This is a genomic window from Micromonospora sp. NPDC004540 (assembly GCF_040610095.1).
In the GTDB taxonomy this organism is placed as follows: Bacteria; Actinomycetota; Actinomycetes; order Mycobacteriales; family Micromonosporaceae; genus Micromonospora.
In genome coordinates this window covers 57,672-115,342 of sequence record NZ_JBEXLR010000005.1, presented here as the reverse complement: position 1 = coordinate 115,342, position 57,671 = coordinate 57,672, and the positions used below count along the sequence as shown (strand labels likewise).

The 57,671-nt window shown below is 69.5% G+C and carries 37 protein-coding genes (2 of these 37 cut by a window edge); 17 read left to right on the top strand and 20 right to left on the bottom strand.

Going from position 1 to position 57,671, the window contains the following annotated elements; translation table 11 throughout:
- The 4 genes from ABZV78_RS03260 to ABZV78_RS03245 form a co-directional block, all read left to right on the top strand.
- Window positions 1–2,120, top strand: the 3' portion of a protein-coding gene (locus tag ABZV78_RS03260; RefSeq protein ID WP_355635142.1) for a hypothetical protein. 514 nt of this gene lie to the left of the window's left edge; the window shows 2,120 of its 2,634 coding nt (coding positions 515–2,634); its start codon lies off the left edge, out of view; it ends in the stop codon at window positions 2,118–2,120.
- Window positions 2,121–2,409: 289 nt separating this feature from the next.
- Window positions 2,410–3,189 (top strand): DUF429 domain-containing protein, encoded by a 780-nt coding sequence (locus ABZV78_RS03255; RefSeq protein WP_355635141.1) that lies wholly within the window; start codon window positions 2,410–2,412, stop codon window positions 3,187–3,189.
- Window positions 3,186–3,917: a PD-(D/E)XK nuclease family protein gene (locus tag ABZV78_RS03250; RefSeq protein WP_355635140.1), complete on the top strand. Its 732-nt coding sequence runs from the start codon at window positions 3,186–3,188 to the stop codon at window positions 3,915–3,917. Before ABZV78_RS03255 ends, ABZV78_RS03250 begins: the two co-directional genes overlap by 4 nt.
- Entirely contained in the window at window positions 3,914–4,528 is a 615-nt protein-coding gene (locus ABZV78_RS03245; protein ID WP_355635139.1) for a hypothetical protein, read from the top strand. Before ABZV78_RS03250 ends, ABZV78_RS03245 begins: the two co-directional genes overlap by 4 nt.
- A 35-nt stretch (window positions 4,529–4,563) precedes the next feature.
- On the opposite strand, the gene ABZV78_RS03240 is transcribed toward ABZV78_RS03245, so the two are convergent.
- The 8 genes from ABZV78_RS03240 to ABZV78_RS03205 all read right to left on the bottom strand — a co-directional run bounded on the left by ABZV78_RS03240 (window position 4,564) and on the right by ABZV78_RS03205 (window position 28,070).
- Window positions 4,564–6,768 (bottom strand): AAA family ATPase, encoded by a 2,205-nt coding sequence (locus ABZV78_RS03240; protein WP_355635138.1) that lies wholly within the window; start codon window positions 6,766–6,768, stop codon window positions 4,564–4,566.
- A gap of 492 nt (window positions 6,769–7,260) precedes the next feature.
- Complete coding sequence (locus tag ABZV78_RS03235; RefSeq protein WP_355635137.1) at window positions 7,261–8,529, bottom strand: serine/threonine-protein kinase; 1,269 nt, start codon at window positions 8,527–8,529, stop codon at window positions 7,261–7,263.
- A gap of 52 nt (window positions 8,530–8,581) precedes the next feature.
- Window positions 8,582–10,750 (bottom strand): UvrD-helicase domain-containing protein, encoded by a 2,169-nt coding sequence (locus ABZV78_RS03230; protein WP_355635136.1) that lies wholly within the window; start codon window positions 10,748–10,750, stop codon window positions 8,582–8,584.
- Window positions 10,750–17,178 carry a DEAD/DEAH box helicase gene (locus ABZV78_RS03225; RefSeq protein WP_355635135.1) on the bottom strand — a complete coding sequence of 2,143 codons (6,429 nt, stop codon included), beginning with the start codon at window positions 17,176–17,178 and terminating at the stop codon, window positions 10,750–10,752. Before ABZV78_RS03225 ends, ABZV78_RS03230 begins: the two co-directional genes overlap by 1 nt.
- Window positions 17,175–22,091 carry a class I SAM-dependent DNA methyltransferase gene (locus tag ABZV78_RS03220; RefSeq protein ID WP_355635134.1) on the bottom strand — a complete coding sequence of 1,639 codons (4,917 nt, stop codon included), beginning with the start codon at window positions 22,089–22,091 and terminating at the stop codon, window positions 17,175–17,177. The genes ABZV78_RS03225 and ABZV78_RS03220 overlap by 4 nt, the downstream gene beginning before the upstream one ends.
- Entirely contained in the window at window positions 22,088–24,889 is a 2,802-nt protein-coding gene (locus ABZV78_RS03215) for an SNF2-related protein (protein WP_355635133.1), read from the bottom strand. The genes ABZV78_RS03220 and ABZV78_RS03215 overlap by 4 nt, the downstream gene beginning before the upstream one ends.
- A 13-nt stretch (window positions 24,890–24,902) precedes the next feature.
- Entirely contained in the window at window positions 24,903–25,970 is a 1,068-nt protein-coding gene (locus ABZV78_RS03210) for a serine/threonine-protein kinase (protein ID WP_355635132.1), read from the bottom strand.
- A 180-nt stretch (window positions 25,971–26,150) separates the two neighbouring features.
- Complete coding sequence (locus ABZV78_RS03205; RefSeq protein WP_355635131.1) at window positions 26,151–28,070, bottom strand: N-6 DNA methylase; 1,920 nt, start codon at window positions 28,068–28,070, stop codon at window positions 26,151–26,153.
- 99 nt (window positions 28,071–28,169) lie between these two features.
- Here ABZV78_RS03205 and ABZV78_RS03200 point away from each other — a divergent pair, with 99 nt between their 5' ends.
- The 8 genes from ABZV78_RS03200 to ABZV78_RS03165 all read left to right on the top strand — a co-directional run bounded on the left by ABZV78_RS03200 (window position 28,170) and on the right by ABZV78_RS03165 (window position 35,139).
- Window positions 28,170–28,724, top strand: coding sequence for a DUF4352 domain-containing protein (locus ABZV78_RS03200; RefSeq protein ID WP_355635130.1), 555 nt, complete (start codon window positions 28,170–28,172; stop codon window positions 28,722–28,724).
- Window positions 28,725–28,804: 80 nt separating this feature from the next.
- The gene (locus tag ABZV78_RS03195; RefSeq protein WP_355635129.1) at window positions 28,805–29,479 is read left to right on the top strand and encodes a hypothetical protein; all 675 of its coding nucleotides are present in this window, start codon (window positions 28,805–28,807) and stop codon (window positions 29,477–29,479) included.
- Window positions 29,480–29,489: 10 nt separating this feature from the next.
- The gene (locus tag ABZV78_RS03190; RefSeq protein ID WP_355635128.1) at window positions 29,490–30,311 is read left to right on the top strand and encodes an RNase H family protein; all 822 of its coding nucleotides are present in this window, start codon (window positions 29,490–29,492) and stop codon (window positions 30,309–30,311) included.
- Window positions 30,312–30,713: 402 nt separating this feature from the next.
- Complete coding sequence (locus ABZV78_RS03185) at window positions 30,714–33,203, top strand: AAA family ATPase (RefSeq protein WP_355635127.1); 2,490 nt, start codon at window positions 30,714–30,716, stop codon at window positions 33,201–33,203.
- Window positions 33,200–33,604, top strand: a complete 405-nt coding sequence (locus ABZV78_RS03180; protein WP_355635126.1) for a hypothetical protein — start codon at window positions 33,200–33,202, stop codon at window positions 33,602–33,604. The genes ABZV78_RS03185 and ABZV78_RS03180 overlap by 4 nt, the downstream gene beginning before the upstream one ends.
- Window positions 33,601–34,041 (top strand): DUF4190 domain-containing protein, encoded by a 441-nt coding sequence (locus tag ABZV78_RS03175; protein WP_355635125.1) that lies wholly within the window; start codon window positions 33,601–33,603, stop codon window positions 34,039–34,041. Before ABZV78_RS03180 ends, ABZV78_RS03175 begins: the two co-directional genes overlap by 4 nt.
- An 86-nt stretch (window positions 34,042–34,127) precedes the next feature.
- Entirely contained in the window at window positions 34,128–34,646 is a 519-nt protein-coding gene (locus ABZV78_RS03170; protein WP_355635124.1) for a hypothetical protein, read from the top strand.
- 7 nt (window positions 34,647–34,653) lie between these two features.
- On the top strand, window positions 34,654–35,139 hold the full coding sequence (locus tag ABZV78_RS03165) for a hypothetical protein (RefSeq protein WP_355635123.1): 486 nt from the start codon (window positions 34,654–34,656) through the stop codon (window positions 35,137–35,139).
- A gap of 274 nt (window positions 35,140–35,413) precedes the next feature.
- Here the strand turns inward: ABZV78_RS03165 and ABZV78_RS03160 are convergent, their stop codons facing one another.
- From ABZV78_RS03160 to ABZV78_RS03115, 10 genes are all read right to left on the bottom strand, one after another.
- Window positions 35,414–36,085, bottom strand: a complete 672-nt coding sequence (locus tag ABZV78_RS03160; RefSeq protein WP_355635122.1) for a FadR/GntR family transcriptional regulator — start codon at window positions 36,083–36,085, stop codon at window positions 35,414–35,416.
- 44 nt (window positions 36,086–36,129) lie between these two features.
- The gene (locus ABZV78_RS03155) at window positions 36,130–36,981 is read right to left on the bottom strand and encodes an amidohydrolase family protein (protein ID WP_355635121.1); all 852 of its coding nucleotides are present in this window, start codon (window positions 36,979–36,981) and stop codon (window positions 36,130–36,132) included.
- The gene (locus ABZV78_RS03150; RefSeq protein WP_355635120.1) at window positions 36,978–37,952 is read right to left on the bottom strand and encodes an aldo/keto reductase; all 975 of its coding nucleotides are present in this window, start codon (window positions 37,950–37,952) and stop codon (window positions 36,978–36,980) included. The genes ABZV78_RS03155 and ABZV78_RS03150 overlap by 4 nt, the downstream gene beginning before the upstream one ends.
- Window positions 37,953–37,984: 32 nt before the next feature.
- Window positions 37,985–38,296: an L-rhamnose mutarotase gene (locus ABZV78_RS03145; RefSeq protein ID WP_355635119.1), complete on the bottom strand. Its 312-nt coding sequence runs from the start codon at window positions 38,294–38,296 to the stop codon at window positions 37,985–37,987.
- A gap of 17 nt (window positions 38,297–38,313) precedes the next feature.
- On the bottom strand, window positions 38,314–39,087 hold the full coding sequence (locus tag ABZV78_RS03140) for an SDR family oxidoreductase (RefSeq protein WP_355635149.1): 774 nt from the start codon (window positions 39,085–39,087) through the stop codon (window positions 38,314–38,316).
- A complete protein-coding gene (locus tag ABZV78_RS03135; protein WP_355635118.1) occupies window positions 39,087–40,469 on the bottom strand; it encodes an L-fuconate dehydratase in 1,383 nt (460 codons plus the stop codon). The genes ABZV78_RS03140 and ABZV78_RS03135 overlap by 1 nt, the downstream gene beginning before the upstream one ends.
- Window positions 40,466–41,314: a fumarylacetoacetate hydrolase family protein gene (locus tag ABZV78_RS03130; protein ID WP_355635117.1), complete on the bottom strand. Its 849-nt coding sequence runs from the start codon at window positions 41,312–41,314 to the stop codon at window positions 40,466–40,468. Before ABZV78_RS03130 ends, ABZV78_RS03135 begins: the two co-directional genes overlap by 4 nt.
- A gap of 79 nt (window positions 41,315–41,393) precedes the next feature.
- Window positions 41,394–42,224 carry a carbohydrate ABC transporter permease gene (locus ABZV78_RS03125; protein WP_355635116.1) on the bottom strand — a complete coding sequence of 277 codons (831 nt, stop codon included), beginning with the start codon at window positions 42,222–42,224 and terminating at the stop codon, window positions 41,394–41,396.
- Complete coding sequence (locus ABZV78_RS03120) at window positions 42,221–43,093, bottom strand: sugar ABC transporter permease (RefSeq protein WP_355635115.1); 873 nt, start codon at window positions 43,091–43,093, stop codon at window positions 42,221–42,223. The genes ABZV78_RS03125 and ABZV78_RS03120 overlap by 4 nt, the downstream gene beginning before the upstream one ends.
- 181 nt (window positions 43,094–43,274) lie before the next feature.
- On the bottom strand, window positions 43,275–44,471 hold the full coding sequence (locus ABZV78_RS03115; protein ID WP_355635114.1) for an extracellular solute-binding protein: 1,197 nt from the start codon (window positions 44,469–44,471) through the stop codon (window positions 43,275–43,277).
- Window positions 44,472–45,044: 573 nt separating this feature from the next.
- On the opposite strand from ABZV78_RS03115, the gene ABZV78_RS03110 reads away from it, so the two are divergent.
- The 5 genes from ABZV78_RS03110 (at window position 45,045) to ABZV78_RS03090 (ending at window position 53,678) form a co-directional block, all read left to right on the top strand.
- Window positions 45,045–45,353, top strand: coding sequence for a GH36 C-terminal domain-containing protein (locus tag ABZV78_RS03110; protein WP_355635113.1), 309 nt, complete (start codon window positions 45,045–45,047; stop codon window positions 45,351–45,353).
- Between the two features lie 393 nt (window positions 45,354–45,746).
- The gene (locus ABZV78_RS03105; RefSeq protein ID WP_355635112.1) at window positions 45,747–48,539 is read left to right on the top strand and encodes a CBM35 domain-containing protein; all 2,793 of its coding nucleotides are present in this window, start codon (window positions 45,747–45,749) and stop codon (window positions 48,537–48,539) included.
- 126 nt (window positions 48,540–48,665) lie between these two features.
- Complete coding sequence (locus tag ABZV78_RS03100; RefSeq protein ID WP_355635111.1) at window positions 48,666–50,597, top strand: glycoside hydrolase family 97 catalytic domain-containing protein; 1,932 nt, start codon at window positions 48,666–48,668, stop codon at window positions 50,595–50,597.
- Between the two features lie 97 nt (window positions 50,598–50,694).
- Window positions 50,695–53,337: an NPCBM/NEW2 domain-containing protein gene (locus ABZV78_RS03095; RefSeq protein WP_355635110.1), complete on the top strand. Its 2,643-nt coding sequence runs from the start codon at window positions 50,695–50,697 to the stop codon at window positions 53,335–53,337.
- Between the two features lie 89 nt (window positions 53,338–53,426).
- Entirely contained in the window at window positions 53,427–53,678 is a 252-nt protein-coding gene (locus ABZV78_RS03090; RefSeq protein ID WP_355635109.1) for a hypothetical protein, read from the top strand.
- Window positions 53,679–53,792: 114 nt separating this feature from the next.
- Here the strand turns inward: ABZV78_RS03090 and ABZV78_RS03085 are convergent, their stop codons facing one another.
- Together ABZV78_RS03085 and ABZV78_RS03080 are read right to left on the bottom strand one after the other, a co-directional pair.
- Window positions 53,793–54,680 carry a hypothetical protein gene (locus ABZV78_RS03085; protein WP_355635108.1) on the bottom strand — a complete coding sequence of 296 codons (888 nt, stop codon included), beginning with the start codon at window positions 54,678–54,680 and terminating at the stop codon, window positions 53,793–53,795.
- An 18-nt stretch (window positions 54,681–54,698) separates the two neighbouring features.
- A protein-coding gene (locus tag ABZV78_RS03080) for an SNF2-related protein (protein ID WP_355635107.1) crosses the window boundary here: on the bottom strand, window positions 54,699–57,671 show its end. It continues 3,630 nt past the right edge of the window; 2,973 of the gene's 6,603 nt are visible here — the last part of the coding sequence; its start codon lies off the right edge, out of view; its stop codon occupies window positions 54,699–54,701.

The following is a 57,671-nucleotide window of genomic DNA, read 5'->3' as shown; positions in this document are numbered from 1 at the left end:
CGGCGACGCTGGACGGGCAGTGGTCGCAGGTGCGCGCTCACGGCAACCTCCGACGACCGCTGCTGGAGCAAGTCCCCACCGAGCCGGTCCGGGCGTTGCACCTGTCCGCGCCGTTCTACGACCCGCCCGCCCGCGCGGTCACCGACCTGGTCCGACGCACCAAGCCGGAGTCCGTACGTGTCGCGGTCCAGCCTGGCGTCGGCATTTTCGACGGCGCGGCGCTGGTACGGGCCACCGAGAACGTCGTGGACCGGGAGTTCGCGGTGTTGGTCGGGGGGCCTGTTCGGCACGGCAAGTTGATTGAGTGGTGTACGGCAGATGGTGCCATCGCCGGGCTGACCGGAAGCGCGAACGTGACCACGTCCGCGCTGCTGCTCAGCACCGTAGGCGGCGGCAACTGCGAGTTGGTGGTCCTCGCACCGCAGGACGGCTCGCTCTTCCCCCCAGGTGATCGGCAGCCCGGATCGGCGGTCGGGAAGCTCGTGTCGAGTTCGCCTACCTCGCCGGCAGACACCGGTCGGCCGGGGCCGGTGCTGCTGGGTTGCGCACTGGCCGACGGTGCCCTCTTAGTGGAACTCGCCGCCCCCATGACTGCACCGGTGCTAGTCGAGACCTCACCGTCTGCGGTACCCGGCACTTGGCTCGGCGTGGGCACCGTTCCCGTCGGGCAGGCAGCGGCCCGCTTCCTGGTTCCCGAGTTGACCGGCGGCGCGGTCCGCGCGGTGGTCGAGGTTGACAGCGTACGCCACGAGTCGGCCGTCGTCTTCGTCACCGACACGTCTCGCTGCCGGCCCCGAAAGGATGCCGCCAACGAGCCGCGGCTGCCGCGGTCGTACGACCCGGTCGACCTCTTCACTGACCCGGTGATCGCCCAGCGGTTCAGCGCCGACCTGGAGCGTCTGACGGTCCAGGTCGGCGCCGCTGCCCGGAACGTCCCGCACACGACGGGCAAAAGGGTGGACGTTCCAGTCGGGTCGAGCGACCGGTGGGCTGACTTCCTCGAGGACTGTGACCGGCTGCTCGGCCCGGACCTGTCGCGACTCGTCTTCCCGAGAAACGAGGTGGCTGAGACAGACACGAGTATCGTTTGGTCGATCGATGACGCCGACCAGGGTGAGGTCGCAGACGGCGAGGACGAGTCGGTCCTTGATGACGTCACGCAGGAAGAAGCGGCTGCCGGGAGACCCGCTGTATCCGCCGTCCCACCCGATGAGCGCAATCGCTACCGTCGCTTCGCGGCGCGCTGGGTAGCAGCGGTGGCCCCGCCGGCCAGACCGCAGGACGGCTCTACCCCGCCGCCGATGCCACTGCGGATGACAATCACCGCCCTCTACCTGACCCTGCTTGCCGCCGGCGTGTGGCAGGACGAGGAAACCTGGCGGAAGGATCTCCGGCGGCTGGCCGGGGCCCTCGTCCCCGACGACCAAACGCTCGACGAGCTGCCACCCGAAGCTTTCCATCGGCTGTACTCGCTGCTCGCGGTCGCCATGGCAACACTGAGGCAGGACGCCCAGCTGTACGGCGGGCGGGCGGAGGACGCTGTCGCCACGGCGGCGTGGCGGGACACCGCCGAATGGGTTGCGGAGGCGGACCCCAAGCTCGCGGAAGACCTCCTCCTGCCGGCGACCCAGCCCTACGCCCGAGTAGTGAGCAGCGCAGCCCTCTGGGACACGATCACTCTTGCCCGGCAGTCGCGCCACGATCCCTACGCGGCGGCTCGGATGGCTCTCGCCGAGGCCGGGGTGCCAGTTGAGTGCCTCGACGGTGTGTGGCACGTCGAGGGAGAGCACCGCAACGCGTATAGGACGGCGGCACTCGTTGCGACGGCGCTGCAACGAGTGGCCGATCAGGTGGTGGCGGTGGCCAGAGCGCCCGATCGTGCGGTGCTCATCGCCGCGGCCGGGCACACGATGGCCCTCGCCGACTCGCGCATGGCCGTGTGGCGACTCTATGAGCTTTCAAGCACCCGAACGCCAACCTCGCTCACGGCCGGGCATCCAGGGCCGCCGCCCGGGGCCCGTACCCGTCCCCTGGTTCCAAGTCCGTTGGAGGTACGGGAGTTGAGCGCCAGACTCGGGATCGATCTGGTCGCCCTCACTCTGCGGCTCAGGACGACGTGATCCGCCGAGGGCTAAGCCACCATCGGTGTACTCACCAACCGAGGCGCCCACTCCGGCTGACGCTGGGCACTATTTCACCCCCAACCGGCGAACCGCTGGCTCGGTGTCGAGAAGCTGAGTCAGTGGTGCAGCCGGCAGCGACGATCGCCTCCAGTGAAGCCCTGTCGAGTGATGCGGAGGGTCGATCCGATCGGATGATCTCAACTAGCCAGGACTGCGATAGATGTAGATCATGGCGTCGAAGCGCTACCTCGGAGTAGATCTTGCTTGGGCGGATCCGGCTGGGAGGGTGGCCAACGAGTCGGGCGTCGTCGCACTCGATGACGGCGGCACCGTCCTCGCCGCCGGGTGGACCCGGGGCATCGACCCAACCATCGAGTGGATCGACCAGCACGCTCATAACGACCTGGCGCTTCTCTTCGTCGACGCGCCGTTGGTCGTCACCAACCCGTCAGGGCAACGGCTGTGTGAGCGACAGGTTGGGCAACGGTATGGGCAATGGAAGGTCAGCGCGAACTCCACAAACAGGGCATCGCCCCGCCAGGCGGGAGTGGCGCTGCTCGACGCCCTCGTGAGCAGGGGCTGGTCCTACCAGGCAGGCCACGAAGGCCCGCCGGTTCGGGGCCGGGTGGTGAGCGAGTGTTACCCGTACACCACGCTCGTCGGCGTCCCGGCCTTCGGCTACGACAGTGACGGAGAGCGGCCCTGTTACAAGCGCAAGGCGCGCCGTTTGCCCGTGGCGGCCTGGCGGCCCGTCCGGGCAGCGGCCTGCGATGACCTGATCCGTCGGTTAGAAAAGCTGCGCAGCGCCGACCCGCCACTGCACCTCGAGTCGCATCCGGTCACAAGGCAGCTGATCACGGACGCCTCGCCGCTGGACGACCGCGCGTATAAGCATCGCGAAGATCTGATCGATGCGTTGCTGTGTGGATGGACGGCGCTGCTGTGGGGCCCGCCACGGCCGTATCCGCTGCCAGGTCCTCGGGCCGCCCGCGGAGACCCCACCCCCAGTGGCAACGATCATCGCACCCGCCACGGCGGCCCAACGTCGCGATGGGATGGTCGGTGACTGACGGCACTTCGGAGATCGCCTTCGCTGGCGACTCGCCCTCGTCGTGGCCTGCCGCGTTCGCCGCAGCCAGCGAGGCATGGCAGTGGCGTGTCCATCCGAACTCGCGGCCGTTGGTCGACAGCGAGGACTGGGACCGCCTATTCGACACCATGCGCGCCGCCCAGGAGGCGGCTGAGCAGGCGGGTCGTTGGCGCCGAGAACCGCTCGATCTGTTGACGATCTGTGGCGTCCATCGGCGCGAGCTGTCGCACAGCGCCGCCTTGGCGTGGCTTTGCGATCCCGAAGCCGATCATGGGCTAGGTGACCGGCTTCTACGTCGGCTTCTTCATCTCGCCGGCGGCGAGGTCGAGATGACTGCCTCTGTAGCTGTGACGACGGAAGTTGTGTGCAGCCGGTCTCGCGCCGACGTGGCCGTCGAGAGCGATTCCTGGACGTTGGTGCTGGAAGTAAAGATCGACGCTCCCGAGTCGGATCGGCAGTGTCAGCGCCTCTTCGAGGACTGGCAGGACGCACCGGAGGCCAGGTTTCTGTTCATCACGCCAACCGGCCGCCCACCACGAACCGCCAACACACCAGAGGCAATCGCCGCGTGGCGTTGCGCGTCATGGCGGAAGGTGCTGGAAGCCCTCAGCTCCGCGATCGACGAGTCCGACGGTACGGTCACCACCGCCGTAAGCCAGTATCGACAGACACTGCATCGGCTCTACGGAAAGAGACATCAGTGACGATCGAGAAGCCACTTTCCGAAGTCCAGCTACCCCCGATTGGGGACCCGCGAATCCGCTTCTACCTGGATCATCAGCAGGCCATCCACACGTGGGCACAGCTACGTGAGGACGCAAACCAGGCATTACACGACCTACTGCTGGACCTGGTCGACGTCCTCGCCAACGACGCGTCATCCCTGCCCGATGGTGACGACATCGAGGTCCGCGCTGACACAGATGACCTCCGCAAGCCTCGAATCGTCATCGCTCGGCGCCGCTGGATCGATCGCGGTAAGGCAACGGCCGCGATCGTGATCGAGTGGGGCAGGCACGTGATTGATGAACACGGCGAAGCCACCCTGTTCGTCGGCGTCCGTGCCGGCGAACGCGGCCGCCGTAACCAAGCGGTCAGCACGGAGCTGAGCCGACTCGGCCCGCGGATGCGTTCCGACCTCGGCGGGCCTCCGTGGCAACGGGAGGACGATTCCTTTCCGGTGTGGCGGTGGGTCCTGCCTGAGGGAACGGGCATCGACGAGGTGGCCTGGATGGGGCAGATTCGGGACGCGGCTTGGCGCTGCTGGGAAGTGGCATCCGATCACATCGACCGGATCATCAGAGACGAGACCTGACGCCGGGGAGTCCGCACAGACGACCGTCGAGAGGGTCAAGGGCGTGCGAGTGTGAACTCGACGATGGCATTGACCATCTCGTCGAGATCCTGGTGAGCCGGCAGACCGGCCTCCGTCATTCGCCCCAACAGCCCGCTGATGCGAGCCGTAGTGGTCAGGTCCACCCCGTACTCCTCCAGCACCCACGTCTTGAACGAAGGCCGGGTAGGCGCGGTCTCGAATTGTTCGATGATCAAGCTCCAGCTAGGGAAGTCCGGTACGTCACCTCGGATGGCCTCCTCGTTGAGATACGTGATGATGTCTGGCCGTTGGAGGGCGAACTCCTTGATGGCCCGCTGCCGCCCTCGGCAGGCTTTGTGCAGTTCGCGCAACTCTCGCAGCTTGCGCTCCTCCTGTCGGAGCCGCCCATCCGGAACCCCCTTGTCGACCTCGTCAAGGCGGGTGTAGTCGAGTAGTACCGCAAGGGGGATGTCCAGGTGCTGCTTGATGAAGTCTAGTTGCGGCACGTTGATCAGATTGTTGGTGCCTCCCATTCGTGCGATGGCGACACCGGCCTGGTGCAGACGTTCATGGTAGAGGGATTGCAGGATCAGTTGGTCGTGCTCTCCTTCCACGATAAGCAGGAGCGAGATCGCCGTGAACAGTTCTCCACGAGTGAGCCCCAAGTCGCGGGCGAAGACTGAACCTACGTGGAGATCAGCTGATGAGAGTGGCGACACGGTCGTTCCTCGGCGCCCCCGCTCGACATGGATGACTTGCCAGGAGGCCAGTTCCAGGAAATGAGGGCTATGGGAAGCGAAGACGATGTTCTGGCTCGCTGAACGTAGTTCGTTCAGTGCCCGTGCGGCGGAGCGCTGCGCCCGCGGATGCAGGTGAGCTTCGGGCTCATCGAACACCCGGACGGTCAGTTGCGGTTGAAGATTAGAGAGGTTGCGCGCGGCTTCCCAGATCGCTCGCTTCCCCTCATCCTCCCACTGCAGCAGCTCGCGCCGAGCGGCTGCAGTCAAAGTTGTCTCGACGGCGTCGAGGAGCTGATCCAGCGCTTCGCTGGTCCAGACTTCGAATCCTGCTAGAGCTAGCCGAACCCTGTCCTTGATCGGCGTGACGACGTGTGCGACCTCAGACGGTTCGAGGCCGCGCAGGACTGTGGCCTGCCAGGCCGCCCGCCGGGCGAACTCGGCAAGGCCACGAGCTGCAGTGGCGAAGGCCTCGTCCAGCCACCGCCGCTGCCCTGCCGCGAGTCGCTCCAGCGCGTCCTCGTCACCACGTGGCCCGTGGTCAGCCTGATGCCCACCGCGCTCCGTGACGGCGAAGTCCGCGTCCCCTCCCCCGCGCGCGACCAGTTTCACCTTGGGCACCGTCACTGCAAGCTCTCTGTTGGCATGGCGGGCGGCGATCGAGTGCAGCCACCAGTGTGGTTCCGTGTCCATATCAACGGCGTCGAAAAGAACGGCGAGACTCTCGGCAATGTTTGCGGCGGGCTTCAGGGCGGCACGGAACTCAGTCAGGACGTGATCGTCAATTTCATCCCAGTCGCGACGACGCGGCAACCACTCCAGATGCGCGGGTGATGTGTCCGTGGTTGGCAGGCAGAGCAGGTCGACGTGGCCGGGGAATCCCTGTCCTGCCGGCCTGGGGTCCATGCGGCCGGCAATCAGGCGTAGGGCATCCTTCGTCTCCAATACCACAGCAGGATCGGTCCTGACGCCGACGAGGGTGCGGGTAAAGCGTCTACTGATGGCGTGACTCCGCTCGATTGCGAAGTCCTGGAGCGTGTAGCGGACGATCGGACGCTCGCACTGCGAGCTCAGGTACTCCGCGACCGCGGGAGACGGGATTAGCGGCCGGAGCGCGTCGAGGAAGCCGGTCCCGTCGCGGATGCCGATGGCCACCCACCAGGCTGCGTCCGAGGGGATGCGGGACAACCGTCCTGAGTCCTTGCCGAAGGCGCGAGCAAACTGCTGCATCTCCGGGTTGAGCGCCGTATTGGGCGCCCAGGGCAGCTCGTCGACAGAGGTTTGGACAAGCAACTCGAGACCGCCCGGCCTTATCTCCGCGAGTCGTCTGCTCGCCAGCCGCACTGTCTCGCGCGTTCCCATCAGGATTGCCAGCGCCTCCAGGAAGTTTGTCTTGCCGGCGCCGCTGGCGCCGAACAACGCCATGCCATCCGACCAACGAACCCACTGCTCCTGCAGCCCCTTGTAGTGCCCTACCTTCACGGCCACGATCTTCGGCGGCACGCCGACACCCGAGTCAGACATTGAGCAAACCAGCCGTCCCGCAGGTGAGCATGCCGAGCAGCGTACGAAGACGACCGCGGCCGGACAACACCGATTCTGACCGGTTCTCCCGGCGACCTGCGGCAGTACCGTCAGCCGGAAGGACGATCCCTGGACGACCAGCGCCAGCCGCAGGAGTAGTGTCGTCGTGGCCGGCGTGGAGCAGACAGGGACGCCCACCGGGCCGTAGCTGGTCCAGGACGGCCACGTGAAGACGCCGCCATAGTCCTGCCGGGTCCACTCGACGACCCGACGGTCCGCAGTGTTCTTTGACGCTCCAGACCCGGCGGGAGGTGCCGCCACGCGGCCTGTGGTCAGCACGTAGACGATGCGGCGAATACTGGCCGGGCCACGGTCGGACGGATGCCGCCGCCACGCAGTGTCTAGACAGCGGTGTCGCACGCCTCGGCAAGCCGGAGGGGAAGCACCAGCGAGAACAGTCCATCCTGCTCGTCAACGCAAACGGGCAGCGGGTACGCCAGTAGTCGCTGGCTCGCCAAGCTCGAGCTGGCAAGCTATCGCCTGTTGCCGGCACTCGTGGGCAAGATCAGTTTGGTTGTCTGACTGATCCAGATCGAGCGCAAGCGCATCGAAGGCCTGGCAAGCCTTCCGGTAGTTACCCGCAAGCATGTACAGGTTGGCGAGATCGAGTCGTAGAGGAATCAGATCGTCGGTGGGCGGCCCACTATCGGAAGCTGAGCCGAGGGCACCTTCCAGTACCTCGGCCGCTTGCACGAACCGTTCGTTCTCGGCCAGTTCCTCTACCTGCGCCCGCAACTCGGCCAGTGCCTGCCGGGATCTCTGCATCGGCAAGGGATCTGCCGCAGCGGGAGAAGCAGGACCGGTCGGCCTGGTCCTCCGAGGGGTCACGACTCCGGCGCTGCCCCCGTCGAGGAAGGGCGTGAGGAGCTGCTCGACCTCTGCAGCCGATGCGGGCCGTTCTACAGGATCTTTGGCTAGCAGGCAGAACAGAAGATGCGCTAGGTCGTCGGGCACGTCAGACCGATACTCGGTGATGACTGGAATCGGTGACTTCATGTGCCGCCGCAGCATGTCCGGAGCATTCTTGGCCTCGTAGGGAGGCTTCCCGGTGAGCATCTCAAAGAGGATGCATCCGAGCGCGTACAAATCCGCACCAGGTCCGACGGCGCCGCCTGAGGCCTGTTCCGGCGCGATGTAGGCGGGTGTGCCAAGAGTGTGACCCGTGGCGGTCAAGCGGGACGACTCGGCAGGACCGAGCAACGCTGCAACACCGAAGTCCAGAACCTTGACGACTCCCGAAGCAGTGATCATGACGTTCTGCGGCTTGAGGTCACGGTGCACCAGCGAGGCGGCGTGAGAGGCGGCGAGTACGGAACATACCTGCGCGGCGACCGAAGCGGACTCCCCCACGGAGAGCCGCTCCTGCTCTGCGATGAGCTCGGCGAGCTGATATCCGCGGACAAGCTGCATGACGATGTACAGGTCCTCGCCATGCTCCCCGAGGTCATGGATGACTGGCACGCCCGGGTGGTCCAGACGGGCCGTGACTCGCGCCTCGCGCCGGAAGCGCTTGACCGCAATTCCACGCTCCTCCTCCGGCACCTCGGTCTGCCGCAGGAACTTGACCGCCACCGGCCGGTCGAGCCGCTCGTCGTAACCCGCCCAGACCTGACCCATCCCGCCACGCCCGATCGGGAACGTCAGCTCGTAGCGGTCGCCGATGCGATCCCGCGCCTGCACCTCTCGCCTCCCCTTGTCGCGCGCCGGTCCATTGCTAGGCAGTGGCCAGCACTCACGTTAGCTGTCGCTGCACGAGGCGAGCGGTCAGGAACGGGCTGGGCGTGCCGTGCCAGAACACCGCCAGCTCGTCGCGGGGCCGGGTGGCGGCCACGAACAGCAGGGACCGGTCCCGTTGGCGCTCGCGCTGGTAGCGCTTGGGATCGGTGTCCCGGTAGCGGCTGATCATCTGCCGGGGCACGAGGCCATCGCTGACGGCAGCGATGATCATCCGCTGGTACTCGAGGCCCTTGAATCGGTGCATGGTGCCCACGTGGATGCCGTCGGGCTGCTTCGGACCGTCGGGCCCGATCTCCACTGCGGGGAGTCCGTCGGCTTCCAGTCGGCTGATCACGTCGGCCGCAAGTTCCCTGGTTGGGACGCAGATGGCCACCGAGCCGTCGATCGGGTTGCCCCATGCCCGCAGTTGCTCGGCGATGAGGTCCCGCTCCTGCGCCCAGGTAGCGGCGCCCCGGAACACCGGTCGGCCGCCTCGCAACAGCGAACGGTAGCCGGCCAGGTCTTCCTCGCCACCGTCGAGGTCGTCGTACACCTCGCCGGTCATGATTTGGAGAGCGTCGGCAAGGATCTGCCGGGTGGTCCGGTAGCTCAGGGTGAGGCGAGACGAGCGGCCGCGGATGTTGATGCCGAGGCTGCTCAGGGTCACGTGGTTGTCGTAGATGCGCTGGTGTGTGTCACCGGTGAGGAACATGTCGTCCGCCCCCGGGGCGACCATGGCACGCAGCATCTTCCAGTGGGCGGCGCTGAGGTCCTGCGCCTCGTCTACGACGATGTGGCGGTAGCGCGGGCGGTAGAAACCGCCGGACGACTCGCTGGAAGCGGCTGCGCGGTCCATCTCCAGGCGTGCTGCCCGCTGGGCCACCTGGCGCCAGGTCCAGACCCCGCGGCCCTCGAGCCACGTGGTGAACCGCTCGGTCAGCTGCCAGATCTGGTCTCGTTCGACGCGGGTCAGGCTGCGGCCCCGGTTGGCGCGACGTGCCTTGAAGTAGTCGGTCCGCGAGTTGAGGACCTGACCGAGGATCACCTGGGTCCACTCGGCGGTGAGGAACTCCGCGTCCCAGCCGGACTCGCCGGTCTCGAGGAGGAACTCGCTCCACAGCTCGGAGACCCGGTTGTCGTCGACGACCCGCCGGCTTCCGCCCGCCTTCGCCTCGGTCACGACCCGGCTGGCCAGGCGGTCGATGTTGACGATGTCGACGCGCGCCACCAGCTCTTGGCCGCCGAGGGCCAGCAGCCGGGTCCGGAGGTCGGCGGCGAGGTTCCGGTTGAAGGTGGTGAGCAGGATGGGCTTGTCCGTGCCGGGCGGCAGTTGCCGGGCGAGGTGCGCGACCCGGTGCAGCGCGACGATGGTCTTGCCGGTGCCGGGACCGCCGCCGACCCGCGCGGGGCCGTTGTACTTCTTCTCGACGAGCTTGCGCTGGGTGGGGTGCAGGAAGATCTGCCACCGCTCGAAGGCCTCGCCGATGATCGCCTGCAGCGCCTCGTCGTCCGAGGTCACCTGCGTGGCGGGACGTTGCACCGCCGCCTCGAAGTCCTCCGGGTCGACCGGCTCGTCGGCCCGTACCGGGTCGGTGACCTGCTGGAGCACCTCGTCGTAGGGGGTGCCGTCGAAGAGCGCGAACAGGACGTCGGTGGTGAGCTGCGGCGCCCGGTCGAGCAGCTCCAGCAGTTCGGCCTCGGTGGTGAGTTCCCGGATCTGCGGCAGCAGCGGCTCGGAGACGCCCAGTTCCACAAGTTGGGCGTCGGTGTACGCGTCGAACAATGGCTTCTGCGCAGGCTCAGGGTCCGCGGGCGGAGGTACGACCCGACCGACGATGCTGTCACCGACCGGCGCCAGGTCGACGACTTCGATGCCACCGGTGACCCGGTTGATCCGGTACGCGTACCGCGACAGGTCGTCGTACACCTCGCCGCGATGCTTGACCGCGACGAGCAGATAGTCCCGGTCGGCGATGTGGAGAAGCAGCGCACGGTAGTCCTTGCTCACCCGCGCGGACATCAGCCGGGAGTCGCCGTTGAGCGCCTTCAGGTTGAGGCCGGGATTCTCCGGGTTGTGCCGGAACTTGTGCATGAACTCGTAGACCGCGCCGATGTCCGCGCGGGTGAGCTTCATGACCTCCTTGTCGGCGCGGTCCAGCATCCGCAGGGTGGCTCCGGTGTTCATCAGCTCTCTCCCCCACTCATCCCCGTGAGCTGTGCCGCCAGCTCGTCAATCGACCACTCCCGCGCGGTCCGCGCGTGCCAGCCCGCCTCGGCGTACGCCCGGTCGCGATCTTCCGTCTCCGGATCGTCGGGCGAACCGGTGAGCACGACGGCGATCCGCCGATCCGGCCAGGCGAGCTCGGCGGGCCAAGCCTGATCGCCCAGCTCGTAGCCGACGACCGGTACGGGCAGGTTCTGCCGCGCGAGCTGCTGGACGAGAAGCTCCAGCGTGGCCTCGTCGCGGTCCATGTACTGCAGTACCTCGTGCCACGGCGACTCGTCGTCGACCGGCTCCGCCTCGGTCGACACCTGCTGCGGCGCGACGCCGAGCCAGGTGGCAGTTTCCTCGTCCAAGGGCAGCGCCCGCTGGGCCAACACCAGTCCCGTGCCTTCGGTGACCGCCAACGACGCGGGATCGAAGGCGCCTAGGGTGGAGACCGCGAGCTGGCCGGCGTCACCGCCGCCGTTGGCGAGGAACTGGATGACGTTGCCCCAGGCGAGCCAGGCCGCCCAGCGCTCCTTGTGCCCCTCGCCGGCAACCGCGGCCGGGAGATCGTCGACCACGGTGAGCGCCGACCACGTTGGTAGAGGCTTGCTCCGGCTGTCCACGACCACCGTCACCGGACAGTCCGCGTTGTCACGAGCGCGGCCGACGATGATGTGGCGTTGCGGGGAGGGCGCGGGTAGAGGCTCGCCGCGCAGCGAGGCGAGCAACCGCTCACCGACTCCAGCCGAGTCGGTGGGGCTGTTGTCGCGGGCCTGCTTGAGCATGCCCGCCAAGGTCGCCTCCGCTCGGCGCTGCCATCGGACGAGATCCGGGTCGGCGAGGAAGCGCATCAGCTGCTCGACCGGGTTGGTCCAGATCGCCTCCTCCAGCTCGTCCGGGTCCGCGCCGGGGAGGAACTGCCGATACCGTTCCCGCGCCGTCTGCTTGCAGACCCCGCCGTACGGCGTCCAGCGCCCTTGCCCTTCGGCGCTCCCCCAGGTCTTGACGTCGTCCCAGGTGGCGGCGAAGACGAGGTAGCCGTGGGCGCGCAGCCGGGCGCGCTTCTCGGCGTCGTCGGCGAGCCGGTTGTACTGCGGCGAGGCGTGGTACTTGAACCCGTCGAGGTAGACCGCCACCTCCGGCGCCGGCGCGTCGAGGCGCTTGAAGTGCACATCGGGCCGGGTCCCCTTGACCGTGTTCTGCAGCTTCATCTGCCAGTGTGTGACGCTCTGCCCGCCGCCCCTGACGAACCTCAGGTCGGCAATCCGGGCGCCGTCGTGATCCGTACGCCGGTCGATACGCAGCCCGGAGCCCGGAGTCTCGCCGAGGGTCAGCAACTTGTTCAGGAACTGCAGCTCCAGCTCGCTCTCCACCTGGTGGATCAGCGAGATCTCGTCGGTGCGAGTGCCCTCCTCGACGTCCCAACTGTCGAGGAGCTTCTCGAGCATGTCCAGCGCCTCGCGCCTGCTCATGAAGGCGAAATGCTCATTGCGCGCGTAGCGCAGCAGGCAGCGGTGGCACACCGGCTTTGCCTCGTGCTGGCAGTCGCAGTCGGCGATGCGCTGCCGGGCCAGCTCAAGGACTGCCCGGAACTCGTCCGGCTTGGCGAGACGGTGCAGGTATCCCGTGCCCTGCGGCTGGGTGTCGTAGACGACCACGAAGTTGCGGGTGCCCTCGCTGTGCCCGTCGGGCATCGTGGCAGGGACGGCCTGCAGGTGGGCCGGCTCGCCGCCGTACTGTGCCGCGATGCCGAGCCGGATCGCGGCGGCGAAGGACAGCAGCCGCTCCTGCACCATCGCGGTCGCCGCCGGGATAAGGATGCGCAACGCTTCGGTCTCCAGCTCGTGGGCCAGGATCAGGTCCACATGGCTGTCCGGGCCGGCCGCCGACCGCCGGTACGGGCACCACGGCAGGTGGTGCTCCGCGCCTTGGATGACAGTCGCGCCCGAGGCCTGGGCGGCGAGCTGCTGGCTGGCCGCCGGGGTGCCATCCACCGTGGTGCCACCGCATGAAGTACAGGTGTGGAATCGGTTGATCCGCACCTCCTCGCCGGCGAAGAGTTCGGCGGCGCGGTCGTAGCGTTGGGCACCGAGGTTGAAATGGCGGATCATCGCGTGCCGGCTGTAATCGACGCCGAAGGTGTCGCGGGCGTGCCGCCACGACGACTCAACCTTGGCGGGGTCGATGTCGACCGCGACGCTGGTGGCATAGAAACGGCGGTCCCGGTCATCGCTGTCGTCCCGGATCCGGGCGTCGTCGCGCTTGTCCCGGCTGTAGACCCGCGTCGGTTGGAGCACCTGGAACAGCCGGCCGTGGTCGGCGATGCCCCCGTCCTCGCAGCGCGGGCACGGGCTGGTGTCCTCCTTGGCCAGGTGGGTGCGCACGTACCCGCACTGGGCGCAGACCCGCCACTGCTCGTACGCGGGCCGGTCGGCCGGGCCGATGTCAAGGCCGGAGATCTCGTGCTTGTAGCCGCGCACGTAGTAGCTGTTGCCGGGGGCGATCTCGACGAGAGCCGGGCGGGCGGGGCGGGCGTACTCGCGCAGTTCGCTGTGGAACCGGCGGTCGCCGTCGGTCTGCTCCTCCCAGGTCAGGGTTGCTTCGAGGTCGGTGCGACTGTCGATGAGCGCGTAGTTCGGCAACAGCCCGAACTCGACCAGGGTGCCATGGGCAGCGGCGGCGCTGACCTCCCGCAGCCGGCGGCGGACCGCGGCTTCCTCCGCCTTGAGCATCTTGATCTCGCGGGCATGGTCCGGGTCGCTGGGCACCAGGGTGCCGCGGGCCGTGGCGATCTCCTGGAGACGGCGCCGCAGATCGGCCAGCCGTTCCTCCCAGGTCTCGTCGGCCTCCTTCACCCGGTGCACGATGCCGTCCACCGCGAACTCCCGAAGCTGGTCGGCAGCGGCCCGCAGGACCTTGTCACCGAACAGCGCCAGGAAGTCCTCCACCAACCGGGCCCCGTCGCGCCGGCCGGCTTCGGCAAGGTTGGTGAGCCAGCCGCTCGGGCCAAAGAGCACGTGCGCCCGCCGGGGCATCGGCAGCACGCCGGGCAGCCGGCCGCGCGCGGCCAGGTCGATCAGGTGCGCCAGGTACTGCCGGCGCAGGATCTCCACGGCGGAGAGGAAACAACCGGGCGGCACGATCTGCCCCGCGATCATGTCCCTCGGCTCGGTCAGGTAGTAGCGGTCCCGCTCGCTACGGCCGACCAGGGTGAGAACGAGCGCGTTGCCGCTCTTGCGGCCGGCCCGGCCGGCCCGCTGCACGTAGTTGGCCGGCCCTTGCGGGAGCGACGCCAGCACGACCGCCGAGAGCGCGCCGATGTCGATGCCCATCTCCAGGGTGGGCGTGCAGGAGAGGACGTTCGGATCGGTGTACCGCTGCCCTTCGCGGAACTGCTGTTCGACGGTTTCCCGCTGGGCACGAGTGAGCATGCCGGTGTGTTCACCGGTCACCACGCGGAAAACGTCGCTCTCGAGGTAGAGCCGCCGGTAGTAGTCGTCGGGTGCGGTGTCATCGTGGGCGGGCTGCAACCGGCCGCGGCAGCGGTACTGCCGGCAGGGCTGACCGCTCCAGTCGGCGACCCGTTCGGGATGCTCGGTCTGCTGCCAGTGGCAGGTGTCGCAGCCGACCCCGGCCAGCACGGCAGCGGTGTCGTCCAGCCGGGTGACGCGCAGGTGGCCGGGCATCAACCCGTACACCTGGTTGCCGTCCTCGGTGTCGCCGGCGGCGACGATGCCGGCGGCGGCCAGGGCCGGCAGCAGCCGGCTGAGGTAACTGCCGGCGTCGCCCAGGTCCAGGCCCAGGCAGCGGAAGGTCCAGTCCTGATACCAGTTGCCGCGGGCGGTGATCGCGTCGAACTCGGATCGGGACTTCGGCGCCGCGAGCAGGAACGCAGGCGCCGAGACCCCCCGCGGGAAAGCGGGCATGCCGGCCGGGCGACCGCCCCACACCTGCCACCGGGTGCCGCCCCGCTTCAGGTACGGCGCCAGCCACTCGTGGTAGACCGCGCCGCGGGTCCGCAGCCGCTCCAGCAGGCCGCGAAGGAAGGCGAGGTACCGGGCGTCGTCGGGCGGCGTGCCGGCGAGCTGCCAAGGGCCGGTCAGGTGTACGTCCCGGCAGACCGCGGCGGCCTTCGCGGGATCATCGAGGGCGACCTCGACGCCGACGCTGCGGGTCAGCTCCAGCGTGCGGCCCTGGCGGGAGCGCAGCCCGACCTCCATCACGGTGGCGAACACGAGCCGCTCGCTGATCAGCGACCAGGTCTCCCGGCTGCCGGTGTGCTCTCCCGCGAGGAGGGCGTCGACCCCCGGCTGGTCGTGCAGATCCGGCGGGACGACGGTGGAAAGGATCTCCGGTCGCGCCGCCGCATCGATCATCTCGGCGAAGAGGTCGTCCAGTCCGACCGGCTGCCCCGGGTGCAGTCGGCTGGCGAGCAGGGAGCGCAGGGAGAAGGCGTACGAGCGGTTGGCGACGAAGCCGGCGCGGTGCGCGGCGTCCTGCACGGAGTCGTTGAAGAGCAGCGTCTTCTTCTCGCGCTCGTCCAACTCGCCGCCGGTGAAGAGCTGGGTGATCGCCACCGAGGCGAGGGTGGCCAGGCCGGCGCCCAGGAAGCGGATGCCGTGGTCCATCTGGCAGGACGGGCAGCGGTCCTTCTCGGCCGCGTCGATGGCGAGGATATCGCCGAGCACGACGATCGCGTCCTCACTCGGCTTCCGGTCCCGCTGCTCGTCGAAGGGGCGCACCCGCCGGCCGTACTCCAGGACCAGCAGGCCGCCGGAGCGCTGTCGGATTTCGTCGTCGGTCGCGGTGATCAGCGCGCGGACGCGGCGTTTATCCCGGCCGACGCTGGCCCGGTAAATCTTGTCCGGATCAGTCTCCAGCTCCTGCGGGTCCTTCTCCGGCGACAGCGCCATCCAGCCAGAGCGGCCGCAGTGCCGGCAGTAGATGGCGGGCAGGCGTGGGTAGCGGTTGTCGGCGACCACGGCGTCGGCGTCGGGCGCGTACGGGTCGAGCTCCCTGGGCGGTTCGCCGTACCAGCCGAAGGCGGGCTGGTGGGAGGTGCCGTGCAGCAGCCGGGAGACGGCACGTACCCACAGGTGGGTCTCGATGTTGAGCAGCGGCCGGCCCGGCGCCTGGGGATTCTGCGCCACCGAGAGCAGCCCGACGAATCGGGCGAGCGCCTTCGCCGTGACCTCGGGGCGGGTCTTCATGGCGCTGCCCCAACCGGTGGCGTTCTTCCGGGGTAGCACGTCGATGATCTCGTCGAGGGTGCACGGCCGCGCTTGGAGTGAGTCGAGCACCGCCTTGGTCAGCGGGTGCTGGCGCAGCAGCGCACCGAGACGTGCCGGGTTGTCGAGGCAGGACTCGCCGACTACCAGCTCAGCGACCTCGGCCATCATCCGCTCGGGGTCCCGGGCGTCGACGGCGGCGAGCTGCTCCGGGCTGGGCAGCGGCAGGCTGAAGTCCTGGTGGACCATGAACTCGCCCGGCTCGTAGCGGTCCTCCCCCACCAACGACCCGGCGTCGAAGGCGACGCCGAAGACCTGCTCGGCAACCTCCCGGATGGCAGTACGGCCGTCCCGGCCGCCGCCCTCGCCGAGGGTGGCGGAGGTGGCGACCGGGCAGATCGGCCCCAACGGGTGGTCCGGCTCGTCGAGTTCAAGCGCGGCGGCGAGCCGGCGCAGCAGCATCGCCACGTCGGTGCCCTGCGCGCCGTCGTAGGTGTGGAACTCGTCCAGCACCACGTACGAGGGCTCGGCTCCCTCCCAGAGCGGGAGGTCGTCGGCGCGCTGGAGCAGGAGGTCCAGCATCTTGTAGTTGGTGATCAGGATGTCCGGCGGGGTCCGGCGCATCTCCGACCGCTTGGTCATCACGTGCTGGTACTCAATGGCCGCGACGTCGCCGATGTAGAGGCCGGCGGTGACCCCGGCCAGAGCAGGGTCGTCGAGCAGCTCGTTGATGCGCTGGGTCTGGTCGGTCGCCAGGGCGTTCATGGGGTACAGCAGGATCGCCTTGATGCCGGGCTTCCCCTGCTGCCGCTGACGGCGGCAGTGGTCGAGCACCGGGATCAGGAACGACTCCGTCTTACCCGAGCCGGTGCCCGTGGTGATCAGTGTCGGATCGGCCGTCTTGCCCTTCGTCGACAGCCGGGCGAACGCCTTCGCCTGGTGCAGGTAAGGGGTGAAGTCGGCCGGGGCCCAGTCCAGGCACGCGCGCCAGTCCCCCTCCGCCGGGCGGAAGGGGGTGCGGATCCGCAGGTACGGCCCGCGGAAGATGCCCTGCTCCGGGTGGGAGAGGAACCCCTCCAGGCCCTGGCGTACACCCTCCTCGGTCAGCCCGAAGGTCGTGGTCAGGTATTGAGTGAGGGAACGGCGCAGGGTGTCGGCGGCGATGGTAGGTCTCATGACGTCTGCCAGCCCGCGTCAATCGCATCCTGTAGCCGCTTGCTAAACACGGCATGTGCTTGCCGATACTCGTTCTCCCGATCCGCCTTGTGGAACGGCGCGGCGTACCCGCTAGGAACCGGGCTCTCCTCTGGGTCAGCTAGGTGAGACACAAGCTGGTCGTAGTGCTCCTTCGTCTGCCCAAGTCCGAAAGTGTAGGAATCTGCCGCGATCTTTCGTCCAGTCTCATCAAACCACATCTGCTCCTCTCGCTCGGTGAGCGTGAAGTATCGAGAACGTAGCATTGCAATCAGCTCATCCACCTCAATGCCAAGCCAAGCTGCCACGAGCGCATCAATCTCCACTAGCGCCAGCCGACGCTCGCGCTCCATCCGAAGCGGAACTTCAGCCCCCCAGACTGGCCCAACGTCACCTAGTGGTCGGCCATTCAAGGGCCCACTCACCCAACTCTCTGCCTCCCAGCGCGGATCATAGAGCTCGTTCCACAGTTCCCGATAGGCCGCCGTGAGACAGTTGAGCCTTAGCACCCTCAGGAGGAGGCTCGAGCCTAGAGGATGGTCACTCTGAGGCATAGGCATTGCCCGGCAGTCGAGTGCCGTGAATTCGGAGCGCCCAGTGATTCGAAGCAGATAGTCCATGGGCAGCGCCGCAAAGAAACCAGCCACTAAGGCAGTCGCTCTGTTATCGCAAAAGGCGATGCTCTGAACTGCATGAATATGAGTAGGACCCGGCGGAAGCAGCGCGGCAAACAGCGACCGCTCCATGTTGAACGCAATCATCCGACGCCAGGCCAAACGGAAGTACTCCGTATAACGTCGACCGTTCCATAGGTCCTGGTTGGCACCATGCTCAAATTCATTGGCAGACAACGCATAGTTCGCGGAGGACACAAATGTAGGCGACACCAGTGAAAGATCTACTGGATCCCAGTCGTGGTTGTTCCTGTAGGGAACCCGCGGCTGCTTCGCGAAGGGGGTTGCAATGCCAAGATGCGGGCCCTGCATTACCAGGCCCTTGAGCTCATCGGGCTTTCCCGGCGACCAGACAATGAGCCCGGCCTTCTTTGCGCCCGCCTCGTCATACCCCCTGCTGATGTAATAATCATCTCTGGACATGCGTTGCTCGACCAGCGAGAGAGCACTAATAGCCCTCTCCTCCTCAGTTGTGATGGGCTGCAGTAGAGGAGCTTGACAAGGCGAGTCATCGGCGCCGCCGCCTCGGAGGCGATGCCAAATCTCCAACACGCTCTCGTCTACGTGGACCACCCGACAGCGATGCGGCCTGTTGTCCCACGTGCCGCCATAACGCTGACTTGGCACTGGTCCACTACCCGAATGTTCGAGAGATTCCGGCAAAACGGAGGCGCCATATAGGCGACTCAAATGACTGAATCCGATTGGGCCTTGGCGTCCATAAATATGCAGCCCAAATTCTACGTTTCTATTCGCGTCAGCGAACGCCCAGTTCGCGCCGTTCACAAACCCTGCATGCACACGCAGATGACGGTAAGAAGCCTCTCTGAGAGCAGCTTCCTTAGGCCCCGCAAAGTGTGTATCAGGATGTACCAGCCCCGCGACTCCAGATACGCCGAGGTGCGCCCAAACCCGGCACATCATTGCACGGTAGAGATTTGGGCGAGTACCGGCAATCAGCGGATACGTGACGACATGACCAAGGACCTCTGCCGTAGCGGAATTCGCGACCATCTCTTGAATGAAGGCAGACGCGACGGACAGTGAATGTAGCAACTTCTTCTTCCGGCTTCGCCATTGCTCGACAGGAGGTCGCTCCGTCAGCCGGAACCACGGGTCGTGCTCCGCGAGAACTTCGTCTTCCTTCCAGTCTGGACGTACCCACGGCGGGTTGCCGACCTGGAGGTCGAAACCCCCCTTGGCAAAGGCCTGGGCGAAGGTGAGTTCCCAGTGGAAGAAACCCTGCTGGTCGGCGATCTGGTGGGCGGCGAGAAGCCAGGGGAACCGGTCGGAGAGAGTCCAGGGCGCGTCGACGCCGATGACACCGTCGAGCTTCTGCTCGAACTCGCTCATCTCGCTCAGGCGCGTGAGGTTCCGGCCGTAGAACCGCTCGGTGTTGTCGTCCGCGTCGCTCCGGCCGATGAGCGCCTCAGCGAAGGCGAGCCAGTCGTCGAGGTTGGCCAGCGGCACCTGCTGGCGGAGCTGTTCCGCCACGGACATCCGCCGGGGGCCGCCGATCGGCTTGGTCGACAGCTTCATCTGCTGCGGCTGCACGTTCCCGAAGATGTCCTGGGCCTCGTAGACGACCGAATCCTCGTACGCCGGAACGTTCCTTACGTGGGACACCTGGACGGGCTCGGCGGGGTACGCGGGGTCAGTGCCGTCGAGCAGGCCGACCTTATCGAGCGGCCAGAACCACAGCGCACACCATACGTCCATCAGCGTCTTCAGCCGCCAGTACGGCGTGCCGGGTGCGGTTAGGTCGGCGAGGATCTTCTCGCGGGCCACCGCTTCCTTTACCGGCGACAGGTCGTCGGCGCCCCAAACCTCGATGTCGCGGCGGATCTCCCCTTCGGAGATGGCGAGCCGCTGCTGCACCAGGGCCCACAGGAACTCGACCCGCCGAGCAAGCGCCTGCAACCGCTTTACCTGCGAATTCTTCCCCTTGGCGGATGGGACGCGCTTCATTGCCGTACGCCAGGCCTTGAGCTTGGCGGTCTCCTCGGGTGCCAGTTCGCGCGCCTCCTTCTCCCCCGCGACCGCGCCCCACCCGTCGGCGGGGAGCAGGAAGTGGTGGATGGTGCCCTCGTCGATCGGCCCGTCCCGAAACGGCTTCTCGGCCGGTGCGCTGGTGAGCCACGACTTGTCGGCGAGCTGCTTCGGGTCGTAGAGCTTGCGCCCGCAGCCGATGAGCGAGTTGCCGCGCTGGAGGTGCAGGCCGAACCAGGGGGCCTGGAGGCCGGCGTGCATAACGTTGAGCCAGAGCGACACCTCGGCCAGCTCGACGGCCGTGCGGTTGAGGTCCACGCCGTAGCAGTTGTGCAGGGCAATGTACGCCTTCACCCGCTGGAGTTCCAGGTGGTACTGCTCGGGATCGAGGGTGACGTCGAGTTCCGTCTGCCGGCGGCGCAGGTATTCGGCGGCGACCTGGTTGATCGCCTCGTTGAGGAACGCCCCGGAGCCAAGCGCTGGCTCGCAGATTGTCCAGTCCAGCAGCTCACGCGCCTTCGTCTCCGTGCCGTCCTGGTCAAGGCGGTACTTGAGCGCAAGCTGGACGGTGACCTCGGTCAGCGACTGGGGGGTGTAGTAGGAGGCGCTGGTCTGCCGATCCCGGCCGGCGAGCCGGTAGACGAACGCGCCAGGGGCGTAGCTGACCCGGCTGCGAACGCCGGTGTACGGGTCCTCCTTGTAGACGAAGACGCCGTCCTCGTACTCCTCGGCCTTGGAGGCCGGGATCATCCACGAGCCGTCCTTGGGGTCGCCGTTCTTGGCGACCTCGTAGAGCTGCTCCGTGGCGACGAAGCCGGTGTAGGACATCAGGCCCTCGTATACGGCGCCGAGCTGGTTGATGCCGAGCTGGGCGTACGAGATAAAGCCGCCGCGGCGCTTCTTCGCGCCCTTGGTGAGCATCAGACGGCGCAGCACCTGGTAGAGGACCTTGTTGCGCAGCCGGGTGTCGATCTTCGGACCGTCGGGGTCATCGGGGTCGCTGCCCGGCTCGGCGATCAGCCGGCCGATGAGCTTCGTCTTCTCCGGCAGGAAGAGGTCCGACTTCATCGGTTCGAAGCGCAGGCCCTCGCCCTCGCTGGCCTTGTCGTCCACTTCCGCGCCACCGCGAGGCCGGTTGCCGTCGTTGACCATGCAGAAGAGCAGGTCGAGCGACTCGTGCAGGTGGAAGCCGCCCTCGGCCGAGGGGGCGAGCCGGCGGGAGACGAGGTCGCCGATGCGGGCGAGGCTGTAGCCCTCGAGGTACTCGCGGTCGTTGACCGGCAGCACGCCCAGCTCGGGGCGGGCCTCGGCGTAGAGCAGGAACAGGATCCGGTACAGGTAGCGCAGTGCTTCCCGGCCCAACTCCTTGGCCAGCTCGTCGAGGTCCATCACCTGCTGCGGCTGGTAGCCGGCCTGCCGGATGCGGTCGAGAACCTCGTTGGCGATGAGCTCGACGGAAACCTTCAAGCCCTCGCGCAGTTCGCTGGAGACGCCGACGGCGTGCTGGCGGGAGCCGGCGACCAGGTCGGCGAGGGGTTCGGTGCCGCCCTCGGCGGGCGGGCGCAGCGAGTCGGCCCCGAACAGGGCGGCGACGACGTCGTACTCCTTGTCGTCGTTGCGGCCGTAGGCGGCGTCGAGGCTGACGGCGAGGTACCGGCCCTCACCCCAGGCGCTGCGGTCGGCCAGGGTGAGGACGCCGCCGCTGAGGATGAGCACGTACCGGGGTGGGGTCTCGGCGGCGAAGAGCCAGGAGGCGAGCTTCGCGCCGGTGTCGATGGTTTCGTTCGCGGACAGGGTGACCGGGTCGAGCAGTCGGCCGGCGTCGTCCGGGTCCTGGGCGGCCTCGGTGTCGACGGCCCAGCCGCAGTCGAGCGCCACGATGCCGTGCGCGGTGGTCAACTCGGCGTGGGCCACCTTGATCTGGTGTTCCTGGCCGGCCCGCTCGACGGTGATGGTCTGCGGCTGCGGCTCGAACCCGAGCGCCTTAAGCAGCTCCTGGTGCAGCTTGCGCAGCCGCTCCGGGTCGAAGAACTCGTCGTCAGCCAGCTCGGTTTTGGCCTCGAAGTAGGGCCGGCGCAGGCCGCGCAGGCCGGTGCGAGGGGTCGGGTCGCCGGCCTTCTCCTGCTCGGTCCACTGCTTGAGCAGACCGCCCTTGAGGGTGGTGGGCAGGATCTCGGCCAGGTAGTGCGCGGAGAGGTATTCGCCGCGGTTGCTCAGCGACTCGAAACTCATGCTGCACTCTCCGTGGACGGTACGAGGACGGCGAGCACCCGCAGCAGCGGATCGCCGTCGGTTTCCAAGCGGTCAAGCAGGTCTCGCTGCTCCTGGACGGTGGCGTCGACACGCTGGCGGCGCTTCTCACGATGCGGCCCGGGCAACTCGTCGAAGAGACTGGCCTGCTGGAAGTGCGTCAGCTGCTGGCGGTATTTCCGTAGCGGCTCGGCGTTGGCCTCCGCCCACTCGTCGCGCTTGCCCTCCAGGTAATTCCGAGCAGCATCGACGGCCTGCGGCAGTAGCTGCCTCAACGGTTCGAGCGCGACAACCTCCGCCCGGTTGACCATCGACGGTCCGACGTTGGCCTCACGGAGCACCTCATCCATGGGCTGGATCTCTGGAGACGCGGGCAGGCCGGAAACGGCCATCCACTGAACGACGGTCGGCTGGCCGAGGCGGTTGGCGTAGACGCCCTGGATCAGGTAGGTCGGTGCGGTCACGTCGGCGGTGAGCACCGGGGCCTGCTGGCGGCCGAGGCGGATGAGGACCTTGTCGACCAGCCAGTCGACCATCGGGTGGACGTCGCTGAGGAAGGCGATCTCCGGCCACATCGGGGTCTTGCTCTGCCGGGCCTGGTCGAGCTTGCGCTGGGCGAGCTTGCGGTCGAACGTGACCTTGAGCCGCAGGTCCTCGCCCTCGCGGTGGGCGCGCAGGTAGGAGCGGGGCAGGTCGGTGAGCCGGTGCACCAGGTCGTCGGGGGCGAGGAAGGTGAGCAGCTCGTCCTCGCGGCGCAGGTCGATGTGGTCCTCGGGCCGGTCTTCGTAGATCTCGTACAGGGCAGTGTCGACGAAATCCTGAGTGGAGTCGAAGAGCTTAGGCACTCGGGCCTGGGGGACGTCCGCCGCGACGGGAGCGGTGCCGACGTCACCAAAGAGGTCGGCCATCACGTCGATCTCGGCGTGGGCGGCCTCGTAGGACTCGTCCACTGACTTGCCGTTGAGCAGGTCGCGGACCAGCCGGTCCTCCTCGGCCTTGGCGTCGTAGAGACCGGTCGCAGCCTCGACGCTGCCGAGGCTGCGATGGGCGACCGCCTCACGGTCGAGGAGCTTCTCCGAGACCGTACGGTCGTCCTTCGCGTCCTCCCGGTCGGAGGTGAGGATGAGCGCCCGGAACTGGGGCTGGTACTTCTGCCCGTAGCGGTCGATGCGGCCGTTACGCTGCTCGATCCGGATCAGGCTCCACGGGATGTCGTAGTGGATCAGGTGATGGCACTGCTGGTGCAGGTTGACACCCTCGGAGGCGACGTCGCCGGTAAAGAGCAACCGCACCTCGCTGCCGGCCAGCTCGAACTCCTGCAGGATTCTCTGCTCCTCGAGGTCCGGCACGACGCCATGCAGCACCCGCACGGCGTTCGGCTTGAGGCCGAGCAGGCCGGGGACGACCTCGGCGAGCCACTTGATGGTCGGGACCCGCTCGGAGAAGACCACCGCCCGGGTATCGCTGCCCTTGCCGACGCCAATTTTCTTCAGCTCGTCGACCAGTTTCTGGAGCTTGCTCGAGTCGCGGTCGGTCATCGCAGAGGTCAGCTCTGCGAGCCGGTCCAGCGCCATCCGCTCGGTGCCGATGGCCTTCTTCCACCGGTTGGTCACCGTCTCGTGCAGTGCCCGGTGTGAGGAGAGGAAGGACTTCAAGAGCGTGTACGGGAAGAGCCGGTGCTGGCCGGTGATCGCCTCGTCGCTCCACTTGCCCGCGAGCCACACGTCGGTCAGCTCGTCGAATATCTGCTCCTCGAGCGGGCTGGCCTGGCAGTGCACCGCCTGGGACGGGCCACGGTCGGCCCACCGGTCGCCGATCTGGTCGCGTACCTCCGGGCTGATCTTGGTGCGGCGCAGGTAGAGGTGGGCGATGTCCTTGGCGTCGTAGTCCTTCTCGTTGGCGATGGCCGCCGGGTCGAGCAGCGAGATCAGCTGGGCGAAGGACTCCCTGTTGCCGTTGTGCGGGGTGGCGCTGGCCAGCAGCAGGGCGTCGGTCTTCGCGGCGAGGCGGCGGGCCAGCTCATTGCGCTGGGTGCCCTTGTTGATGAGGTTGTGCGACTCGTCGATGACGACGACGTCCCAGGTCGTCGCGTCGAGGTGGTGGCCGAACTGACCAGCGTCCTTGAGTGTGTCGACGGAGATGATGGCCCGCTTGAAGTAGGTGAACGGGTTCCGCCCGGCGGGGATCTCCTGCTGGATGCGCTGGATGCCGGTCGAGTCGAGCCGCACCAGCGGGATGGCGAACCGGGTCCAGAGTTCCCGCTGGAACTGCTCCAGCACCTGCTGCGGGGAGACGACCAGGATCCGGTCGCCCCGGCCCCGGCGGATCAGCTCGGCAAGGATAAGGCCGATCTCCAGGGTCTTACCGAGACCGACCACGTCGGCGAGCAGGATCCGCGGCCGCAGGCCGGACAGGGCCAGCTCAACCGGGCGCTGCTGATAGGTCAGCGGGTCGAGCAGGAACCGGTCGGCCAAGGCCAGGCCGCGCTCGGTGCGGGGCAGCGGCGTACGCCGCAGCACCGCCTCCAGAAAGAGCCGGCTCTGCCGGAACCGGGACGAGGTGTCCGGGACCAGGACCGTGTCCTCGGGGCGCATCGCCTGGATCTCGTCAAGCGCGGTGAAGAAGGTCGCCTCGACGTCTTGCACGAACTCGGAGACGCCGACGGCCTTGACCATGGTGCCGTCCGCGGTGCCGGTCTTGACGCTGCGAACCAGCCACTCCTCGTCCCGGACGACGATGCGGGAGCCCGGGGCGAAGGTGGCGTCCTGGGAGGTGGTCATCGGTGGAGCCTTCCTACAGGGTCGAGCGGCGGGCGTACTGGCGGCGCATCTTGTCGACCAGCCAACTGACATCGACAGGTGGATTGACGGCCGCCACGGGGTGGACCTTCGTGGGCGTCGTCTCCGGCACCTCCACGCTGCTCTGCTCCTCGACGACGGGCAGATCCTCGGGATCCTGTTCCGGGTCTTCGAGGCTCGGCGGAACAAGCAGTTCCGTGTCCCCGTCGTAGGTCAGCGCGGCGACCTCTTGCCGCAGCTCAAGGGCCGTCCTGCCGCTGGTGGCCGTGGCGACTTCCAGCAGCCGCGTGCGGACGGTGTCCAGCCCGGGGCGGGAGGTCGGGTCGAACGCCAGCATCGCGCCGAGCAACGGCGCCAGCTCGGCCGGCACACCGGAAAGGTCAGGCAGGTCGCTTGGCTCCGTGATCCGCAGCAACAGGTTCCAGGAGTTCGTCGGCGGATAGAGGCCATGTCCGGTGAGCGCGAACACGAGTGTCGCGGCAAGGCCGTAGATGTCGACGGCGGGAGTCAACTCCCGCTCGCCCCGGACCTGCTCGGGAGACATGTAGGCGGGCGTGCCGACGAGAGCCCCGGCTTCGGTCAGGAAGTGCTCGCGGTCGACCAGCACCGCCAAACCGAAGTCGATGAGCTTCGGGCCGTCCGGGCCGAGGATGATGTTCTGCGGCTTGAGGTCGCGGTGCAGGAGCCCGACCTGGTGCACCTTGGCCAGGCCGTCGGCGAGCATCGCACCGGCCATCGCGGCGTGCTGCAGCGCGAGGCGGCCACGGGCGTCGACATGCTGACGCAGCGTGGCGCCGGGGACGTACTCGACAGCGAGCCAGGCCGGGTTCGCGAAGGGGTCGGCGTCCTCGAGGCGAGCCACCCGCGAGCCGAAGACCAGCTTGAGGCTGTCGACCTCCGCAGCGAACCGATCCCGAACCGTCGGCTCCTCAACGAGGTGCTGCTTGATCACCTTGAGCGCGACGCGGTCTGCAGTCGGCGACACCGCGAAGAACACGTCTCCCATGCCGCCCGACCCGAGCGGTTTGACCAGCTCATAGCCGCCAATGCTGCCCAGCGTCATTCGTCCCCCTCACGATGACACCCGCCGAACTGTTGGTCCGTCATGTCGGCCCCACGCCTGACGGACGCATGACGGTACAACGTTGGATGATCAGGCTGCTAGTGGCCCTTTGGCGCACTGTGCGGGCCTGATGGCCGGGAGTCACCAGTTTCGATCCGGCCTGAACGCTGCAACCGGCGCTCATCGGGCACGATGCTCAGGGCGCAGACCACCATTGGCCAAACCGTCTGCCGTGAGCTGGACCAGCTCCGCGCCGAGCGCTGCTGCCTGTCGGATTGCCGACTCGAAGGCGTCGAGTCGCTGGAACGCCTCCCCGTGCGCGCGCTGCTCCTCCAACGACAGCCGCCGTACCTGCGCCCGGCGGATGTCGAACCGCAGCGTCCCCGACAGGCTCGACGCCTGCTTCTCGTTCGCCGACGTCCGCAGCTGCCCGGCGAGAAACCACGAGTCCAGCGCCGCCGGATTGGGCCGCAGCAGGTAGAGGTTCCGCCCGAGCAGCGCCCCGTCGGCCGTCACCACCCGGGCGGTGAGCTGCCGCGCAATCATCGGCACCACCACGTCCCCGGCCGCGAGCCGGATCTCCTGATCGAGCCGCCCGTCGTCCCGACCGGAGGGGCCTTCGCCGCTCAGCACGTCCTGCACGGTCAAGACCGAGGGCCCGCCCACTGACGGCTCACCGCCCTCGGATGACGAGGCACGGGTCGGGCCGAGCAGTTGCAGTGCGCCGGCGCGAGCCAGCTCTCCCACCGACAGGAACTCCCCATCCGTGCCTTCGGGTGCCGGCATCACCTGCGGCATCAGCCCTGGCAGGTCACCGACTAGCGCAGCGAGCCGCTCCCTGGTGCGTACCAGATGCTCCCCCGTCGCCTCGCCTCCGACTGCGGGCTGGCGGCGCGCCGGGGTGAGGTCGACCTCCTCGTCGAGGAGCTCGATGACCGGCACCGCCCGAGCGAAGCCGGCCTCCTCGACCTCCGCGTCGGGTGCGGCGGCGAAGGCCCGCCAAACGGCGAGGATCCGCGGGTAGGTCGCGGCAGCGTCACCGCCTGCGGCGTCGACCAGCAGCGTTCGCGCCGGTGGCGGCGCGTCCGGCGCCGGCCGCCGCAGCACCCACAGGTGCAGGGGTACGCCGTGCGGCGCGGCCACGCCGGGCGGGAGCGCGATGACGGCCCGCAGCGCGCCGCGGCGCAGCAGTTCGGCGCGGATGCGCCGGCCGGCACGGCGGCTGGCGACGGTGGGCGGCATGAGCAGAACGGCGTGGCCGCCGGCGCGCAGGTGGGCGAGGGCGTGCTGCACCCAAGCCAGCTCAGGTTCGGTACGCGGGGTGGTGCCGACGATCCAGCGGGGGTCGTGCCCGAGTTCCTCATCGCCCCAGTTGGTCGTCCCGAACGGCGGGTGGCAGACGACGGCGTCGAAGGTGCGGCCGGCGAAGGCGTCGGCACGCAGCGAGTCGCCGGTGCAGACCTCCCCTGCCACGTCGCGCAGGGCCAGCCACAGTCCGGCGAGCCGGGCGAGGTCCTCGTCGATCTCCTGCCCGTACGCCGAGGTGCAGCCGGCGCGGACGGCGGCGCGCAGTGTGGCGCCGGAGCCGGCGGCCGGGTCGAGGACGGAGCCGCCACCGACGCCGGCGAGCCCGGCCATCAGGTCGGCCAGGTCGTCCGGGGTGGCGACGGGGCGGCCGGGTCCGGGCGCGGAGAACCGTTGCCATAGCGCGTCGAAGGCGCCCTGGGGTCCGAGCTCGTCGGCGAGCGCTTCGATGTCGGGCAGTAGCGGCTTGAGCTGCGGATCCGCTGATCGGCCGGGGCGTTGACCGCGTTGCCGGGCGAGGAGCAGGGCGCCGACGGCGGCCAGGCCGGCGGCGGGTGACTGGCTGGCTGCGGCGAGGTGCCGCCACAGCCGGTCGGCGCTGGCCAGCTCGGGGAGTTTCCCCTGGCCGTGGAGCCACTGCTCGACCTGCCCCAGGTCGAACTCGGGGCTGGCCGCGGTGCCGCCTACCGGGGCGGGGAAGTCGGCGTGCCGTTTGCGCCAGTTGCTGACTGCGGCCCGACCGACACCGGCGAGCCGGGCGATCTCCGCTGCGGTGATGGTCGGTGTCTCCTGCACGTTCGGAGTGTGTCACACATGTCAAGCATCATGTGTGTTGACACCGTTCACAGATGATGCTCTCATTGACGCCGCCACGTTCACAGCAGGAGGAAAACGATGCGCAAGGCCACCACTCTCGCTCTGCTCGCCACCGGTCTCGTCGCCCTGGGCTGCGGCGCCGGCTCCACCGACGACGCCACCAGCAGCAAGGCCGACTCCACCAGCAGCGAGGCCGACGCGGGCGGCGCCAAGGGCGACGACAAGCCCGCCAAGGTCGCGAAGATCGGCCAGCCGGCCCGGGACGGCAAGTTCGAGTTCACGGTCAAGTCGTCCAAGTGCGGCGTGGCCAAGATCGGCACCGACATGCTCGGCGCCAAGGCCCAGGGCCAGTTCTGCCTGGTCACGGTCAACGTCAAGAACATCGGCAAGGAGTCGCAGATGTTCGACGGCAGCAGCCAGAAGGCGTACGCCGCCAACGGCACCGAGTACTCCGCCGACGGCGCGGCCGCCATCTACGCCAACAAGAACGCCGAGACGTTCCTCAACGACATCAACCCCGGCAACCAGGTCACCGGCGTGGTCGTCTTCGACATCCCGAAGAAGGTCAAGCTCGCCAAGCTCGAGCTGCACGACTCGCCGTTCTCCGGCGGCGTGACCGTCTCCCTCACCTGATCCACCGCTCACCCCCGGGGCGGGCGCCACCGCCCGCCCCGCCCTTCCCTGTCCCCACCACTGTTCACAGAGGAGACGTCATGTCCGACCCGACCCAGCCCATGCCGCCCCATCAGCCTGACGACCAGGCCGCCATGCCGCCGCACTCGGCGCCGACGCCGGCTCCCCCGTTCGCCGCCCAGCCGCAGAACGCCACGGTCGCCGGCTCGCCCAGCCCGAACACTCCCGCCAAGCGCTCCAACGCCCGGGCCTGGACCGTCGGCGGGATCGCCCTCGTCATCGCGCTGTGCTGCGGCGGGATCGGGATCGCTGCGCTGAGCAACGGCGATCCCGAGCCGGCCGCCGATGCTGCGTCGTCGGCCGCGCCGAGCATCACGACGGCCGATCCGACCAGCGCGGCGCCCACGACGTCGGCACCGACGACCGCGCCGGCATCGACGGCCCCCGCCCTTCCCCTCTACGACACGCCGGCGAAGAGCGACTTCAAGCTCAAGGTGAAGATCCTGCGCAAGCAGTGCTTCGGCAGCGCCGGCTGCAACGTCACCTACCGGATCGACGTGACGTACACCGGCAGCGGGCTCGACCCGTCCAAGACGTACGAGGTGACCTATCAGGTGAAGGGCGCCGAGGACCCGATCATCAACACCTTCGAGGTGACCGGCGACTCCGCCTCCGTGCAGGAGGAGGAGATGGCGAGCACCAAGCGCTCCGGGGACAAGCTGACCGCCGCCGTCACTGACGTCGCCGAGTTCTGAGGGAGGCGTCGTGCGTCCCGATGAGTTCCTCCGCGCCCTGGACCTGCTCCCCGCTCCCCTGCACGCCCGCGCCCTCCTCCTGCGCCGCTACGTCCACCACACCACCTGCGCGGACTGCCAGCGGATCGGCGACGCGGTCACGCTCGCGCTCACCGCGGCGAACTACGACGAGCTCGACTCGGCCAGTGAGCTCCTGGACACCGCCGAGCGGCTCGCCGTCGGGCACGGCACGGCCTGCCGGACGCAGCCGGACGAGCAGCGCGGCCGCGGCCGGGTCACGCGGTGGGCGGCGGCGGTGTCCGCGCCGGTCGTCGCCGCGACCGACGCCAGCTGGAAGGGCCGCGCAGGCGGCATCGCGTACGTGGTCAGCGACGGCCACTACGGCCTGCGCGGCCGGGGCACCGGCCGGCTCGACCCGACCGGGGCCTCCCGGGTGCTGATCAACGAGCTGAGGGCGGTCGACTTCCTGCTCTCGACCTACGAGGAGGCGCCGGCGGGGATGACGGTGCTGCTGGACAGCATGGTGGCGCTGCGCTGGCTGCGCCGGTGGCAGGCCGGTGAGGTGTCGGCGATGCCGGCCGGCTACAGCCTGCGCCAGCGCCGGTGGGCCGACCGGCCCACGCTGGTCCGACTCGCCGATCAGGTGAGCCGCAGGCCGGACCTGTCGTTCGCGCACGTCAAGGGGCACAGCGGGCACGCCCTCAACGAGGCCGCCGACGGTCTGTCGCACATGGCCCGCCGCCGGCTCGAGGAGACCTTCGACCTTCGGCCACGGGCTCACGACCTGGTCGGCGCCTTCCTGCGGGACTGGCACGCCGGCCTTCCCCACTGACCCTGCCCGCCGGGCACACCGGCTAGTCCACTGCCGACACAGCGCCACAGCTTCCCACCACCCCCTCGGGCGGATCGATCGACCGTCGATCCGCGGACACCACGCGCCTGGAGGAGAAGACGATGACCTCTGTACAAGCACCTTGGGCCGGTCCGGGACTTCGCCCGCACCAGCCGCTCGGACTCCTGCCGGCCGCCGCGCCGACGGTCGACCCGATCGGTCACCGCGGCACTCCACCGGCCCGCACCTGCCTGGCCAGCCCCGATTGTCCTGTTGCACCGCCGGCCTGACCGCCGATCACTTCACAGAGGGCAACCGCACAGCGTCGTCGTACCACCACCGCCAGCGAACCGGCCCGAGCCGGAACCGTCCACCTTCGATGCCCTCCCCGGAGGTCGCCTGATGAACCACACCGAACCCCTGGTCGAGCTGATCTTCGACCGGCTCGCCGCTGACCGCGTACCCGATGACACCGCCGAGGTGGTCCTTGCCGCGCTGAGCGGCGAGGCCGACTTGGACGCGGCGCTCGCCGGCGCGCCGACGGCGCTGGAGCCGCAGCGCGCCGCGGCGGACGAGCCGCGGGAGCGGATCTGGCTCTCGTCGGTCACCGTCGCCGGGTTCCGCGGCGTCGGCCCGGAGCGCACCCTCGCCATCGAGCCCGGCCCCGGGTTGACCGTGGTGGTGGGCCGGAACGGCTCCGGCAAGTCCAGCTTCGCCGAGGCCGTGGAACTGGCGCTTACTGGCGACAGCGCGCGCTGGGCGGACCGCAACAGCGTGTGGCGTACCGGGTGGCGGAACCTGCACGCCGGCGACCCGTGCCGGATCGCCGTCGAGCTGCGGGTCGACGGGGTAGCCACGCCCACCCGGGCGGTCCGTTCCTGGCCGACGGAGGCGGAGCTGGGCGACGCCGAGGTGACGGTCACCAGCGCACACGGCAGGCACCGGGACCTCGCCGAGCTGGGGTTGGCCCGGCCGCTGGAGCTGTACCGGCCGTTCCTCACCGCCTCCGAGCTGGGCCGGCTCACCGCTGGCACGCAGAGTCAGCTCTTCGACGCCATCTCCGCGATCCTCGGCCTGGACGCGATCACCGACGCCGACCGCCGCCTGATGGCCGCCGCGCGCCCCGTCGACGCCGCCATCAGGGAGGTACGCGGACAGCGCACCACACTGACCGACAACCTCGCGGGGATCGACGACGACCGGGCCCGGCGAGCCGCCGCGCTGCTGCGCACCCGGGGCGCCGTCGACCTGGCGGCACTGACCGCGATCCTCGACGAGCCGGAGGACCCGGCCGCCGACGAAGCCGTGCTGCTCTGCCGGCAGCTGGTGGCGATGCAGGTGCCCGACGCCGACGAAGTCACCCGACTGGCCGGGCAGCTGCGGGAGGCCGCCGCGCAGGCGCGCCGGCACGACGGCGGCCGGTCGCGGGCGTCGCTGCGAAGCGCCGAGCTGCTCCGGCTGGCCGTCGAGCATCACGACGACCAGGGTGACGGGCCGTGCCCGGTATGCGCGATCGGCCGCCTCGACGACGACTGGCGGATCAGCGCGGCCGAGTCTCTGGCGGAGCTGCGCGACCGTACCCTCGCGGCCCAGGCCGCCGCTTCCCGGCTGACCGCGCTGCTGCAGCGGGCGCATTACCTGATCGACGACCTGGACGTGCCCACCGGGGACGCCGACGGGGTGCCGGTCGACGACCTGCACGCGGCGGTGACGGCGCTGCGGCTGACACCGGGCGGGCCGGAGGAGCTGGCCGACCACCTGACCGCGCGGTACCCGGCGGTGCACGCGGCCGCGCAGGCCGCGCAGGCGTACGCGAAAAGTCTGCTCCGCCAGCGCGACACCGGCTGGCAGGCGGTGGCCGGCGAGCTGCGGGCCTGGATCGCGTCGGCCGGGACGCTGCCGGAGCGGGAACGCGCCCTTGCGCGGGTGAAGGCGGCGCGGGCGTGGCTGAAGGCGACCGGGGCGGAGCTGCGCAACCAGCGGGTGGCGCCGTTCGCCGAGCACTCGCAGCGGATCTGGGCGCAGCTGCGCCAGGAGAGCAACGTCGAACTGGGCGCCATGACCCTGGCGGGCATGAACACCCGGCGGCGGGTGGTGATCCCGGTCAGCGTGGACGGCGCGGACAACGGCACCGCCCTCGGGGTGATGAGCCAGGGTGAGATGCACGCCCTCGGGTTGGCGACGTTCCTGCCGCGCGGGTGCGCGCCGGAGAGCCCGTTCCGGTTCATCGTGGTCGACGACCCGGTGCAGAGCATGGACCCGGCCAAGGTGGACGGGCTGGCCCGGGTGCTCGCCGAGCTGGCTGAGCAGCGGCAGGTGGTGGTCTTCACCCACGACACCCGGCTGCCCGACGCCCTCGCGCGGCTCGACCTCGGTCGGTCCCGCATCGTGGAGGTGACCCGCGCGGAGCGGTCGGTGGTGACCCTGCGGCCCGGCTCCGACCCGGTGACCCGCTACCTGGACGACGCGTACGCGCTGGCCCGCACCGAGGAGATCGCATCCGAGGTACGCGGGCCGGTGGTGGCGGAGCTGTGCCGCTCGGCGATCGAGGCGGCGTGCCACCGGATCGTGTGGCGGCGGCGGGTGGCGCGGGGTGTGCCGCACGACGACATCGAGGCGGCCGTCGTGGCCGCGTCTCGCAGGTTGACCACCGCCGTCGCGCTGGCGCTGTTCGACGATGCCAACCGGGGCGGTGACGTGCTCGGGTACCTGAGCCGCCGGCACGGGTCGCGGGCGGTGGGCGCGTACAAGGCGTGCAAGGAGGGCGTGCACGGGGCGTACCTGTTCGACCTGCCCGGGCTGGTCTCCGACGCCCGCCACCTCGCGGAGGCGCTGCGGACCCACGCCGCTGCCGTGCCCGCGCCCCGCGACGGCGCCGAGGTCCGGTCGTGACCGCGCCGACGCCCCGGGCCTGCCTGGCGGCGGCCGACCAGATGCTGCGCGGCGCCGGACCGCTCGGCGCGGCCGCGGTGACCGCCGGCTGGTGGCCGCGGGCGTGCGCCTGCCTGATCCGGCTCGCCCTCGAAGGCGGCATCGACGCCTACTGGCGACGCACCCGCCCGGTGGTCGCCGCGTGCCGGCAGGGCCGGGCGAAGCAGCTGATGCTGCGCGGCCGGTTCGGGCCCGGCCCCGCCGTCGCACGGCGGGTCGCCTTCGCGTGGGCGGCCCTGTCGGCCGCCGCCCACCACCACTGCTACGAACTGGCGCCGACGGCCGCCGAGCTGCGTCGCCTGCACACCGAGGTGAGCGCCCTGCTCCCCCAACTCGACGGAAGAACGGAACCGCACCGATGACCTACCCGCAGCCCGGCCTCGACCCCACCCGCCCGCAGCCGCCGCTGCCCGCCATTCTGGGGCCGTATCCCCCGGTGTCCGCGCCCACGGGCGCGTACGCGCCGGTCCCGGCCATGCCCTACCCGGGCGGCGGCTACCCGGCGGGTGGGCCGCGGCTCACCGGCCAGCCCATCTTGACGTCGGGCATGGCGACGGCGTCGCTGGTCCTCGGGATTCTCGGCGTGCTCGGCGGCTGGTGCCTGTTCGGCCTGCCCTGCGTCCTGGCCGTCATCCTCGGCCACCTGGCCCTGCGGGAGACCCGCGACGGCATGCGGTCGGGGCACGGCATGGCGGTCGCCGGTCTCGTCCTGGGCTACGTCTTCGTCGGCCCGATGATCCTCTTCACCGTCATGGTCGTCTTCGGCAGCGTCCTGAGCGCCGCCACCCCGACGCCCTGAACCGGGCGGAACAACAGGCGTGACACGCGGCCGCCACCGCGGCCCGGAAACAGGCGCCCACGAGGCCGCCGGAAAGACAGGAAGGCATGTCCCAGAAGAATCCCCTCCACGCCGTGCCCGACCCGTCCCCCGAACTGTCCCGGCGGGACGACGGCTTCGTCGTCACGGCCCGTTGGAACAGCGACACCGGATCGGACGAGATCAACGGACCGGACGAGGTCGTCATCCGCATCTCCGACGAGGCAGCCCCCGAGGTACGCCGGCACGGCATCACGTCGGCGGTCCTGCACCGGATGGGCCGGCAGGTCGACGACATGGTGGCGGAGTTCCACGACATGCCCAGCGTCGGGGCGTACCAGGTGATGGTGGGCCGCTACATCGAGGGCCGGCTCGCCGAGCTTGCCCAGGCCCGCGGTGCGACCGCTGACGGGTTCGAGGCCGACCTGTTTGCGGTGTACGAGGACCTCGCAGGTCGCGGGCACCGCGATCCGCTCGGCGCGCTCGCCGCCGCGACCGGCCGGACCCGCGCAGTCCTCGGCCGCCTGCTCGACGTGGCTCGTCAGCGCAACGACCAGGAAGGACCCTCGCATGAGCGCCTCGCATGATGCCCCGGTGACATCTTCAGAGCCGGGCCGCAGGTGGTCGGAGGTCTTCCGCCGCAGTCGCATCTCGCCCCACGTCTTCGTCGTCGCCGAGGCCGCAGCAGACGAGGTCGACCAGGTGGTGGCCGGCCTCGGCCTGCCACAGGCCACCTCGAACAGCCTGTTCGACAACGCCCACTGGGCGACCCCGCTGCTCGACGGAGCCGTGACGCGGCTGCTCACCTACGGCCTGCCCGCCCTGCCCAGCGGCACCCGGGTCTACGGGCACCGGCCGCTGCGACTGCTCTGCCACCTCATGGACCTCCGGCCACCCGCCCGCGCGCTGACCGGCGAACGGCACGTGCCAGACATCGGCCAGTTGCTGGCCCACCTCGACCGGCAACGGCAGACCGAACCCGAGGTGCTACTGGTCCGGGCGCGTACGGCGATGGCCAACGACGCGCAGGAGGTGCTGACGGCGGTCCGGGTGTTCTTCGGAGCCGAGCGGCTGACGTGACCGCCGCCGAGATACCGGGATAGCTGCGTGTGCATCCCCGTCATTGGCTGGCGCTGCCACCACCGGTCGCCGTCGCCGCGTGGACCGCGGCTCGGCCAGCGTCAGCCAGAACGCCGACGCTGGCACCCGACTGCGGTTCGCAGCCCTGCTGGCCTGGCCATGCTCGATGGAGCCTGCGAAGTACGTGCCTGACCAGAGTTTGAGCGGCAACCAGCGGACGGCGGACGCAAGCCCCTCCACGGCGGACACCAGCAGGTGGTGGCGCTCGGCACGCTCAGACAATACGGCCCAGCCATTCCTCGACGCCGGCGATGTGGACCGTCGCCCAGGATCGGGCCAGCTCGGGCTGCCGGGAGGCGATGGCCTCCAGAATCGCGGCATGCTGTTCGCGGGTCTTGTGAACGGCGCCTTCCTGCGTCAGTCCCCGCCAAATGCGGGCGCGGGTGGTCGGGCCGGAGAGGCTGTCGAGCAGCGAGGTAAGCAGCTTGTTGCCCGCACAGGCCGCGATCTGCCGATGGAACTCCAGGTCGTTGGCCACGAGTTCGTCGATGCTCGGATCCTCGCCGAGCGCGTCCAGGACGCTCCGGAGCTTGCCGAGTTCCTCGTCGCTGATCCGCTGCGCCGCGAGCGCGGTGGCGGCCGGCTCGAGAATGCGGCGCACCTCCAGGAACTGCAGGACGGTGTCGTCGCGGTGGAAGTCGACGACGAAGCTCAACGCGTCGAGCAGCATCGCCGGGTCGAGGCTCGTCACGTACGTGCCGTCACCCTGGCGTACGTCGAGCACCCGGATCAGCGACAGCGCCTTGACCGCCTCGCGCAGGGAGTTGCGGGACAGGCCGAGCCGCTCCGCGAGGTCGGGTTCGCGCGGCAGCCGGTCACCGGGGCGCAGCTCGCCCGCGACGATCATCTGCTTGATCTTGTCGATCGCCTCGTCGGTGACCGCCACGCGTTCCTTCACCGTCCCTATCTACCACGAAAACCGGTACGTGCTCAGGGGCCGAGTCGGTAGGTTCGCGCCGCGGTGCCACCGAACACCGCCGCCCGCTCCTCGGCTGACAGCGGAGGCAGCGCCTCGGCCACCGCCGACATCACCGCGCCGTAGTCGGCGGCCAGCCGGCAGACCGGCCAGTCCGAGCCGAACATGAGCCGCTCGGGTCCGAACAGCTCCACCGCCGCGCCGACGAACGGGCGCAGGTCCGCGACCCGCCACCGTTTCCAATCCGCCTCGGTGACCAGCCCGGAGAGCTTGGCGGTGACGTTCGGCAGTGCCGCGAGTTCGGCGATCGGACCCGACCATTCGGCCAGGCCGGCCGCGCCGTGGCGGATGCGAGGTTTGCCCAGGTGGTCGAGGACGAAGCCGAGCTCCGGCACGGCCCGGGCGGCCCGGGTCACCGCCGCGAGCTGGTCGACCCGGACCACGACGTCGATCGCCAGGCCGGCCTCGGCGATGGTACGGAGCCCGCGCCGGACCTGCGGCCGGTCCAGGTACTGCGGGTCCGCCTCGCCCTGGAGCTGCGGCCGGACGCCGACCAGCAGGTCGCCGCCGGGCAGCTGCCGGTAGCCGGCGATGGTGTCGGCGAGCGCCGGGTCGGCCGGGTCGGCCCACGCGACCACCCCGCCGATCGCTGCCGTGCTGCTCCCGTACCGGAGCAGGATGGCCGCCTCCGCGGTGTCGCAGCTTCCGCCCTCCACCAGGATCGTCCGGTCGACGCCGGCTGCGGACAGCTCCGGCTGGAGGTCGGCGGGCAGGAACGACCGGCGGATCGGGGCCAGCTCCGGCTCGTCGAGCCACCGGTAGCCGTCGTCGATCCGCCAGAGGTGGTGGTGCGCGTCGACGATCATGGCGTGCCCGCCGGACGGGTGGGGACCGGGGCGTCCGGGCGCAGCAGCCCCTCAGCGACCAGCTCGGACCAGAGGTCGGCCGACGGTGGTGCGGCTGCCTGCAGCGCGGCGTTCCGCCGCACCTGCCCGGCGTCGTGCGCCCCGACCACCACCGCCGCCACTGCCGGGTGTGCGCCGGCGAAGGCGATCGCCGCCGCCGGCAGCGAGGTCCCGTGCCGGGCGCAGACGGCGGCGATCGCCCGCACCCGGTCGACAATCGGGGCCGGCGCGTCGTGGTACTCGTAGGGCAGCCCGGCGTGTGGCCGGTCGACGGCGAGCAGGCCGCTGTTGAAGACGCCCGCGTTGAGTACGGAGACGCCGCGCCGCGCGCACTCCGGGAGCAGCGTGTCCAGGGCGGGCTGCTCCAACAGCGTGTACCGGCCGGCGACCATGACGGCGTCGAGTTCGGCCTCGGTGACGAACCGGTGCAGCACCTGCCACTGCTTGGACCCGACCCCGATCGCGCCGACGACACCCTGCGCCCGCAGGTCGTGCAGCGCCGGATACGCCTGCTCGAGCGCCTGAGTCTGGTGGTCCTCCGGGTCATGGACGAGCGCCACGTCGACGCGGTCCAGGCCGAGCCGGACCAGGCTCGCCTCCAGCGAACGCTGCACCCCGTCGGCGCTGAAATCCCACACCCGGCGGTGGTCGGCCGGCACGTGAAAGCCCTCCGGGTCACGTCGCGCTGCTCCGGCGGGGTCCGGCACGAGCAGGCGACCCACCTTGGTGCTGACCGTGTACGAGGGCCGCGGCAGGTCGCGCAGCGCGTCGCCGAGCCGGCGCTCGGAGAGCCCGAGCCCGTAGTGGGGTGCGGTGTCGAAGTACCGGATGCCCGATTCCCACGCCGCCGCCACGGTGTCCGCCGCTTCGGCGTCCGTCAGCGTCGTGTAGAGATTGCCGAGTTGGGCGCAGCCCAGACCCTGGGGACTCACGGTCACCCCGGACCGCCCCAACCGGACAGCGGTCACGGCAGCTCCCAGACGAGGCGCAGCCCTGAGTCGGTGCCGGAGTAGTCGTCCTCGATCTCCAGCAACTCCGCCATCCGGGCCTGCCAGGGCACGTTCGCGGGGTGGTCCCGCAGCTCGTGTCGCATCCGTTGGTAGTCCTCGACCTCGACCAGATGGAACAGGTCGCGCCCGTCCCGCCAGATCCGCCACGAGTGCACCCCGGCCGCGCGCAGCGCGCTGTCCAGCTCGGCGGGGACGACCCGGTGCACCGTGTCGTACTCGCCTTCCTTGCCCGGCTTGAGCCGGGTGTGCAGGGCGATCCGTTGCATGGGGCAGCTCCTTCCCCTCAGTCGGGACGATCCGCGGCGGGGCGCGGCCGCAGCCCCTGCATGCCGCCGTCGACCGCGAGGACAGTGCCGGTGGTCGACCCGGCGAGCGGGCTGGCGAGGTAGGCGATCGCCGCCGCCACCTCGTTCGCGCTGACCAACCGGCCGTGGGGCTGGCGGGCCTGCAACGCGGTCAGCTCCGCCGTCGGATCCTCGGCCGCCTCCAGCAGCCGGCGAACCCACGGCGTGTCCGCCGTGCCGGGATTGACGCAGTTGACCCGGATCCCCTCCCGCAGGTGGTCGGCCGCCATGGCCATCGTCAGTGACTGCACCGCTCCCTTGCTGGCGCTGTAGAGCGCCCGGTCCGGCAGTCCCGCGGTCGCCGCGATGGAGCAGGTGTTGACGATCGCGGCGTGGGACGATGCCCGCAGGTGCCGTAGTGCGGCGCGGGTCACGCGGACGATCCCGACGACGTTCACGTCGAGCACCCGATGCCACTCGTCGTCCGGGTTGCTCTCCACCGTGCCGCGGGCTCCGATGCCGGCGTTGTTGACCAGTACGTCGATGCCGCCGAGCGCCCGGGCGGCGGCCGCCACGGCCTGGCGCACCGAGGGATCGTCGGCGACGTCCGCCGCGAAACCGAGCAGCGGCTCGGGCACCGCGTCGGGGTGCAGGTCCAGACAGGCCACGCGGGCGCCGCGCTCCGCCAGCAGGGTCGCCGTTGCCAGCCCGATGCCCGACGCCCCGCCGGTCACCAGGGCCCTCAACCCGGTGAACTCGCCTCGTTCATCCATCACCGTTGCACCTCACCATCGGTCCGGTCGTCCTCGTCGCGGTGCCGCCCGCCGCCGCCCCCACTCACCGCCGGTCCGGGCGCGCTCGCGGCGGACCACACCGGGCCGTGCGGGAAGACGTACTCGGCCAGCGTCTCCGGCCGCATGGTGGCGCTGAAGCCCGGTGCGGTCGGCGCGATGTAGCGGCCGCGCGACACCACCGCCGGATTGACGAAATGTTCGTGCAGGTGGTCGACGTACTCGATGACCCGGTCCTGCATCGAGCCGGACACGGCGACGAAGTCGAACATCGACAGGTGCTGGACCAGCTCGCAGAGGCCCACCCCGCCGGCGTGCGGGCAGACGGGCACGCGGAACTTGGCCGCCAGCAGCAGGATCGCGAGCACCTCGTTGACGCCGGCGACCCGGGCCGCATCGATCTGCACGTAGGAGATCGCCTCGAGCTGGAGCAGTTGCTTGAAGACGACCCGGTTGGCGATATGTTCGCCCGTCGCGACCCGGATCGGTGCCACGCCGCGGGCGATCGCGGCGTGCCCGACGACGTCGTCCGGGCTGGTCGGTTCCTCGATCCAGTACGGGTCGAACCGGGACAGCTCGCGCACCCAGCTGATCGCCTCCGGCACGTCCCAGCGCTGGTTGGCGTCGACCGCGATGCGGATGTCCGGCCCGCAGGTCTGCCGGGCTATGTCCATCCGCCGGATGTCGTCGGCCAGATCCGCGCCGACCTTCAGCTTGATCTGGGCGAAGCCCTCCGCCACCGCTTCTTTGCACAGGCGGCGCAGTTTGTCGTCGTCGTAGCCCAGCCAGCCCGGCGACGTGGTGTAGGCCGGGAACCCCTCGTGCCGCAGCAGTTCCTCGCGCTCGGCGCGTCCCGGTTGCGCGGTGCGCAGGATTTGCAGCGCCTCGTCCCGGGTCAGGGCGTCGGTGAGGTAGCGGAAGTCGATCAGCTCGACGAGTTCCTCCGGGCTCAGCCGGCCCAGCAGCTGCCACAGCGGCAACCCCTCGCGCTTGGCCCGCAGGTCCCACAGCGCGTTGATCACTGCGGAGATCGCCATGTGCATGACGCCCTTTTCCGGGCCGAGCCAGCGCAGCTGCGAATCGTGGACGAGCTCGCGCCAGAAACCGCCGAGGTCGGCCAGGACCGCGTCCACCGACCTGCCGAGCAGGTATGGCCGCAGCGAGGCGATCGCGGCCGCCTGCACCTCGTTGCCGCGGCCGATGGTGAAGGCGAAGCCGTGCCCCTCGTGCCCGTCCACCTCGTCGGTGCGCAGCACGAGATAGGCGGCCGAGTAGTCGGGGTCGGGGTTCATCGCGTCGGAGCCGTCCAACTCGCGCGAGGTCGGGAAGCGGACGTCGAAGACCTCCAGGTCGGTGAAGTTCATGCCTGCCCCACCTCCTGGCGCTGGCGCCCCAGCCCGTCGATCTCCAGCTCGACCACGTCGCCCGCGACCAGGTACGGCTTCGGTTCGGGTTGCCCCAGCGCCACTCCGGCCGGGGTGCCGGTGTTGATCACGTCGCCCGGGTGGAGGACCATGAACTGGCTCAGGTACCGGATGATCTCCCCCACCGGAAACACCATGTTGGCTGTGGTGCCGTCCTGCCGCAGGTCACCGTTGACCCACAGCCGTAGTCTCAGGGCCTGCGGGTCGGGCACCTCGTCGGCGGTGACCAGCCACGGTCCGAGCGGGTTGAAGGTCTCACAGGACTTGCCCTTGTCCCACTGGCCGCCGCGCTCGAGCTGGAACTCCCGCTCGGAGACGTCGTGGGCCACGGCGTAACCGGCGACGCAGTGCATCGCCTCGTCGACGCTGGACAGGTAGCGGGCGGTGCGTCCGATGACGACGGCGAGCTCGACCTCCCAGTCGGTCTTCGTGCTGCCGCGCGGAACAAGAACCATGTCCTCGGGTCCCACCACGGTGTCCGGGGCTTTGAGGAAGACGACCGGCTCGGTCGGGAGCGCAGCGCCGGTCTCGGCGGCGTGGTCCCGGTAGTTCAGGCCGATGCAGACGATCTTGCCTGGTCGCAGCGGTGGCCCGATGCGCAGTCCTTCCGTGGCGAGCACCGGCAGCTCGGCCGCCGGGACTTCCGCCAGCCGCCGGATGCCGTGGGTGGCGAGGAACGATGCGTCCAGGTCGTCGATCAATCCGCTGAGGTCGCGCAGTCGCCCGTCCTCGTCCAGCAGTGCCGGGCGCTCCTGTCCTGGTGCGCCCACCCGCAAGAGCCTCATGCGTCGCCCCCAGATTTCATGTCGCACATCCAATACGTCGGTTCTCTGTCAGCTCACGTCAATGCGCTACGGTGCCCGGCTACCCCTTGGTGGCGCCTCCGGTCAGGCCCTTGACGAACTGTCGCTGCAGAGCCAGGTAGAAGATCAGCACGGGCAGCGTGGCGAGGAACATCAGCGCGAAGAGGCTGCCGAAGTCCGCCTGGTACTGCCCGATGGAGCGGTAGATGCCGGTGGTGACCGTGGTCCCCTGGCTCGGGCCGAGAATGATCAGCGGATTTATGAAGTCGTTCCAGATCCACACGCTGAGGAAGATGACGACGCTCGCGCTCGCGGGCCGCAGCAACGGGAATACGACCCGCCAGAAGACCTGCATGCGGCTCGCACCGTCGATGCGCGCCGCCTCTTCGAGTTCGACTGGTACGGCGCGGATGAAGCCCATGAAGACGAAGATGCCGAACGGTACGTAGTAGCCGACGTTGAACAGCACCAGACCCTGCAGCGTCGCCATGAGGTGGGTGAACCGCAGCACGTCGGTGATCGGTATCAGGATCACCTGCGGAGGGATCATGAGCCCGCAGAGCAGGAGCAGGGTCAGTGCCCGGGTCCACCGGTTGCGGGTACGGGCGAGGTAATGGCCGAGCATCGCGGAGAGCACGATGAGCACCAGCACCGACAGGAGCGTGACGACGATGCTGTTGGTGAGGCTGACCCAGAACAGGCGATCCGGACGGGTGAGCACCGCCCCGATATTGGCCAGTGTGGGCGGCAGCGGAAGCTGGGCGGGTTGCTTGGCGATCAGCTCGCCGCGTTTGAAGACGTTCGCCAGGACGAAGTACAGCGGCACGAAGAAGACCGCGGCGAGCGTGATCGCGACGCCGGGACGCAGCAACGAGCGTTTGCCATGTCTCACAGGTCCACCTCCCGGCGCTGCAGGAACCTCAGCGCGATCGCGGTCACGACCGCAACGATGAGCAACATCAGGATCGCCATGGCGGAGGCGTAGCCGCCGTGGTTGGCGTCGAAGCCGGTCTGGAGCACATTGAAGGCGATGGTGGCGGTGGTGCCGGATCCCGGCCCGCCGTTGGTGATCACCTTGATGTAGTCGTACGCCTTGAACGCGGAGATCAGCAGGACGACGGTGTTGACGGTCAGGGCGGGCGCCAGCATCGGCCAGGTGACGGCGCGGAACCGGCGGACCGTGCCGGCGCCGTCGATCGCCGCTGCCTCCTGCAGCTCGACGGGCACACCCTGGAGGCCCGCGAGGTAGACCACGACACAGAAGCCGAGCATCTGCCAGCTGATGATCGACGCCACCGAGTACAGGGCCACGGCCGGATCGGAGAGCCAGCCGGGGGGCTGGTCGACCCCGAGGGCCCTCAGCGTCTCGTTGAGCGGTCCTTCGCTGTCCAGCAGGCGCGACCAGATGACGCTCACGACCACGGAGCTCAGGATGACCGGGGTGAAGAAGACGCTGCGCAGGGCGTTGTAGAGCCACCCGTGCCGGTCGAGCAACAGTGCGACCACCAACCCGAGCACGTTCGGCACGATCACCACGATCACGGTGAGGATGGTCGTCACCCGCAGCGCCGTGAGGAACTGCTCGTCGCGCAGGAGCAGCTGGTAGTTCTCCAGTCCCACGTACTTCGTCGGTGGGTTGAACGGGTTGTAGTTGGTCAGGCTGTAGCCGAGGCTGACCAGAATCGGCGCCAGGACGAAGCAGGCGTAGATCAGCACCCCCGGCGCGGCGAACGACGCGAAGTGCCCGAGGGCCGGCCCCAACGGGCGTCGTCGCCGGGCTCTTCTCGTCTCCTGCGGTGCGGGCCGTGTGGCAGGCCTAGCGACCTGGGCAACCATTGCGCCTACTCCTTCCATTCTCACCGGTCGACCGTCGCCAGCCCTGGTGCGCCCGGGTGTGGAGAGCGAGCGCCGCTCTCCACACCCGGTCGTACGCGTCGCCGGATCAGCCGGCCTTCGACCATTCCGTGTCGAGGAAGGCGGCGGCCTGGGCGGGCGTCTTGCGTCCCGTGATCAGGTCCTGCGCGGCCGCGTCGACCTTGTCGGCCATTCCGGGCAGCAGCCCGTCGTCGGCCGTCTCCCAGCGGAACGCGTGCACGACGGCCTGCTGGGCCTGCGCCTGCTGGTAGAGCTCGTATCCCGCCTTGAACACCGGACCCACGTCCGAGGGCAGCGTGTAGCCCTTGATCGCGGGGAAGAGCCCGTCGGCCTTCACGGACGCGTCGAGTTGCTCCTTGTCGAGCTGGAACGCCAGCGCGAACTTCTTGGCCGCGTCGAGGTTCTTCGCCTTCGCGCTGACGATCATGCCGCCGCCGGTGTAGGCGGGCACCACGACCTTGCCGTCCTCGGTCGGGAAGTTGAACACGCCGATCTCGAAGCCGGGCTTCTTGGTGTCGGCGTTCGCCGCGAACCAGTTCCCCATCGGATACATCGCGCCCTTGCCGTCCAGGAACGCCTGTTCCGTGGCGGCGTAGTCCCGGGAGACTGCCGACTTGTCGAGGTAGCCTTTGGCGGCCAGGTCGGCGAACTTGCCGAGGGCCTTCTCGAAGTCGGGGTCGGCGAACTTCGCCTGGTTCGACCGTCGCTTGGTCAGCCAGTCCGGCGTCTTCGCGTACAGGTCCACACTCACGAGGCCGGACAGGATCATCGACGAGGCGAAGCCGTCCTTGCCACCGCCGATGACGAATGGCGTCATCCCCTTCGCCTTCAGCTTCGCCGACGCGTCGAGCAGCTCGGCCCAGGTCTTCGGGGTCGCGGTGACGCCGGCGTCGGCGAACATCTTCTTGTTGTAGTAAATCGGCGGGATGGTCTGGGTGTTGGCCGGCAGCTGGTAGTACTTCCCGTTGATCGGGTTCGCCGTCGGGTAGAGGAGGTCCTTCAGCTCGTCCGGCTGCCACGCGTAGAGGTTTCCGGCCTCGGCGAACCCGGCCGGGGAAACCGCGATCATGACGTCCGGGAACTGGCCCGACTGCAGGAGCTGCTTGGCGTACGCCGTCCGACCGTCCGCGGTCGGGGCCACCAGCTTCTTGACGGTGATGTCCGGATTCTTGTCGGTCACCCGCTTGATCGCGGCATCCCAGTACCCGGGGGTGAGGTTCGGCGTCTCGAAGGTCAGGAAGGTGACCTCCTGTTTGCCGTCCACGGTGGACGAATTGTCACCGACCGTACAGGCGCTGAGGGCGACGACAGCCGCGAGTGCGGCCGCCACCCGGAATGCTCGGGGCTTGCTCCGCATTGAGCCACCTCTCGTGAGATCGGACAGCGGTGGGAGTGGCGAAGAGTCAACGCCGGAGCGCAGTACATCCGACCTTTGGGCGTAGTGTCAACGTCTGGACCCGCAAAATGCGCCATCCCTTGCCCGATCGATCGGATGACTGCCCGGTACGCAGCATTCCTCGGATTCGTGCAGCTTCGGCTGTTTGGACCGGTGTGAACGCCCACCCCGCGGCACCGAGCCGTCGACCGCGAAGTCGTACGCTTCGCGGACGGAGTTGAGTTCGACGCCGTGACCCGAACCTGGCTGCTATCCACCCCGATACCGGGTACGCGTTGCGCCTCGCTGATGACGGTCTGTTGCTCCACCTCTACTGGGGACCGCGGCTGACGCTGGCCCGGGCGAGCACCGTGCCGGCGCCGCGTCCCGCCACGCTGACGCAGTTCGAGGGCCAGGTGTACGACATCGAGGAGTTCCCGGTCGAGGGCGGGGCCCAGTTCGGTGCGCCCGCGCTCCAGGTGGGCTTTCCAGCACGTTGCGGTCGGCGGCGCCGAATCCGTCGTCTTCTTCTGGCTCCCCGCGCCACGCTTCGGCCGCGAGACGGCACCCGTGCGGCTGCGAGGGCTGGACCCAGCCGCCCGTTACCGTGGCGAAGCTACCGGCGAGGTGCAGCACGGCGCCGTGCTGCTCGGCCACGGACTGCGCCAGCAGATGCCGTCCGGGGACTGCGCCAGCGCGGTGGTCCACCTCGTCCGCGTCGTCCAGGCAGTCGGCTTCCACCAGCGGGGACCGGCGCTGGTCATCCGATGAATGACGGGTAGCCCCCAGCGATCGGATGACTGTTCACCACGTCGGCCCGACGGCGGAACAGCCTGGTCGCCTCCCCCATCGTCCTGTTTGATTTGCCTGCGCCGGTGGTCGTCGCGCCCTACGGCGGATCAACGGAGGTCTTGACCATCGCCGATTTCGATTGCAATCATCGGATGTCTTCATTCGAAACCTCGATGTAACCACTGACCACACAGACCATCGAGAGGCGATGTCCCCATGAGACTTCGACCGCACGGCGGTACCCGACCACGATCCGAGCGGGCGTGGAGCAGGTGGCGCCTGCTGGGCGCCGCGCTCGTCCTCGTCCTGACCGCGGGGCTCATCAGCGCCCCCGCCGCCCACGCGGAGGTCCAGCATCCGCGACAACAGTGGATGCGTGACTCCACAGCCGGCCTGTTCCTGCACTGGGGAATGTTCACCGCCCCGGCCCACCGCGACTGCGCGGAGTGGGAGGACGACGTCACCGAGGGCGGCTGGACCCCGGACTACTGGGTGGACGAGGCCCGCAAGCTCGGCGCCTCCTACATCGTCCTGGCCACCTTCCACAGCCGGCTCGGCTACGCCCGCCCCTGGCCGTCGAAGATCCCCGGCAGCTGTGCCACCGAGCGCGACATCCTCGGCGAGCTCATCGAGGCCGGCAAGGCCAAGGGGGTCCGGGTCATCCTCTACATGACCGACGACCCCCAGTGGCACAACGAGCTCGGCGTCGAGACGCTGGACTCGGCGGCCTACTCGGCGTACAAGGGCCAGCAGGTCGACCTGACCACCCGCGACGGGTTCGGCATGTTCAGCTACGACCTTTTCTTCGAGGTGATGGAGAACTACGCCGACCTCGCCGGGTTCTGGATCGACAACGACAACGCCTACTGGGAGCGGAACCACCTCTACGAGCAGATCCGGGAGAAGCGCCCGTCCTGGTTGTTGAGCAACAACAACGAGGACACGCCGATCATGGACACGGTCAGCAATGAGCAGAAGACCGGGATGACGCCGGCCTACGACTACCCGCAGGCCGCCTTCACCCCCATGCCGCGCCTCACCGAGGCCGACTACAAGCTGCCGACAACCGGCTCCTGGTGGTACGACGGCGGCGACCACACCGTCGACGTCCGGCTCAGCACTGGTCGCTACATCACCAACGCCGGCTCGTCCATGAAGTCCCTCATGGCGGAGACACCGATGGTGAACGGCAAGTTCCCCGCGCAGCAGGAGGCGTTCAACAACTTCATGGCCGAGTGGGTGCCGCCGATCCGGTCCTCGCTGGTCGGGACCGAGGGCGGCGGCTACCTGTACGGCGGCATGCAGCCCGGCTTCTGGAACGACGGGGCTCACGGTGTCATCACCGTGGAACCCGGTGCGGAGACCCAGTACGTGCACGTGCTGACCCGGCCGCGGACGGATCAGGTGCGGTTGCGCGACAACGGCTACCGGGTGACCGGAGTGAGTGACCTGAGGACCGGCGAGCGGATGCGGTTCAGCCAGTCCGGCGGGTACCTGACGATCCTCGGCATCGACACCTGGGACACGTACGACACGGTGTTCCAGGTGAGCACGGCCGGCCAGCAGTCCTTCTACCCCCAGTCGATGATCAAGGCTTCCGCGTCGTCCTCCGGCGAGGGCCACCCGGCCGGTGCTCTGGTGGACGGAAGCTTCGAGAACTACTGGGACAGCAACGGGCAGTTGCCGGTCTCGCTGACACTGGACCTCGGAGACACCCGCAAGGCGAGGTACCTCGCGGTGAACCAGCGGGAGTGGTCGCCGACCTACGCCCGGGAGTCGTTCGGCCGGCCGGAGGACTCGGCGCGGATCAAGGACTACCGCGTCTACGTCAGCAAGGACGGCGTGCGCTGGGGGCAGCCGGTACGCAGCGGCGCGATGCCCAGCGCCCGTGGGGCGCAGTTCATCGACATCGGCGACCAGCGCGCCCGGTTCGTCAAGCTGGAGGTCCTGAACACATGGGGCGGCCCGCAGGCGCCGACGTTCTATCGGCAGCTGCGGATCGATGAGATCAAGGTGGCGTACGACTACCCTGGGCCGGTCGGCACCGAGCTGCCGCTGGAGGCGGAGGCGCGGAACAACGCGCTAAACGGCAAGGCGAAGCCGGCGACTTGCCTCGCCTGCTCCGGTTCGCACCAGGTCATCGGGCTCGGGGGCGGGACCGGCAACTCGGTCACCTACCGGGGGGTCACCGCGCCGGAGGCGGGTACCTACCGGCTGCAGATCGACCACACGGGCGCCGGTGCCGGCGCTTCGCTCGCGGTGAGCGTCAACGGCGGGACCGCGGTGGACGTGCCGATCGCCGCGGACAACCCGGACGTGCCCGTCGCCTCGGCGGTCGCCGTGCCGCTGCGGGCCGGCGCCAACACCATCACGCTGTTCAGTTCGGCTGGCACGGGGCCGGGAATCGATCGGATCTCGGTCGGGCCCCTGCCACCGGCGTCCTCCGTGCCGCGGACCACGATGACGGTGGAGCCCGCCGGTGTGCAGTGGGTTGGCCCGGGGCAGCAGTCGGTCACCGTCAAGGCGCGGCTGCGGCTCGATGTCGACGACGCACTCGACCAGGTCAGCATGGCCCCAGTGGCCCCCGCCGGCTGGTCGATCACCGGCGGCGCCACGACGTCGAGGGAGATGCGCCTCGGACAGGTTCTGGAGGGCATCTGGACCGTCACCTCGCCGGCCGGCCAGGACGTCAGCTCGGCGAAGATCCCCGTGGTGGCGTCGTTCGAGACGCTCGGCAGGCCGAACCAGGTCAGCCGCGACCTGCGGGTGCAACTGCGCCCGGCGGACCGGGTGTTCATGCGGGAGGCCGAGGACTCGGGCAACCAGCTCGGCAGCTCCGGCATCACCAGCTGCTCACCCTGCTCGGGCGGACAGAAGGTGCGCAACATCGGCGGCAGCCCGAACGCCTACGTGCTGTTCGAGAACGTCACCGTCGACACGGCACGCCAGTACACCCTGTTCATCGACTTCACGGTGAACGGTGACCGCTCGTATTTCGTGACCGTCAACGGCGGTACGCCCATCGAGGTCAAGGTGAGCGGCGTCGGCAACAACACGCCCTACACGACCTCGGTCCCCGTCACCCTTCAGGCGGGCGTCAACACCATCAAGATCCACAACGACGAGGACTCCGCACCGGACCTCGACCGGTTGTCGCTGGGCTGACCCTCCCCGCGGCACCACCCGCCGTCGATGCCCTGCTCCGCCAGCTCGTGCGCGAGCAGGGCATCGGCCCAGGCGCTCACCGCGCCGACCGCCGGTCTCCCCAACACATTCGAGGAGGAGTCACCTGTGAAGCACACACCGAACCGGTCGGCGCGGCGGGCTACCGCCGCCCGCCCGACCCCGCGGATCGCGGCCCTCGCCCTCGCCCTGATCGCCACGCTGCTCGCCGGAACTCTCACGGCGACACCCGCTCGGGCGGGCACCGCCCGATGGACAGTCGCGGCGGCCCCCGCACCCGGCGCCCCGAGGGCGGAGGTCATTCACGACAAGACAGCAGGCACCATCTCGCTGGCCGTGTCCCGCGGCGGCCGGACCGTACTGGCGCCCAGCACGCTGGGCATCCGCACTGAAGGCGCCGACCTGACCGGCGGCCTCCGGTTCCTCGGCCGCAGCGACCGCACCGACGTCGAGCGCTACACGACGACCGTCGGAAAGCAGGTGCGGCGGCTCGCGATCTTCCGGGAGGCGCGGTTCCGGTTCGCCGGCACGGGTGGCGCCCGGGTCGACCTGGTCGTCCGGGCCGCCCGCGACGGAATCGCCTACCGGTACGAACTGCCCGGCGACCACGGGTCGGTGCTCGGCGAGGCGTCCGCATTCACGGTTCCCCCCGACAGCAGCGCCTGGCTGGCGAACCACCGCCGAGACTACGAGAACCCCTACGTCCAGACCACTGCCGCCGCCGCGGACGACCGCGAGTACCTTGCGCCGGCGCTGTTCGACGTCGACGGCACCTACCTGATGATCGCCGAGTCCAACCTCGACGGAAGGTACTCCGGCGGCAGCCTGGTGCATGACGGCACCGGCACCTACCGGGTGAAGCTGTGGGACCAGAACGTCCTGGTCGACGGGCCGCTGGCGACGCCGTGGCGGGTGATGGTGGTCGGCGACCTCGACACGATCGCCACCTCGACGCTGGTCGACGACCTGGCACCACCGTCGCGAATCAGCGACACCTCGTGGATCCACCCCGGCCAGGTGCTCTGGACCTGGCTCGCCGGCGGGCGGGCCGCCGGGCAGAGCCTGACCCGGCAGATGGGGTACGTCGACTATGCCGCCCAGCGCGGCTGGCCGTACGTCGCCGTCGACGCCGGCTGGTACTTCGACCCGCAGCAGTGGGACGTCACCGACCCGAACTGGCGTACCACCAGCTGGATGCCGGAACTCGTCCGCTACGCGCGGGAGCGCAACGTCGGCATCGTCGTCTGGATCCACTACCGAGACCTCGACACCGCGCAGGAGCGGTCCGAGTGGCTGCCGACGCTGCACGAGTGGGGCGTCAAGGGCGTCAAGATCGACTTTATGGACTCCGAGTCGCAGGAGCGGCTGCGGTGGTACGACGAGATCCTGCCCGCGACAGCCGCGAACCAGCTGCTGGTGAACTTCCACGGCTCGAACGTCCCGAAGGGCATTCACCGGGTCTGGCCCCACGTCATGACCATGGAGGGCGTCCATGGCGCCGAGAAGAGCAGCCTCACCACGAGCCACATCACCGCCCTTCCCTTCACCCGTAACGTGGTCGGCTCGATGGACTACACACCGATGGGGTTCCACCGGAACCGGCCGACCTCCGACGCCCACGAGTTGGGGCTGTCGGTCGTCTTCGAGTCCGGCCTGCAGAACCTCGCCGGCACCCCCGAGTCGTACGAGGCGCGGCCGGAGGCGGTGCGCTTCCTCGAACAGGTGCCGACCGTCTGGGACGAGACCAGGCTGCTCGCCGGCCGTCCCGCCGACAGCGCCGTCTTCGCGCGTCGCAGCGGAGAGCGGTGGTTCCTGGGCGGGAGTTCCGCCGGCGCCGCCCGGACCCTGGACGTACCGCTGAACCTGCCCGCCGGACGGTGGCTGGTGGAACTGATCACCGACGGGGAGAGCGGGCTCGTACGCAGCCAGCGGGTCATGCGGGCCGGTGACACGCTGCCCGTCGACGTGGTCGCCGACGGCGGCTTCGCCGGCCTGGCCTGCCGGTGGCAACCGAAGATCACCACCTGCGACCGACCGTAGCCGTCCGCGTCAGCGTGCGATGCCGGGCCCGCCCGGCCCGGCATCGCACGCGCCTCGTTCGACCGTCCGAGCCAGTTCCCTTTCCGAGGAGGATGCGATGCGCACACCATCACCAGGCAGTCCGCCGGCGCTGCGGAGCACCATCGGCGCGGCCGTCGCCGTGGTCGCGGCACTGCTGCTCGCGCCGCTCGCCGCCCCGACCCGCGCCGCGGGTTCGGAGACCACGGCCGGGCTCGACCAGGGACCCATCACGGTCGCGAGCTCGTCGCCGCAGCTCGCCGGCGCTGTCAACTGGGCCATCTCCCGGGCACGGCAGCACGTGCAGACCGGCAGGCGGGGCCCGGTGAACGGAAACGGCAGCAACCCCGGCACCGGCGAGGCCGACTACATCCCGTCGTACTGGGCGGGCTACGCCCACCGCACCGCCTTCTACTCGCGGGACTTCGTCCACCAGGCCGCAGGCGGCCACCTTCTTGGCCTCGAGGAGGAGAACAAGTCGATGCTCACCGCCTTCGCGGCGAGCGCGAACGAGGCGCGCAAGTGGTATCCGCTTTGGGCTTTGAACTTCGACGGCAGCCCCTACAACGTGGACTACCGCAGCGACACGAACTTCGTGCGCGAGGTGCCCGCGGTGTTCGAACTCGTGCAGGAGGCCGAGGAGCAGTACCGCTGGACCGGTGACGCCGACTACCTCGACGACCCCGTGCTCTGGCAGTACTACACCAAGGCGGTCACCGACTTCGTCGCGCTCCACGACACGCAGCTGCCCAACGGTATCGCCGAGGGCACCGGCCGGGGCATCTTCCAGGGCGCCGCGAGCTACAACGAACGTAGCGACCACGCCGTGATCGAAGCCGGCGACGGGCTCGCCTCCCAGTACCGGGCGTACCTCGCCTACGCGTACCTCGCCCGGAAGAAGGGCGATCTCGGAACGGCGGCGACCTTCGAGCAGAAGGCCGCGGCGCTCAAGCGGTACTTTGAGGACGAATGGGGCGTCGTCCGGGACGCCTGGGAGTACGTGCGGGGTCGCGGCCCGGCGAATGAGCCGTACGCCGGCTTCGGCCGCGAGAACTCCGTCTTCTACGCGGTCAAGGAGTTCCTTGACGCCGACGACAAGCGCACGTGGGACTACCTCGGGTACCTCGACCGCATGTACGTCGAGGACCGGCCCCCGAACATCGAGGCGACCACGTACGTGCCCGACGCGCTGTTCAACTACGGCTTCGACGAGCAGGCGTGGACCTGGATGAAGGACATCATCGCCAAGCTCCACCTTCCGCACGAGGTGCCCACGCAGGGCACGAACGGCGACTACCCCGAGACGAGCTTCACGCTCGTGTCGCAGACCGTCGAGGGACTCGCCGGGGTCCGGCCCAACGCGCCCGAGCACGCGGTGTCGGTCCGCTCGCACCTGCCCGCGGAGATCGGATGGCTCGACCTCGACCACATCCGTGTGGGCGAGCACGACTTCGGCGTCCGCCACGACGGCACGACGAAGACGGTGGTCAACCACAACGCCGGACCACAACCGCTCGAGGTCACCGTGCAGTTCCCCGGCGGCTGGCCGAAGCTGAAGGTCGACGGCAAGCCCGTGAGGCCCGAGTACGTGCACGTGAACGGTCGGGCGCTCACCCAGGTCACGCTGACGGTTCCCGTCGGCGCGTCGGTCACCGTCACCACGAGTGGTGACGTGAACCCGAACCGGCATGGCGACCTCATCCTCACCCACCCGCAGGACTACGCGCTGCTCTCGCCGGTTGACGGTGCGACGAGCGTGCCCGCCAAGGATGTGACCTTCGCGTGGGAGCCCGCGGTCAACGCGCGGGAGTACCGTCTGCGGGTCGCTCGCGACGACGCGATGACCGACGTCATCGCCGAGGCCACGGTCACGAAGCCGACCGCGAGGATCGCCTCCCTAGATGCCGGGCGGACCTTCTACTGGGAGGTCACGGCGGTGAACTCGAAGACCGGACAGGAACTCGTGGTCCCCGGCGGGGAGTGGGGGTTCCGCACCACGCCCACCGCCGTGCCCGAAGCGCCGTCCCCGGTGGCCGCGTACCGCGTCGATAACGCCGTCGGCGTCATCTGGACGGCGGCCGAGGGCGCGCTGACGTCGACGGTCTACCGCGCCCCGGCGGGAAGCGACGACTTCACGGCCATCGTGACCGGGCAGACCGGCCGGTCCTTCCTTGATCGCGAGGCGGCCGGCGGACCGTACCGGTATCGGGTGACCTCGACGAACGAAATCGGCGAGGGGCCGGGCACGGTCGTCGAGGAGCAGGCAGCTCCCGCCGACGGCCCCGCCGAACACCTCAGCGACCGTGACTGGGTCTCGGCAACGGCCGGGTGGCGGTCGGTGCTGAAGGACCGCGCTGTGTCGGGGAACCCGATCCGCCTCGCCGGCACCGAGTACGCCAAGGGCATTGGCACCCACGCGAACTCCGAGGTCGTTTACGACCTCGAACCGACGGACACGAGGTTCGTCGCGATCGTCGGCATCGACGACGTGCAGCGCAGCTCGCCCAACGCGTCGGTCGTCTTCCAGGTGCTCGCCGACGGCCAGGTCGTGTACGACAGCGGCCTCATGCGCGCGCAGCCGTACTCGCCACCGCAGCGCGTCGAACTCGACGTCCTCGGTGTCGAGCGGCTCGTGCTGCGGGTCACGGACGCCGGCAACACGAACAACAGCGACCACGCGGACTGGGCCGACGCCAAGGTCCTCCGCCTCCCGGGGAGCTGATGCGCATCGCGGGGCGGAAAGTCGAACGCTCCCTTCGAAGGACGCCTGTCCAAGGACCGCAGGTAGTCGTCAACAACCCGAGTTACGACATGGTGGCGGAGTTCCGGGCCGTGCCGAGCGTCGGTGCGTGCCAGGTGATGGTGGGTCGCTACATCGAGGGCCGGCTCGCCGAGCTGGCCCAGGCTCGCGGTGCCAGCGCGGACGGGTTCGAGGCCGACCTGCTCGCGGTCTACGACGACCTGGCCGAACGCCGGCACGCCGACCCGCTCGGTGCGCTCGCCACCGCGACCGGCAGGTCCCGGACCGACCTCGACCAGCTCCTCGATGTGGCACGTCGGTAACCACGCCGCTGGTCAGCACGGCACGCGAACGCGCCGACAATCGACCGCTGGACCGAGACGTCCGAATGGCACAGGCGGCCTCAGTCCGGCGGTCAGCCCGGACAGTGCATTCCGTTAGGGCGTACCCGCGTACGCCTCGGTGAGTTCCTCGTACGCCTGCAGCAGCGTCAGGGTGTGGTCGGCCAGCTCGTCCGTCATGCCCAGCCCACTGCCGACCGCCGCAGTGCCGCTGTTGGCTAGCGCCTCCTGTGCGTGTCGGGTCACCTGGCGGTCCTTCCGCTCCCGGATGAACTCGTCGCCAGCGTCGGCCAGCGCTTTCAGCCTGGTGTGCAGTGCCTCAAGCTGTGATTCGATGTCCCGGCGTAACGCGATGGTCCGCTCCCGCTCGACGGTCTGCTGGCGCAGTTCCGCGCTGTCCGGGGGCAGCCTGGTGGTGTTCTGGCTGCTCAGGTCGACGATCGTCGCTCGGACGTTCTGGTGCCAGGCCACCAGCCGAGCCCCTTCCCACAGTGCGTGCACCAACGTGTGGTCCGCGTCTTCCCGGGGGATGATCTGCAGCAGCACCGGGGAGTTCCGGTCGATCCTGAGGCCCAGATCCTCGATTTTGCTGAACCTGGCTTGTCCATGCCGGTCACGGAGGATGACGTGCTCGTCGGGAAACTCTTCCAGCCGCTTGAGCGTCACGCCACCCGAGGTGGAGATTCCGATCAGGACGACGAGGATCAGGGCGAGCACGACCAGCCCGATCCGAACCGACCAGTCCGCTCCACCGAGGCAGGAGATGAGCGCTCCGACGACGGAGAGAAGCAGCAACACGGTCATCGTGTTCTCGCGGCCGGCCGCGATCTTGGTGTCAGCGGGGATGACCTTGCGGGATGGATCGCCGGGTTTGGTCGTCTCACCGTTCTTGCTACCTGGCACGATCATGGGTCGCAGCGCCACGACTGTCTGATTCTCCAGCCGCCCGATCCACAACGCGAACGGCTGCTTCGTCCGGGACATGCCCTTCCCTCTCATCCGTTACAGGGTTTCGCCGAGCATGCGCGCGACCGACGCCAGGGCCTGACCGTCGAGAGTGACGGTGACCCGTCCGTCCTTATCCCACCGCTGCAGTGTCCAGAGACCCTTGTCGCGGCGGACGGTGATCTGCACGTGCCGGCCCGCAGCGTGCCAGGCGGCGCCCCGCATCGACACGCCGAACTTCCCCCGCTCGAACAACCCGACCTTGCGTAGCTGCGCGCAGGTGGGGCATCGACCGTCGGGGCTGGCGACGCAGGTGCCGCAGAGCCGTCCGCCGCACAGGGCGCAGGGACGAACTGCGTCGGGGCATACGGCACAGGTGGCGCTCAGGCAGGTGCTGCACAGCTCCAGGGAGTTGACCAGGTGGTGCCGCCGGCAGGCCGCCGCCACGTGAAGAGGTCTACCGGTGACGGCGTCGGTCAGGTAGCCGGCGGTCTGTCCCGCCGGCACCTCGTACCGGACGCCGAGCAGCTCCCCGTTGGGCAGCTGCCACTGCTCGTCCACGCGCAGGCCGACGGTGACGTCGACCTGGGCGACCCGGTGAGCCGCCACGCGGGCCAGCAGTTCCCGCACCACGGGGTCGGGCAGGCCGGCGACAGGCGCGGGCGCGGCGGGCGTGGCGTGAGGAACGATCGCGGCGACGGCGTCCGCCGGTGAGAGCGCCTTGCGTCGCGGCTGCCCGAAGGGCTGCCGCGACACGAGCGGCGCGGTACGACGGCCCGTCAGGCGGGCGCGCAGAACCGTCGGCCCGTTGAGCTGGTCGAGGGGTGTGTGGTCGACGACCGTCACGAGGGCGTGCTCGCCGAGCAGCTCGGCGCCGAGCACCGCCCGGTACAGGTCCGGTTCGGTGTCCTCGCTGAGCTGGTACCAGATCGGCTTCTCGCCGTCGTGGCGCAGCGCGAGCAGGGCGTGCTCGCCGACGGCCGCGACGATCGCGGTCCAACCGTCCAGCGCGGCGGTGGCGATGATCCGCGGCGTCGGGCGCCAGCCCTCGCCGGTCCACGCCGGTGCCTCGACGGGAACCTGCCAGTCCGCCCGCTCCTCGTAGACCTTGCTGCCGACCGCTCGGCGGCGCACCAGGCCGTCGGGCGTGAGAGCAAGGCTGGTCTCGGTGTGCTGCCGGCAGGCGCTGGCGACCGTACGGGTCTTGGGGGCCGGGAGTGCGGCGGTCAGCCGTCGCACCGCCTGCCGCCGGGTCACGGACGCGCGCCTCGGCACTGGCACGTCCGCCGCTCCCCCGTGCAGTGCCGCGTCGAATGCGTCGGTGAGGTCCGCTTCGAGGTCGCCCGCGCTCGGCTGTGCCGCCAGGCCGGAGGCGTTGCCGGCGTGCCGGACGGCATCCGTCTGCACGAGCCACTGGAACGTCGTGTCGTGGCTTCGCTGCAGGATCAGCGAGTCGGTGCGCCCGGGCGGGGTCTCGGCGGAGACGGCACGAAGGGCCACCTCGCCGTGCCCGGCCAGCCGGGCGGCGCCCAGCCGCACCCGCAGCAGCGTTTCGTCGTCGCCGGTGGCGGTCTCCCACCGGTGCACGCCGGACGGCGAGATGACGGCGATCTCCGAGCGGGTGGCGCCGTGCAGCACCACGACCCTGCCGCCGCCGTCCTCGCCGATGAGGACGGTGAGGCCGTCCGCGCACAGCTCGGCGGGCAGGCCGGCGATCTGCTCGGCGGTGGCCGGGGCGAGGTGCTGACAGGTGAGGCACACCGGGCCGGGGCCGCAGGTCGGGCAGATGTCACGGCCGCACACCTGGCAACCGTGGACGGGCAGGTGCCGGGAGCAGTCGCCGCAGGAGTGGTCGCCGCACCGATCACACCGGGTCGGTGTCACCGTGGACGGGTCGTTCGATCGGCAGGTGCCACACGCGGGCCGCCGGCAGGAGGCGCAGTCGGTGATGACGCCGCCGTCACCGCAGCACGGCCCGTAGGCGCGCGCGCAGACCGGGCAGCCGGCCACCTGCTCGCTGTCGACCAGGTGCCCGGCGCTGTCGACGTACACCGGTCCGCGGGCCGGGTTTCCGTCTGCCAGGGTGACCGCGATCGTCTCGCCGGGGGTGACGAGGGTCCGCCGGTCGAGCAGCCGCGCGTTCAGTGGCGCGGCCGGAGCGACCAGGTACTGGCGAGAGGCCGCGCCGTGCGACGAGTGCCACTGCTCGTCGATGGTGACGCAGTCGGCGACGGAGACCGGCGTGACCGGTTCCGCCAGCTGGTCGAGCACGTACCGCAGGGCGTCGTCGTCGGCGAGCCGGGCCGCCGCGAACTCTCCCGTGGTGGCGTCCGGGCCGAGGAATCCCGTCTCCGGGTCGCCGATCTGCTGCTGCACCAGGGCCTGCTGGGTCTTCACGGTACGCGTCACGGCGACGTCCGCCGCCGCCGCGCTGTAGCGCAGGTCCTCGGCGGGCGGCGCGGTCCAGGGGTGTCGGACGACCACCCGGTTTGTGGGCAGACCGGCGGCCATGACCCGGCGTGCGAGATGTTCCTCCGCCTGCACCGTGGCGCCGGGGAGCGCCGGGACGAAGAGGGTGCTGCTGCGGGTGCCGTCGGTGAGCAGGCACACGTAGGAGCGGTGGAGTCGGTCGACTTCCACGCTGACCGGCCCCACCACGGTCTGCGCGACCGCCCGGCAGAACGGCGCCACGTCGTGGCGGCTGGCCTGCAGCGGCTCGCAATCCTCCCGGGCGAGCTGGGGTTCCTGGTCACCGTCGTGCCAGAGCTCCCGGTATACGAACTGCCCGTCCTGGATGTCGACCCGCTGCACCGCGGCGAACGGCATCGCCGCGACGGCCGGGGCGGGCGGGGCCGCATGGCGGCCGCGGAGATCGGCCAGCAGCACCCTGAATCCGGCCTCGTCCTCAGCGGTAACCGGCGGGCCGGCAAGCTCGGGCACCAGGTCGGCCACCATCGGATCGACGTCAGGCCCGCCGTCGGGCTGCCAGGTCCACCACGCCGACGCTGACACCTTCGCCCACAAGCTCCC

Bases quoted from the DNA above. Each gene is read 5' to 3' on its own strand.
- ABZV78_RS03140 (WP_355635149.1), bottom strand. From the start codon at position 39,087: ATGGATGAACGAGGCGAGTTCACCGGGTTGAGGGCCCTGGTGACCGGC.
- ABZV78_RS03225 (WP_355635135.1), bottom strand. From the start codon at position 17,178: ATGAGACCTACCATCGCCGCCGACACCCTGCGCCGTTCCCTCACTCAA.
- ABZV78_RS03230 (WP_355635136.1), bottom strand. From the start codon at position 10,750: ATGAACACCGGAGCCACCCTGCGGATGCTGGACCGCGCCGACAAGGAG.
- ABZV78_RS03135 (WP_355635118.1), bottom strand. From the start codon at position 40,469: ATGAACTTCACCGACCTGGAGGTCTTCGACGTCCGCTTCCCGACCTCG.
- ABZV78_RS03085 (WP_355635108.1), bottom strand. From the start codon at position 54,680: ATGTCCCGGACGAAGCAGCCGTTCGCGTTGTGGATCGGGCGGCTGGAG.
- ABZV78_RS03215 (WP_355635133.1), bottom strand. From the start codon at position 24,889: ATGACCACCTCCCAGGACGCCACCTTCGCCCCGGGCTCCCGCATCGTC.
- ABZV78_RS03155 (WP_355635121.1), bottom strand. From the start codon at position 36,981: ATGATCGTCGACGCGCACCACCACCTCTGGCGGATCGACGACGGCTAC.
- ABZV78_RS03170 (WP_355635124.1), top strand. From the start codon at position 34,128: ATGTCCCAGAAGAATCCCCTCCACGCCGTGCCCGACCCGTCCCCCGAA.
- ABZV78_RS03185 (WP_355635127.1), top strand. From the start codon at position 30,714: ATGAACCACACCGAACCCCTGGTCGAGCTGATCTTCGACCGGCTCGCC.
- ABZV78_RS03105 (WP_355635112.1), top strand. From the start codon at position 45,747: ATGCGTGACTCCACAGCCGGCCTGTTCCTGCACTGGGGAATGTTCACC.
- ABZV78_RS03220 (WP_355635134.1), bottom strand. From the start codon at position 22,091: ATGAGTTTCGAGTCGCTGAGCAACCGCGGCGAATACCTCTCCGCGCAC.
- ABZV78_RS03200 (WP_355635130.1), top strand. From the start codon at position 28,170: ATGCGCAAGGCCACCACTCTCGCTCTGCTCGCCACCGGTCTCGTCGCC.
- ABZV78_RS03095 (WP_355635110.1), top strand. From the start codon at position 50,695: ATGCGCACACCATCACCAGGCAGTCCGCCGGCGCTGCGGAGCACCATC.
- ABZV78_RS03195 (WP_355635129.1), top strand. From the start codon at position 28,805: ATGTCCGACCCGACCCAGCCCATGCCGCCCCATCAGCCTGACGACCAG.
- ABZV78_RS03210 (WP_355635132.1), bottom strand. From the start codon at position 25,970: ATGACGCTGGGCAGCATTGGCGGCTATGAGCTGGTCAAACCGCTCGGG.
- ABZV78_RS03145 (WP_355635119.1), bottom strand. From the start codon at position 38,296: ATGCAACGGATCGCCCTGCACACCCGGCTCAAGCCGGGCAAGGAAGGC.
- ABZV78_RS03175 (WP_355635125.1), top strand. From the start codon at position 33,601: ATGACCTACCCGCAGCCCGGCCTCGACCCCACCCGCCCGCAGCCGCCG.
- ABZV78_RS03090 (WP_355635109.1), top strand. From the start codon at position 53,427: ATGGTGGCGGAGTTCCGGGCCGTGCCGAGCGTCGGTGCGTGCCAGGTG.
- ABZV78_RS03130 (WP_355635117.1), bottom strand. From the start codon at position 41,314: ATGAGGCTCTTGCGGGTGGGCGCACCAGGACAGGAGCGCCCGGCACTG.